Origin of the sequence: Pseudomonas sp. D4002 (assembly GCF_013385665.1) — a bacterium.
GTDB lineage: Bacteria > Pseudomonadota > Gammaproteobacteria > Pseudomonadales > Pseudomonadaceae > Aquipseudomonas.
Genome location: NZ_JACAPN010000001.1, coordinates 114862 through 170319, shown reverse-complemented (window position 1 = coordinate 170319; position 55458 = coordinate 114862). Strand labels below are relative to the sequence as shown.

Sequence of the window (55458 nt, the reverse complement as noted above, 5' to 3'; positions counted from 1 at the left end):
TTGTACATACAAGCATATGCAATCAAGCGGCCAACTTTGCGCGCAAGGTTTGAAGATTTTTCCGGGACGAGGGTGGAAGCCTTGGAAAACAAGGCTTCGCAGCATGATGAATTTTCTTACGGGGGATTTTTACAGTGCGGGAGACTTGTCATCGAGGCAGGGCTTTGCGCCATGCTGGGGCGTTCGGTAACAAGTTGGTGCGGGAAGAGGGAAACAAAATGTGGGGGAAGAAACCCCCACCTGTTCAGGCGGCGGCAGTCAATTCGATAACGCAGCAACGGCCAGTCACGCTGACGTCCAGCAGGCCGGTGTTACCGTCCAGTTGCAGGCAGTCGTGACGGTTCAGCCGCTCACCGAGCACCTTCACTTCATCGGCCACGCTGAACACCAGCACGGTGTGCGCGGCACTGAAGAAACGCTGCGTGCCGTCCATCCATTGCAACCGCGCTTGATAGCGCTGCGGCGAATAGATGAGGTTGAAATCGCGGATCGGCCCGCCGATCAAGCGGCAGGACACCTGGCTGTCGCCCTTGAACGGGAATGGCTGCAGCGGTAACAACCCGAGTTGTTCCTCGCCATCCACCGTCAGCACCATGCCCGAGCCTTGCAGCACGGTGATAATGCGCTGGTACCCGGCAAAGGTGGAGAACCCGCCCGACTCGGCGATATCGGCAATCGACAGGCGCCAGCCGAAACCGTCCAGGCCCTCCCCCGCGTCACGGGTGATTTCTTCAGTGCTGCCGCCGCCGTTTTTCCACGGCATGCGAATGTAATCGGTAGCGCGCCAGACTTTCATCGAACTCATTTACTGAAACGTCCTTCCAGGCTATGACGGGAACCGGGGTGGATCAAACGTGCGGCCGTGACCGGTTGGCGGCCAGACCAGGTGCGGCGGCGAATCAGCAGGCATGGCTCGCTGGTTTCGATTTGCAGCAGCTTGCATTCGTCGGCGTCGGCCAGAATCGCCTCGACCACGTGCTCGCCTTCGGTCAACGGCGCCACCTGGTTGAGGTAGGCATAGGGCGTTTGCTGGGTGAAATCCTGCTGCAGGTATTCCGGTGCTACCAGGGCGTTGACGAAACGGTCTTCGATTTGCACCGGAATGTCGTTTTCGTAGTGCACGATCAACGAGTGGAACACCCGCCCGCCTTCGCGCATTTCCAGCGCGACGGCGCGCTCGGAGCCGGCGGCTTCTTCACCGAGGGTAATGACCTTGCACGTATGGCGATGACCGCGAGAGGCGATCTCATCGGCAATGTTGTGCACTTCAAACAGCGCCGACTGGCTCTTGGGCTCGGCGACAAAGGTGCCCACACCTTGCATGCGTACCAGCAGGCCTTCAGCAGTCAACTCGCGCAGGGCGCGGTTGATGGTCATGCGGCTGAAGCCCAACTGGTTGACCAGTTCGCTCTCCGAAGGCACGCGATAATGCGGCGGCCAGTTGCCGTTGAGAATCTGCTGGCTGATCATCTGTTTGACGCGGGCATACAAGGGCGCCGGACTTTCGTCCATGTGGGCAGCCAGTGGAGACTTGGCGGGCGGAGTCGACACAGGAAATCCTTGTAGGTGAAAAAGAAGCATAGCTTGCCGGAGTTTACCGAGCAGGCAAACGTCTGTATATGTATATACAAATAAACACACGACTGGGGTGCCTGAATCATGTCCGCTTTCTTTGCCGAACGCGCGCTGCTGCCTAATGGATGGGCCAACGATGTACGTCTTGAAGTCAGCGCCGATGGCCTGCTGACCAAGGTTGAGCCCAACGCCAGTGCAGACGGTGCCGAACGGCTCAGGGGCCCCGTGCTGGCGGGCATGCCGAACCTGCATTCCCACGCATTCCAGCGCGCGATGGCCGGGCTGGCGGAAGTGGCCGGCAACCCGAATGACAGTTTCTGGACCTGGCGCGACCTGATGTATCGGATGGTCGGCAAGATCCGCCCCGACCAGTTGCAGGTCATCGCGCGCCAGTTGTATATCGAAATGCTCAAGGCCGGCTACACCTCGGTGGCCGAATTTCACTACGTGCACCACGACGTCAGCGGCCAGCCCTATGCCGACCCTGCGGAGCTGTCGCGGCAAATCAGCCAGGCGGCCGCCAGCAGCGGTATCGGCCTGACGTTGTTGCCGGTGCTCTACAGCCACTCCGGTTTCGGCGGCCAGGCACCCAATGAAGGCCAGCGCCGCTTTATCAACAGCACCGAAAATTACCTGAGCCTGCAATCACGCCTGCAACCGATTCTGGCCGCGCAACCGGCACAACGGCTGGGCCTGTGTTTCCACTCGCTGCGCGCCGTCACACCGCAACAGATCAGCGAAGTGCTGGCCTCCAGCGACAAGGCGTGCCCGGTGCATATCCACATCGCCGAGCAGCAGAAGGAAGTCGACGACTGCCTGGCCTGGAGCGGCCAGCGCCCGCTGCAATGGTTATATGACCATGTTGAAGTGGATCAGCGCTGGTGCCTGGTGCACGCCACCCACGCCAATCCGGAAGAAGTGACGTTGATGGCCAGGAGCCGGGCGATTGCCGGGTTGTGCCTGACCACTGAAGCCAACCTGGGCGACGGGATTTTCCCGGCGGTGGACTTCCTGGCCCAGGGCGGGCGCATGGGGATTGGTTCCGACAGCCATGTGTCACTGAGCGTGGTGGAAGAATTGCGCTGGCTGGAATATGGGCAGCGGCTGCGGGACCAGCGGCGCAACCGGCTGTATCGCAGCGATCAACCGATGGTTGGGCGTACGCTGTTCGATGCCGCGCTGGACGGCGGTGCCGAAGCGTTGGGGCAGCCGATTGGGCGCCTGGAAGTTGGCAAACGTGCGGACTGGCTGGTGCTGGACGGCAACGATCCGTACCTGGCGACAGCGAACGAAGACGGGATCCTCAATCGCTGGTTGTTTGCCGGTGGTGATCGCCAGGTGCGCGACGTGCTGGTCAACGGCCAGTGGGTGATTCGCGACGGGCATCACGCCGCCGAAGAAGACAGCAGCCGGGCGTTTACCCAGGTCTTGCGGGATTTGCTGGGCTGACAGACGACACATAACAAATGTGGGAGCGGGCTTGCTCGCGAAAGCAGTGGATCAGTCAATACATCTGGTGACTGTCACACCGCCTTCGCGAGCAAGCCCGCTCCCACATTGGATTGGCGCTGTTTCGTATTACTGCGAGGTCTTCGCCATCTGCTTGTCCGACGTACGCCAGATCAAACGTGTGGTGTCATACCCCTGCTGCCGCGCCCTGCTCAGCAGGTCTTCGCGGGTGTCGGCGCTGACCGTCGGCGTGCGTGACAGCAACCACATGTAGCGCCGGCTCGGGCTGCCGACAATGGCGGTCTTGTAGTCATCGCTGACGTACAGCACCCAGTAATCGCCCTTGGCCACGCCCGGCAACAGCGAGGTGAACCAGTTGTTGAATTCGACCCACAGTTTGTCGGTCTTGCCGGCGACCTGCGGCGTTGCGGTGCCCTTGGCTTCCTGCCACTTCCACTCAGGGGTCAGGCAGCGGTTGAACACCGACATGTTGCCATCGGGCAACAGCGTGTAGCGGGCTTCGGACTGCGCACAATTGCGCTGGAAGTACATCGGCAAACGGGCCAACTCATACCAGGTGCCCTGGTAACGCTTGAGGTTGACGCTGCCAACAGTCTTGGGTTGCAGATCATCGCCAGAATGGCTGGCGCAGCCCGCCAAAAACAGGCTGGCGCAGAGGTATAGAACGAAACGCATCATGTTGTTTTTCTCCCGCAGGCTTTCGCCCCGGTTTACTTCAGGCCTTGCCCGGAAAAAATCAGTACTTTGTCACCGGCATATTGCACGCTGATAAAGCTGTTTTTATCGCCCCAGGTGCAACTGGACATACCCAGCGCGCCAGAACAATCAGTCGGCTTGCCCAACAACGACTCCACCTCGGCCTTTGGCATGCCGGCCGACAGTTTTGCGTAATTTTCTTGAGTGACCTTGCTGCAAGCGGCCAGAAGCACGCAAAACGACAACAGGGCGAGACGGCGTAACGACATGGAAAAACTCCTGGAGAGACGAAGCAGCTTGGGGGTCTGCCAGAAGCTTAGAAGGGAAAAGAGGTGTCTGGTTCCCGACGAGCGAAAACAAAAAAGCCCCGAAAACGCTGAAACGTTTCGGGGCTTTTGCTTACCGCAAGGACTTACGCCTTGTGGTAGCCGGTCACACGCTCAACTTCTTCCTTCGAACCCAGGAACACCGCTACGCGCTGGTGCAGGCCTTCAGGCTGGATGTCGAGGATGCGCTGGTGGCCGTCGGTGGACGCACCGCCCGCCTGCTCAACCAGGAACGACATCGGGTTGGCTTCGTACATCAGGCGCAGCTTGCCTGGCTTGGACGGCTCGCGGCTGTCGCGTGGGTACATGAACAGGCCACCACGGGTCAGGATGCGGTGCACGTCGGCAACCATCGCAGCCACCCAGCGCATGTTGAAGTTCTTCTTCAGCGGGCCTTCTTCGCCGGCCATCAACTCGCCCACGTAGCGGGTAACCGGCTCTTCCCAGTGACGCTGGTTGGACATGTTGATTGCAAATTCCTGGGTGGACGCAGGAATGGTGATGTCTTCGTGGGTGAGCACGAAGCTGCCCATTTCGCGGTCCAGGGTGAAGCCCTTGACGCCGTCGCCCAGGGTCAGCACCAGCATGGTCTGTGGGCCGTAGATCGCGTAACCGGCAGCTACCTGCTCGGTGCCCGGCTGCAGGAAGGCCTTTTCGTTCAGGGCTTCGTTCTGGCTCAGGTATTCGTTCGGGCAACGCAGTACCGAGAAGATGGTGCCGACTGGCGCGTTGATGTCGATGTTCGACGAACCGTCCAGCGGGTCGAATACCAGCAGGTACGCGCCTTTCGGGTATTTGCCCGGGATCTGGTAGGCATTGTCCATTTCTTCGGACGCCATGCCGGCCAGGTGACCGCCCCACTCGTTGGCTTCGAGCAGGATTTCGTTGGAGATCACGTCAAGCTTCTTCTGCACTTCGCCTTGTACGTTTTCAGTGCCCATGCTGCCCAGGACACCACCCAGCGCGCCTTTGGACACGGCGTGGCTGATTTCCTTGCAAGCACGCGCCACCACTTCGATAAGGAAGCGCAGATCGGCAGGCGTGTTGTTGCTGCGGGTCTGCTCGATCAAATAGCGACTCAGGGTAACGCGGGACATGGAAGGCTCCGGAAATGGGGGGCTAAAAACCCGCGCAGTTTAACGCGAGTCGGGGCGTATTTCCTCCTATCAGAGGATTTAAACCCAATAGAGTTCATGGACTTTATTTAACGTGCCACCGGTGGCTTGCGCAGCAAACTGTAGGCCATGGCGCCCAGGGCCGCCACACCGAGCAGCAGCACGGCCCAAAGACCGAGCTTTTTCCAGTTCGGCCCGGCATCAACCGGGGCCGCGACCGCAGCCGATGTGACCACCGCCTCGCCCGCCACCTTGGCCTGCCCAAGCCCCGCGAGACGTTCGGCGCTGTAGTCCGGAATCAGGGTCGACAGCGGCAAGTTCGCGCCTTTCACCGACGGATTGCCGAGCACAAGGGTGAACGGTGGCTCGCCCCGCGCCAGGAACACCAACTGCGTGGCCCGCACCGCAAAGCTCAAGGTCGGCGCCTCCACGCCCAGGCCACCGCCACGTTCGTCCACGTCGAGCTTGAGCTGCGCAACAGCCTGGCCCGGCAACTGCAGTTCGTTCTGTAAAACGTCCTGGCCATTTTGCGTCAACCGGTAGAGCAAACCGCTGCTCATGGGTTGCCAGGCCTGATTACTTTCCCGGCGGCCCGACAAGGTGACCGGCGCCAGGCTGTTGGGTTGGCTCAAGTCGATTCGCAAGCGTTCGACGTTCAGTGCGTTGGGCAACTGCCAGCTGTATTCCCCGGCCTTGAGCCGGCTGCCTGACAACGGCTGCGACCACACCAGCGGCAACGGCAGGTTGTGGGCGCTGACACTCTCCAACTGCGCCGACGTCAGCGCCGGTGCCGCCTGGCCTTTCCACAGCAGACGCAGATACCGCGCCGACTGCCCCGGCAAACTCACTTCATGCTGCTCGACGCGCTCATCGGCAAACGACAACCGCGCCACCTGCCCTTCGCCCCAGGCGCGCCAGTGCTGCAAGTCGTCGCTGGCTTCGATGCTGAAACGCTGGAAGCCGTCGCGCTCGCTCGTCCAGTCGAGGATCAGTTGCTGCAACGGGGCCTTGATCGCACTCGCGTCGAGCAACCAGCCGCGCAGGACCTCTTCGCCGGCCTCCAGTTGGCTCGGCGGCTGCACTTGCACCAGCGTGCCGGTGGACGTGGATTGCACACGCACGCTGGGCACGGCTTCGGAGGAGTCAGCCGCAGCGTACAACGGGAACCACTTCACGTTGGACAGGCTGCGACTTTCGGTGCTTTGCGCCGACTGCCGCGCCAGTGCGTAAGCCTGGGGCTCGCCAGCGGCGTTGAACACCCGCACATCACCCAGGTCGGCCTGACGGGCGCTCAATTGCACCGCCAGCGGCAGTTCCAGGCGGTACCACGGGCCTTCGCCACTGACCGTCAGCGGCACACGCGTGGTGAAATCGGCTGGCGTCTCCTGGGCCCAGGCCGATAACGTCGTGCACAACCCCAACAGCGCCACACTCAGCTTGCCCATCAAGAGGCCACTCCTTCAGTTTCAACCACCGGCTCGGGGCGCTTGGGGGGCAGCGGGGCGAAATAGCCCACCACCAGCAACAGCCCGCCCACACCGATAAACGATACGATCCGCGCCAGCCCGCCGCGGTTGCTCAATTCGACGAAGAACAATTTGGCCACCACCACGGCAATCAATGCCGCACCGATCAGCCACACCTCACGCCGGTGACGCAGATGGCCGCCGATCATCAGGCTCAGGGCAATCAGGGTCCACACTATCGACAGCCCGGCCTGCACCAGCATCGACTCCAGCAACGCATCCAGATGGAACGGCACGCCACCCCAGTGATGAGCCGTGCGCATCACCAGCGCAGTGAAGAAGGCGAACAACGAGACACCGGAGACCGCCTGGGCGACCAGTTCGGCGCGCGGCCCGCGTTGCGGTGCGGCACTGCGGGACCACAGGTACACACCCAACAGCGCGAATAGCAATCCAATATCCAGCGGGTTAAGCAGCGGCACATACGGCAGCGGCTCGGCGGTGCCGTCGCTGAAGATATTCGCCAGCCAGAACCAGCCGAGCATCAACACCGCCAGCGGCAACGCGGCATACAACCGGTACTCGCGCGGGTACGCCGACACCGGCCACGGCCAACTGCGTGGCGCGGCGGCCAGCACCAGGTATAGGCTCGGCAGGATCGCCCAGCCCAGCCAGCGCCAGGCGTTGTATTCCTCGGACAGCAGCAACAGGCCGTAGCGCAGCTCCAGCGCCAGCACGCCGATCAGCAGCCAGCAGCCGAGCACGTGCGCGGCGCCCAGGGCTTTTTCCGGGATGACCAACGCCAGGCGCCGCAGCGACACGAAATGCACCGCAAATACCGCTGCCCAGGCCAGCCAGGCGAAGTTCGCCGCCGGGTGATAACGCGAGCCCCACGCGCCCAGCAACACCACGCCCACCGCCGGCATCAACAGCGTGCACAGCAAGCCCAGCGACGCCCATTGCAGCCTCAGGGCCAATACCGCCCAGATCGCCACACTCACCGCCGCTACCGCCAACAGCCAGGTGCCTTGCAGCATCGACGGTGCAAAACGCAGCACTTCGCTGACCAACGCCAGCGTCCACCAACCCGCACCCCACACCAGCAGCACGTCGGACAGCCGCTGCAAACTCAACGCCTCGAACACCGGCGCATGAGGCCTGCGCTGCAAGCGCCAGGCACCGACCAGCGCCGCCAGCCCGAGCACCATTGGCGTCCAGAAACCGCTATGGCCCAAAGGACGCAAACCCTCGCTGGTCAGCGGCCCGAGCAGGTCCGGCACCGCGATCAGGAACGAAGCGCCGCCGATCACTTGCAGCAACAACCCGAAGACAAAACTGACGCGCTGTTGCAGGTACAGGCTCAGCCAGATGATCAACAAACCACTGGCCGCCCACACGCCGCTGGCGGTCTCCCACGGCAGCACAAACAGCACCGCCAGGTTGATCAGCACCAACCCGGCGAGCAACACCACCGACAGGCCACGCAACAACCGCACATCGCTGCGCACCATGGTGTCCCGCGCGGCCAGCAGCATGCCGCCGATCAATGCCAGGCCAATCAGCGATGCGGTGAGCAAGCCGCTCCAGCCCGCACTGAACACCGCGCCTGAATCAGCACCCGCTTGCAGGCGCAGCAGGAACAGCGCACCACCCAGCAGTTGCACGGCAAACGCGGTGAAGAGGAACGTGCGCGAGCCGATGCGCAGGCCCACCAACAAGGTCGCAAGACCGGCAAGCGCCCAACTGATGGCCGTGCCCTGGGTCCACAGCAGCAACGGTGCGAGCAGGTACAAGAAGCCCAGGCCCACACTGGCCAATACCGGCAAGCCTCGACGCTCCCATTGCGCCGCGTGCTCCACCGGCGCCTTGCGCAACTGGTCGAAACTGAACAGCAAGGCCGCCCCCAGCAACAACGCACCCAAGGGTGCACCGTCCAGCAGGCTGGTCTCGCCAATCCGCAATTCGCTGAGGAACGCCAGCGCCGAACCGACTTGCAACAGCAAGCCAAACGCCCGTGCCAAAGGCCGCTGCTGACGCAGCCCGAGCCAGAAAATCCCGGCGCCTTCCACGGCCCAGGCCGCCGCGGTCCAGCGTGCGTCGAGGCCCAACGGAATCGCCAGGCTGGCGAAGATCACACCCAGCGCCAAGCAGGTTTCCGCCAGCAGCAAGGCGCGCCCGCCACTCAGCAGACGAGCCAGGCCCATATAGATAATGCCCAGGGCCAGCGCGCTGAACGCAGCGGCAAATTCCAGGTGCTGCACCAGCGCAAACTGCAAACCGAAGCCCACCAACGGCGGACCGAACAGCATGCTGCCGTCGACATAATCGCCCTTGGCCGCCGACCAGCGCAGCAACGCGCCACGGCTGTCATCGTCCGGCGCGTCGCGCATCTCCAGCAACTTGCGCCGGGCGAACAACAGGCCGATGCCCAGGTACATCAGGAAAAATAGAATCAGGAACGGCTCGGTGCTCCACAGCAGCTCCGGTGTATAGGAGCGCATGCCCCAGGCGAAGCCGATGCCGAAGGTGCCGACAAAACCGATCAAATTGAGCAGGCGCCAGGCCTTGAACCAGGCGATGGCGAGAATGCCTGCGTTGAGCAGGGCGAAATAGCTGAACAGCGCCACATGGTTGCCGGCGCCGGTGGACGTGAGGATCGGTGCCGCAAAACCGCCGAGTGCAGCGGCGCAGGCCAGGCCGAGGGCGTCCTGGGTAATCGCCAGGATCGCCGAGAAAACGGTGACCGCCACCAGCAAGCCGAGTGCCGCGCCGGGGTCGAGCAGCGGGTGCAGGCGCATCGCGGCGAACACCGTGAGGTACAACACCGCAATGCCGGTGCCTTGCAGCATCAACCCATAATTACTGTTGCGCAGCCGCAGCCACCAACCCAGACCCAGCAGTGCCAATGCGCAACCGGCGACACCTGCGTAACGCAACTCGATTGGCACCACCATGCCTTCAGTGGCATAGCGCAGCAGGAAGGCCAGGCCGAGGAACAACAACACCACGCCGACCCGCAGCACGGTGTTGCCACCGAACAGCCAGTTGCGGGCACCGCTGATTGCGCGCTCGATAAAGTTGGGGCCGCGAGGCACCGCAGGCGCGGCAGGTTGTTCAGGGATTTTCGCGCTCGGTTCGGCCCGCCACACATCAGCCGGCAATGGCTGGCTGGGTTCGGCCACCACGCTTGCGTAGGCGGGTTCCAGTTCGGCGGGTAATTCCCAGACGAGTTCAGGCGGCGCCGCTACCGGCAGCGGCTCTTCGACAAACACAGGTCCGGCGGTTTCAACGGCGGCAGGGCTTTCCAGCAAGGCCAGGCGTTGCTCGACCACTTTCAGGGCGTTGCGGGCAGACTCCAGCTGACGGCCTTGTTCCTCCGTACGCGAGGCGAGCATCGACAGGCGAATCGCCTGGCCAATGCCCAAACCGAGCAGCGCACCAATACCCGCATCACTGAACGACTCGTCGAGTGTCCAGCCGAGCACCAGGCCAATCAGCATGAAAATCCATTGCATGGTCGATATCCCTAAGCAGCCCGAAGCGGGCAAAGGCGATGCTCAGTATATCGACACGGACCCCATGTGGGAGCGGGCTTGCTCGCGAAGGCGGTGGATCAGTCGAAAAACTTGTGACTGATCCACCGCCTTCGCGAGCAAGTCGAATCGTCGCACCGCCGCTCCCACATTTTGTATTGCGGTGTCTAATCCAACGCTTTCCAGATTTCCGTCGCGTATTCGCGGATGGTCCGGTCCGACGAGAACCAGCCCATGCGCGCGGTATTGAGCACCGCCGAACGCCACCATTCCTTGGAGTCGTGCCAATGGGCCTCGACCCGCGCCTGGGCATCCCAGTAGGAATCGAAGTCGGCACAGACCAGGAAGCGGTCGTAGTCGATCAGCGAATCCACCAACCCGGCATAACGGCCCGGATCATCCGGTGAGAACACCCCGCCACGAATCGCTTGCAGCACATCATTCAAGCGATGGGACGCGGCGATCTCTGGCCCGGCGTTGAACTCGCCCGCGTGTTTGCGCGCTTCCACCTGCTGGGCACTGAGGCCGAAGATGAACATGTGGTCGGCACCCACGCGCTCGTGCATCTCGACGTTGGCGCCGTCCATGGTGCCGATGGTCAGCGCGCCGTTGAGGCCGAATTTCATGTTGCTGGTGCCCGAGGCTTCAAAGCCGGCGGTGGAAATCTGCTCCGACAAATCGGCCGCCGGAATGATGCTTTCCGCCAGGCTGACGTTGTAGTTGGGCAGGAATACCACCTTGAGCAACCCGCGCACGGTAGGGTCGTTGTTGACGGTACGGGCGATGTCGTTAGTCAGCTTGATGATCAGCTTGGCCTGGTGATAGCTGGCCGCGGCCTTGCCGGCGAAGATCTTCACCCGCGGCACCCAGTCGGTGCCCGGCTCGGCCCGGATCGCCTGGTACAGCGCGACGGTGTGCATCAGGTTCAGCAGCTGGCGCTTGTACTCGTGGATCCGCTTGACCTGCACATCGAACATCGCCGCCGGGTTGACCGAAATCCCCAGGCGCTCGTGAATGATGTCGGCCAGTGCCCGCTTACTGTGCAGCCGCTGTTCGGCGAAGGCCTTGCGAAAGGCTTGCTTCTCGGCAAACGGTTCCAGGTCTGCCAGGCGCTGTTCGGGGTTATCCAGCACGTCCGGGCCCAGTGCTTCCACCAGCATCGCCGTGAGCTTGGGGTTGGCCTGGTACAGCCAGCGGCGGAAGGTAATGCCGTTGGTTTTGTTGTTGATGCGGTCCGGGTAGAGCTTGTGCAGTTCGGAGAACACCGTGCTGCGCATCAGTTGCGTGTGCAGGCCGGATACGCCGTTGACACTGTGGGAGCCGAGGAACGCCAGGTTGCCCATGCGTACGCGGCGACCGTTGTCTTCTTCGATCAGCGAGACGGCACGCAGCACGTCGAAGTCATGGATGCCCTTGGCCCGCAGCGAGTCGATATGCTGGGCGTTGATCAGGTAGATGATCTGCATGTGCCGCGGCAGCATGCGCTCCATCAGGCCGACCGGCCAGGTTTCCAACGCCTCGGGGAGCAAGGTGTGGTTGGTGTACGACAGCGTTTCGACGGTGACGTCCCAGGCGGCATCCCAAGGGATGTCGTGCAGGTCCACCAACTGACGCATCAACTCGGCCACCGCGATCGAGGGGTGAGTGTCGTTGAGCTGGATGGCCGCGTGCTCGCCCAGGCTCAATACCGAGCCGTGCATGTTCTTGTGGCGACGCAGCAGATCCTGCAACGAGGCGGAGACGAAGAAGTACTCCTGGCGCAGGCGCAGCTCCTGCCCTGCTTCGGTGCTATCGGCCGGGTAAAGCACTCGGGAGATGCTTTCGGCGCGGGCCACCTCGGCGACGGCGCCCAAGTGGTCACCGGCGTTGAAACGTTCCAGGTGCAGGTCTTCCACCGCACGGGCACGCCACAGGCGCAATGTGTTGACGCTTGCGCCGCGCCAGCCGACGACCGGGGTGTCATACGCCACCGCGCGTACGGTTTCATTCGGCGACCAGACCTGGATCGACTTGCCGGACGCGTCCAGCACGGTTTCCACACCACCGCCAAAGCCGATCGGGTAGATCACTTCGGCGCGCTCGAACTCCCAGGGGTTGCCGAAATCCAGCCAGCGTTCGGTTTGCTCCTGCTGCCAGCCATCGACAATCGCCTGGCGAAACAGCCCGTGCTCATACCGAATGCCATAGCCATGGCCGGCAATACCCAGGGTCGACATGCTTTCCATGAAGCAGGCTGCCAGGCGGCCAAGGCCACCGTTGCCCAGGGCCGCGTCGGGCTCCAGCAGGCGAATGCGCTCCATGTCCACACCCAACTCGCTCATGGCCTCACGGGCCACGTCCAGCAAGCCAAGGTTGCTCAGGCTGTCGTAGAGCAGACGGCCGATCAGGAATTCCAGCGAGAGGTAATAGACCCGCTTCTGTCCCTTGCGGTAGATGTGCCGTGTGTGGTCCATCCAGTGGTCGACCATATGGTCGCGGGCGGCCAGTGCGATGGCTTCAAACCAATCGTGGTCGAAGGCGTGATCGGGGTCCTTGCCCACCGCATAGGTAAGTTTGGTCAAGACGGCATCGCGAAATGCGGCTACCTCTGCTTCTCGTACAAGCGGTTCCTGAGACATCGATGCGACCTCGGGCGAGATAGAAGGAGTTGCTAGAGCCTAGACGGTCTGACAGACGGTAGACGCTCTGGTTCGGCAGTTTTTTAACTCATTCACCTTTGCGGGAATTTGATGCAGGGGCCGTGCCCGTTTGTGGCCCGGCACAGCCTTCGAGCTGAAAGCTGGAAGATATTGTTCAAAAAACCACCAGTTCCGGTATGATCCCGCGCCGGATAACACCCCTCTTGGAAACCTGATGAAGCCTCAACTGATCGCCGCCGCGGAACTCGACCGTCTCGAGACCTGGCAGAAATACTCAAGCCATATGTGTGGCGGCTGTGTGTCGAGCTGCTGCACCCTGCCGGTTGAGGTGAAGATCAAGGACCTGATCCGCATCGGCATCGTCGATGAGTTCGAGCGTGGCGACCCGCCGAAGAACATCGCCAAGCGCTTGCAGAAGGAAGGCATCGTCGAGCGCTTCAACGCCAAATCCGAGATCTTCACCCTGCAGCGCATGAGCAACAACGATTGCCTGTACCTGGATCGTAAGAGCCGCTTCTGCACTATTTATGACAAGCGCCCGGATACTTGCCGCAATCACCCGAAAATCGGGCCGCGCCCGGGGTATTGCGCGTACAAGCCGAAGGAAGTGGTGCGCGAGACCAGGTTCAAGACCCTCGACAAGTTCTGATCCAGATTTTTTATTGCTTGAACTACCGCTTTCGCGAGCAAGCCCGCTCCCCCACTTGACCTCATTCATCCTGAAAAAACGCGGTCGAATGTGGGAGCGGGCTTGCTCGCGAAGGGGCCCGCACAGTCACTACAGATATTGCAGGCATAAAAAAACGCCCCCGGCCTTTCGACCGGGGGCGTTTTTCATTCAGCCTGAGTTAACTCAGTTCTTGGCTTTCTTGGCAGCGCGGGTACGCTCGCCTTCGTCCAGGATCTTCTTACGCAGGCGGATCGACTTAGGCGTGACTTCGCACAGCTCGTCGTCCTGGATGAATTCCAGAGCCTGTTCCAGGGTGAAGCGAACAGGTGGAACCAGAGCGATGGTTTCGTCTTTACCCGAAGCACGCATGTTGTCGAGCTTCTTGCCTTTGGTTGGGTTGACGCCCATGTCGTTGTCACGGCTGTTCAGGCCAACGATCTGACCGTTGTAGATCTCTTGACCGTGTTCAACGAACAGCTTGCCACGCGCCTGGAGGGTTTCCAGGGAGTAGGTCAGCGCCTTGCCGGTTTCTACCGATACCAGAACACCGTTCTGACGACCGGACATGTCGCCGGACTTCATGGTGTCGTAGCGATCGAAGATCGAGGTCAGGATGCCAGCACCGTTGGTCAGGGTCAGGAACTGGTTACGGAAACCAATCAGACCACGAGCAGGGATGTTGTATTCCAGACGCACACGGCCTTTGCCATCCGGCACCATGTTGGTCAGGTCGCCCTTACGCAGGCCCATCTCTTCCATGACCTTGCCCTGGGATTCTTCAGGGGTGTCGATGGTGACGTTTTCAAACGGTTCCTGCTTCACGCCGTCAACCTGACGGATGATCACTTCAGGACGACCAACGCCCATTTCGAAGCCTTCGCGACGCATGGTTTCGATCAGTACCGAGAGGTGCAGCTCACCACGGCCGGAAACCTTGAACTTGTCAGCCGAGTCGCCTTCTTCAACGCGCAGAGCAACGTTGTACAGCAGCTCTTTGTCCAGACGTTCCTTGATGTTACGGGAAGTCACGAACTTGCCTTCTTTACCGCAGAAAGGCGAGTCGTTTACCTGGAAGGTCATGGAAACGGTTGGCTCGTCAACGGTCAGAGGCTTCATCGCCTCGACGTTGTCCGGCTGGCACAGGGTGTCGGAGATGAACAGCGAGTCCATACCGCTCACACACACGATGTCACCGGCAAACGCTTCTTCAACGTCGATGCGGTGCAGGCCGTGGTGACCCATCAGCTTCAGGATACGACCGTTGCGCTTCTTGCCGTCGGCGCCGATGGCGACCACCGGAGTGTTCGGCTTGACGCTACCACGAGCGATACGGCCAACACCGATAACACCCAGGAAGCTGTTGTAGTCCAGTGCCGAGATTTGCATCTGGAACGGGCCTTCACGGTCAACTTTCGGAGCCGGTACGTTGTCGACGATCGACTGGTACAGCGGGGTCATGTCTTCAGCCATGTCGGTGTGTTCCAGACCGGCAATGCCGTTCAGGGCCGAGGCGTAGACGACTTTGAAGTCCAGCTGTTCTTCGGTGGCACCCAGGTTGTCGAACAGGTCGAAGATCTGGTCCAGAACCCAGTCCGGACGCGCGCCTGGACGGTCAACCTTGTTGATGCACACGATCGGACGCAGGCCGGCTTCGAAAGCCTTCTTGGTCACGAAACGGGTTTGCGGCATAGGGCCGTCTTGAGCGTCAACCAGCAGCAGAACGGAGTCAACCATCGACATTACGCGTTCAACTTCGCCGCCGAAGTCGGCGTGGCCCGGGGTATCCACGATGTTGATGTGGTAGCCGTTCCAGTTGATGGCGGTGTTTTTCGCCAGAATGGTAATACCGCGCTCTTTCTCCTGGTCGTTGGAGTCCATCACGCGCTCGTCGTTGAGCTCGTTGCGCTCCAGGGTGCCGGATTGACGCAAGAGTTTGTCTACCAGGGTGGTCTTACCATGGTCAACGTGAGCAATGATGGCGATGTTGCGTAGATTTTCGATCACTTGTGTATCTCGATCAGAGGATTCGGTGTGCTGACAGGTCGTGGCAGCGATTAACAGTAGAGTCAGGCCTTGCCGTTACAGCTTGACGGCAGAGTCGGGGGGCCGGTGACGCAGGCCACAGGCAAACAGCCCCGGGCTCTTAGCTCGGTCGATAAACGCGCACATTGGCATGCCCCTCACTGAGCAAATGGTGGGCATGCAGGCGACTCATCACGCCTTTGTCGCAATACAACAGGTACTGACGGCTGTCATCCAGTTCCTTGAAACGCGCATTCAATGCATAGAACGGCAGCGTTTGTACGTCGATGCCAGCAATTTCCAGCGGCTCGTCTTCAGCGGCATCCGGGTGACGGATGTCGATGATGATCTGACCGGCCAGAGCCTCGCTGACTTCTTCGATCTGCAAATCCTGGCCCAATTCGTCGATAACCCGATCGATCGGCACCAGCTTGGCGTTCTCAAGCGCACGCTCGAGCACCGCCATATCGAACTGTTGTTCTTCGTACTCCACGCGGTTGCGCTTGGCGTGGGTCTTGGGGTTCACCGAGATGACCCCGCAATATTCCGGCATGTGCTTGGCGAAATCCGCCGTGCCGATCTGGGTCGCCAGGTCGATGATGTCTTGCTTGTGACTGGCGATCAGCGGGCGCAGTACCAGCTTCTCGGTCACAGAGTCGATCAACGACAGGTTCGGCAGGGTCTGGCTGGACACCTGGGAAATCGCTTCACCGGTGACCAGTGCGTCGATTTCCAGCCGATCCGCGATTCGGGACGCAGCGCGTAACATCATACGCTTCAATACTACGCCCATATGACTGTTATCGACTTTCCCGAGAATTTCTCCCAGGACTTCCTCGAACGGTACGCTGACAAACAGCACCCGTTGCGAGCTGCCGTACTTCTTCCAGATGTAATGCGCGACTTCCATCACGCCCAATTCGTGTGCACGCCCGCCCAGGTTGAAAAAGCAGAAGTGGCTCATCAGCCCGCGGCGCATGATCTGGTAGGCCGCGACAGTGGAATCGAAACCGCCGGACATCAATACCAGGGTCTGTTCCAGGGCACCCAGCGGGTAGCCGCCGATGCTGTCGTGCTGGCTGTGGATCACAAACAACCGTTGGTCGCGAATTTCCATCCGCACTTCAATTTGCGGCTCTTTCAGGGAAATTCCGGCAGCGCCGCACTCGCGACGCAGCTTGCTGCCCACATATTTCTCGACATCCATGGAGCTGAACGGGTGCTTGCCGGCGCGTTTGCAACGCACTGAAAACACCTTGCCTGCCAGCACATCGCCGTAGTGCTGCTTGCACTTTTCGGTGATGTCGTCGAAGTCGCCCAGCGGGTACTCGTCGACCTGCAGGAAATGCGCGATGCCCGGCACGCAGCTCAGGCGCTCGGTCATGTCCTTCAGGGCCTTGGGGTCTGTGAGGCGGGTTTCCAGCTCGAGATTGTCCCACACACCATTCACCACCACAGCCGGGTCCAGATCGCGGAGCACGGCACGGATGTTCTTGGCCAATTGACGGATGAAACGCATCCGTACCGGTCGGCTCTTGATGGTGATCTCGGGGAAGACTTTAACGATTAATTTCATGAAAACAGCGCGCGCAGGCCCAGCCGAAAAAGGGGGGCGCGGATTATAGCGGAAATCGCTCAAGGTTTAACCAGTTAATATGCAACTGACCTTTCGCGCACCAAAACGGGTCATAAACCAAAATAAACGCTACATTGCGGTGCGCAATTTCTTCCGTTTCAGCGGATTGCACCTTTATAGGGGCGTTTTTGTGGCAAAAAACCCATGTCGGGGCACTGGCATGCAATTTGCTCTCTTGTGAGGCAGGTTGCCTTGGTCGAGTATTCGCGCCGGCATCACCCACATTCTAAGGGCTACTCCACTACCCCAGCCCGAAGCCACCCGGAGGACACTATGTCGAAGTCGGTTCAACTCATCAAAGATCATGACGTCAAATGGATTGATCTGCGCTTCACGGACACCAAAGGCACTCAGCACCACGTGACCATGCCGGCTCGCGACGCGCTGGATGACGCCTTCTTCGAAGAAGGCAAAATGTTCGACGGCTCCTCCATTGCCGGCTGGAAAGGCATCGAAGCTTCCGACATGATCCTGATGCCGGACGACAGCACTGCCGTACTCGACCCGTTCACCGAAGACCCAACCTTGATCATCGTCTGCGACGTGATCGAGCCTTCGACCATGCAGGGCTACGACCGTGACCCACGTGCGATCGCCAAGCGTGCCGAGGAATACCTGAAGTCGACCGGTATCGGCGACACCGTATTCGTAGGCCCGGAACCAGAATTCTTCATCTTTGATTCGGTCAAGTTCAAGTCCGACATCTCTGGCTCCATGTTCAAGATCTTCTCCGAACAAGGTTCGTGGATGTCCGACCAGGACGTGGAAGGCGGCAACAAAGGCCACCGTCCAGGTATCAAAGGCGGCTACTTCCCGGTTCCTCCGTTCGACCACGACCACGAAATCCGTACCTCCATGTGCAACGCCATGGAAGAGATGGGCCTGGTCATCGAAGTTCACCACCACGAAGTGGCGACTGCCGGCCAGAACGAAATCGGCGTGAAGTTCAACACCCTGGTTGCCAAGGCTGACGAAGTTCAGACCCTGAAGTACTGCGTACACAACGTGGCTGATGCCTACGGCCGTACCGCTACCTTCATGCCTAAGCCTCTGTACGGCGATAACGGTTCGGGTATGCACGTTCACCTGTCCATCGCCAAAGAAGGCAAGAACACCTTCGCTGGCGAAGGTTATGCCGGCCTGTCCGACACTGCCCTGTACTTCATCGGCGGTATCATCAAGCACGGTAAGGCCCTGAACGGCTTCACCAACCCATCGACCAACTCCTACAAGCGTCTGGTCCCAGGTTTCGAAGCTCCGGTAATGCTCGCCTACTCGGCTCGCAACCGTTCCGCTTCGATCCGTATTCCTTACGTGTCCAGCCCTCGCGCTCGCCGTATCGAAGCCCGTTTCCCGGATCCGGCAGCCAACCCGTACCTGGCCTTCGCTGCTCTGGTCATGGCCGGCCTGGACGGTATCCAGAACAAGATCCACCCTGGCGACGCCGCCGACAAAAACTTGTACGACCTGCCGCCTGAAGAGGCCAAAGAGATCCCACAAGTATGCGGCAGCCTGAAAGAAGCCCTGGAAGAGCTGGACAAGGGCCGTGCGTTCCTGACCAAAGGCGGCGTGTTCAGCGACGACTTTATCGATGCCTACATCGCCCTGAAAAGCGAAGAAGAAATCAAGGTCCGCACCTTCGTACACCCACTGGAATACGAGCTGTACTACAGCTGCTGATCCGGTAGCGCTGCGTAACGCGGCGTGATGAAAAAGGCCTCCTTCGGGAGGTCTTTTTTTTGCCCGCAAAACCCTGTGGGAGCGGGCTTACCCGCGAAAAATTCAAAGGCGCCGCATTTCTTCAATATTTACGCGTTATCGTTAACGACCTTCGCGAGCAAGCTCGCCCCTACAGAAGAGGGATCTGCCTTGAAACTAAAAATTGGGTTCATCTTGCTGGCCATCAGCGCCAATGTATTCGCAGCACCACCCACCCTCGCCCCGCTGCTCGACAGCATTGCCGAACGCCTGGCGATTGCCGACCAGGTGGCCCTGAGCAAATGGGACAGCCACAAGCCCGTCGAGGACCGCCCACGGGAGCAGGACGTGATCGCCAGCGTCGTCGCCCAGGCGCCGAGCTACAAACTGGCACCGGCTCAGGCCGAGCAGTTTTTCTCGGCCCAGATCGAGGCGAACAAACTGGTGCAGTACGCCCACCTTTCCGACTGGCAGCTGCAAGGCAAGGCGCCGAATGACCCACGCCCGGATCTGGTCGGCCAGATCCGCCCTAAACTGGACCTGCTGCAAAAACGCCTGCTGCAACAGCTGGCGGACTTCACCCCGGAGCGCACCAACCCGCAATGCCCGCAATGGCTGGCCCAGGCCAATCACGCACCGGCCAAAGACCCGCTGCACCAACTGGCAATGATCCGCGCCACTGCCGAGCTGTGTATCTATAAAATCTAAAATTGCGAACCCCATCAAAATGTGGGAGCGGGCTTGCTCGCGATGGCGGTGTGTCAGTTGATATATGCATGACTGACACGCCGCCTTCGCGAGCAAGCCCGCTCCCACAATTTAGATCCGACCCATTCAGCCAATCAGTCGCTGCCACCAGCTTCCTGAACAGACTTTTCAAAACCGCACTATATTGGTGCGATACGCTGCACCCTTCCCACTTACGCAACCCATTTTGGTTCGAAACTTCCCGTCCAAGCTGGCAGAACGCCACAGTTTCGCGCCTTAAGCCCCCATTTCAGGGCTTTAACGCTTCTTTTCGGAGCTTTGGTTTGGTTTTTGCATTTTCCTTGTATCAGCGTGTGCCTCAAGCCCGCGCCTTGCTCCAAAAGAGGTCCTAATGACCATCAGCGACGCACTGCACCGCCTGTTACTCGACAACCTGACCACCGCGACCATTCTGCTCAATGACGAACTGCGCCTTGAGTACATGAACCCGGCGGCGGAGATGCTGCTGGCCATCAGCGGGCAGCGCAGCCATGGGCAATTCATCAGTGAGCTGTTCACTGAGTCGGCCGAGGCCTTGAGCTCGTTGCGCCAGGCCGTGGAGCAGGCGCACCCGTTCACCAAGCGCGAAGCGATGCTCACCGCCCTCACCGGCCAGACCCTCACCGTCGACTACGCGGTAACACCGATCCTCAGCCACGGCGCCACCTTGTTGCTGCTGGAGGTGCATCCCCGGGATCGCCTGCTGCGCATCACCAAGGAAGAGGCGCAACTGTCCAAGCAGGAAACCAGCAAGATGCTGGTACGCGGCCTGGCCCATGAGATCAAGAACCCCCTGGGCGGGATTCGCGGTGCCGCACAGCTGCTGGCCCGCGAGCTGCCGGACGAAAACCTCAAGGACTACACCAACGTCATCATCGAGGAAGCCGACCGCCTGCGTAACCTGGTAGACCGCATGCTCGGCTCCAACAAGCTGCCGTCACTGGCAATGACCAACGTGCACGAAGTGCTGGAGCGGGTTTGCCAGTTGGTGGAAGCCGAAAGCCAGGGCTGCATCACCTTGGTGCGCGACTACGACCCGAGCATTCCCGACGTATTGATCGACCGCGAGCAGATGATCCAGGCGGTGCTCAATATCGTGCGCAACGCCATGCAGGCCATCAGCAGCCAGAACGAGCTGCGCCTGGGCCGCATCAGCCTGCGCACCCGTGCCCTGCGCCAGTTCACCATCGGCCACGTGCGCCATCGCCTGGTGACCAAGGTCGAGATCATCGACAACGGCCCCGGCATCCCTGCAGAACTGCAGGAAACCATCTTTTTTCCAATGGTCAGCGGCCGCCCGGACGGTACCGGGCTCGGCCTGGCCATTACCCAGAACATCATCAGCCAGCACCAGGGTTTGATCGAATGTGAGAGCCATCCCGGTCACACCACCTTCTCGATCTTTCTGCCACTGGAACAAGGAGCCCCATCGACATGAGCCGTAGTGAAACTGTCTGGATCGTCGATGACGACCGTTCTATCCGCTGGGTCCTGGAGAAAGCCTTGCAACAGGAAGGCATGACCACCCAGAGCTTCGACAGCGCCGACGGGGTGATGAGCCGCCTGGCTCGCCAGCAGCCCGATGTGATCATCTCCGACATCCGCATGCCCGGCGCCAGCGGCCTGGACTTGCTGGCGCGGATTCGCGAGCAGCACCCGCGCCTGCCGGTGATCATCATGACCGCGCACTCGGACCTGGACAGCGCTGTCGCGTCCTATCAGGGCGGCGCCTTTGAATACCTGCCAAAACCGTTCGACGTGGACGAAGCGGTGGCGCTGGTAAAACGCGCCAACCAGCACGCCCAGGAACAGCAGAACCAGGAAGCCCCGCCGGCCCTGACCCGTACCCCGGAAATCATCGGCGAAGCGCCGGCGATGCAGGAAGTGTTTCGCGCCATCGGGCGCTTGAGCCACTCCAACATCACCGTGCTGATCAATGGCGAGTCGGGTACCGGTAAAGAGCTGGTGGCCCACGCCCTGCACCGTCACAGCCCACGGGCGGCGTCGCCGTTCATTGCGCTGAACATGGCGGCGATCCCGAAAGACTTGATGGAGTCGGAACTGTTCGGCCATGAAAAAGGCGCGTTCACCGGTGCGGCCAACCTGCGCCGTGGCCGTTTTGAACAGGCCGACGGCGGCACGCTGTTCCTCGATGAAATCGGCGACATGCCGGCCGACACCCAGACGCGCTTGCTGCGGGTCCTGGCCGACGGCGAGTTTTATCGGGTAGGCGGGCACACCCCGGTCAAGGTCGACGTACGTATCATCGCGGCGACGCACCAGAACCTGGAAACCCTGGTGCACGCCGGGAAATTCCGTGAAGACTTGTTCCACCGCCTGAACGTGATCCGCATCCACATCCCACGGATGTCGGACCGTCGCGAGGACATCCCGACCCTGGCCCGTCACTTCCTCAGCCGCGCCGCCCAGGAGCTGGCCGTCGAGCCGAAGCTGCTGAAAAGCGAGACCGAGGAATACCTGAAGAACCTGCCATGGCCGGGCAACGTGCGTCAGCTGGAGAACACCTGCCGCTGGATCACGGTGATGGCTTCGGGGCGCGAAGTGCATATCAGCGACCTGCCGCCTGAGCTGCTGAGCCTGCCGCAGGATTCGGCACCGGTGACCAACTGGGAGCAGGCGCTGCGCCAGTGGGCCGACCAGGCCCTGGCACGTGGCCAGTCGAACCTGCTGGACAGCGCTGTGCCGGCTTTCGAGCGGATCATGATCGAAACCGCCCTCAAGCATACTGCTGGACGTCGTCGCGACGCCGCCGTGCTGCTGGGCTGGGGCCGCAATACGCTGACACGCAAGATCAAGGAGCTGGGGATGAAGGTTGACGGTGGGGATGATGATGAGGGCGATGAAGGCTGATTGATCCCTCAAGTACACCGAAGATCCAGTGTGGGAGCGGGCTCGCTCGCGAAGGCGATGGTTCAGTCAACATAAGTATCGACTGACGCGCCGCCTTCGCGAGCAAGCCCGCTCCCACATTTGGATCTCCACAAGGTTTCAGCACTGTGCACCGCTTCAATGCACCACGAACCGGCATCGCGCACTTATCCAACGCCTGCAACCCATGCCTTGTTAAGAAAATATTAAAACCAAAAAAAGCCAAAGCCCCGTATTCCGGGGCTTTGCGCTTTCTGAAGAAATTTTTTGGCGCCACTTCGCAATTCTGGCACGCGCCCTGCAATAACCCTGTTACTACCCAGTTTCGGGGACCTTGGTACAGGCAGGCCGAGAATCCCCTCTTTAACACCCGGGGTGCTTGATGCGGATCGCGTCGCGCCCCACACCCGTTTCGGGAACCTCGGTACAGGCAGGCCGGGGATTCCCTCTTTAACACCGAAGCCTTTGGCTTCACCCCGTTTTGGGAGCCCTGGTACAGGCAGGCCGGGAACTCCCTTCTTTACACCCGGGGCTTATGAGGCAACGCGCCCATAGCCCCAGCCCGTTTTGGGAACCTTGGTACAGGCAGGCCGGGGATTCCCTCTTTTATTGCTCCTGGAGATGGATCTCCACCCGCCAGCGTCCATCGGCCTTCTCTCCCGACCACTCCCCGCGCAACGGCCGAGCCGCCACCAGGTTCAGCAGCAAGCCGCCATCGGTCTTGCGTACGCGCCAGTTCACATCCTTGTCATTGACCTTCAATTGGCCGCCCTGGGCCTTGCCAAGCGCATCGAACAGCAGCGCCACGGTGCCGTCGATATGCTCGCCGTGCAGCTTGGGTTCGCTGTTGAACCACACCACCAGGCCATCGGCGGCGGGCTCTACCTGCTGCAGCTCAACCGGGTCTGGCGTGGTCAGCCGGCCGATCATCAGGCCCACCATCAAGCCGACAATCGCCAACGAGCCTAAAACCCGTGGCAATAGCTTCGGCCTGGGGTCTTCTTCAGGGGTAGAATGCAGCGCATCTTTGCCTTCGGAGCCGTGCATGTTTCACGTCATCCTTTTTCAACCAGAAATTCCGCCGAATACCGGCAACGTTATCAGGCTGTGCGCCAACAGTGGCTGCCACCTGCATTTGATCGAGCCCTTGGGTTTCGACATGGACGACAAGCGCCTGCGCCGCGCCGGGCTGGACTACCACGAGTACGCCACCCTGCAACGCCACGCCGACCTTGCCAGCTGCCTGGAAAGCCTGAACCACCCACGGTTGTTCGCGTTTACCACCAAGGGTTCGCGGCCGTTCCATGATGCCAGCTTTGCCGAAGGCGACGCCTTCCTGTTCGGTCCGGAAAGCCGCGGCCTGCCGGCAGACGTGCTGGACGCCCTGCCCGACGGCCACCGCCTGCGCCTGCCGATGCGCGAAGGCTGCCGCAGCCTGAACCTGTCCAATACCGTGGCCGTCGCGGTTTACGAAGGTTGGCGGCAACTGGGGTTCAAGTAACACTGCATAACGAATGTGGGAGCGGGCTTGCTCGCGAAAGCGGAGTGCCAGTCAACGAAGATATCGACTGAAGTACCGCATTCGCGAGCAAGCCCGCTCCCACATTGGATCGGCGTCGTTGCTCAGAACAGCTTACTGAACCGTTGGCGAGCCTTCCTGTTGCATGCGCTGCAGCTCTTGCGCATACAGGGCATCGAAGTTCACTGGAGCCAGCATCAGCGCCGGGAACGAGCCACGGGTGACCAGGCTGTCCAGGGTCTCACGGGCATACGGGAACAGGATGTTCGGGCAGAACGCGCCCAGGGTGTGGCTCATGGACGCTTCGTCCAGGCCCTGGATCAGGAAGATACCGGCCTGTTGCACTTCAGCAATGAAGGCCACTTCTTCGCCGTTCTTGACGGTGACCGACAGGGTCAGCACGACCTCGTGGAAGTCACCTTCCAGTGCCTTCTGACGGGTGTTCAGGTCCAGCGCAACGCTCGGGGTCCATTCCTGACGGAAGATGGCCGGGCTTTTCGGCGCTTCGAACGACAAATCACGCACGTAAATACGCTGCAGGGAAAATTGTGGGCCTTGAGCTTCTTCTGCTGCCGCTTCGGTGTTCTGTTGGTCAGTCATCGCAGATCCTTCGTGATCTTGGGGTCTTTTAGGGGTTAGGAGTCAGACGTGAAGCAGCGCATCCAGTTTACCGGCGCTGTCCAGGGCGACCAGGTCATCGCATCCACCGATATGCTCATCACCAATCCAGATCTGTGGCACGGATGAACGCCCTGCCTTCCTGGTCATCTCGGCGCGCAACTGGGGCTTGCCATCAACCTTGATCTCTTCGAAGGCGACGCCCTTCTTCCTGAGCAGGGCCTTGGCATGCGAGCAATAAGGGCAATAATCGCTGGAATAAACGACAACCTGGCTCATATCACTTCACCAGCGGCAGGTTATCGCCACGCCAGCTGGAAATACCACCCGACAGTTTGGCGGCGTTGAAGCCGGTTTTCAGCATCTCGCGGGCGTGGGTGCCGGAGTGCTGGCCCTGGGCGTCGACCAGGATAATGGTCTTGGCCTTGTGCTTTTCCAGCTCGGCCAGGCGCGAAATCAGTTTGTCCTGGGGAATGTTCAGCGCGCCGACAATGTGACCGGCGGCGAAATCCTTGGCGGGACGAATGTCCACCACTACGGCCTCATCCTTGTTGACCAGGGCGGTCAGCTCGGACGTGCTGAGGCTGCGGCCACCGCGGCTCAATTCGTGAGCGATCAGCAGCGCCAGCAGTACGACGAACGCACCAGCGAGCAAATAGTGGGTAGTGGCAAATGCAATCAGGTGATCAACCATCAAGGAGGTTCCAGGGCGTTAAAATGGCGGTAAGTATACACAGCCGTCATGGTCGGCCAACCCCCGTAAAGCGGTGACGTGGTCGGAACTTCGCTTTAAACTGCCACTCCCTTTTCTATTCCCTTCATTCATTACCGCCGCGAGAGGATCTATGACTACTACGCCTAAACCTTTGGTCCTGATAATTCTCGATGGCTTCGGACACAGTGAAAGCCACCACGACAACGCCGTGTACTCGGCCAGCAAGCCAGTACTGGACCGTCTGAGCGCTACCGTTCCGAACGGCCTGATCTCGGGCTCGGGCATGGATGTTGGCCTGCCGGACGGCCAAATGGGCAACTCGGAAGTCGGCCATATGAATCTCGGTGCCGGACGAGTGGTCTATCAAGACTTCACCCGCGTGACCAAAGCGATCCGCGACGGTGAGTTTTTCGAGAACCCAAACATCTGCGCGGCAGTGGATAAAGCGGTCAAGGCCGGCAAGGCCGTGCACTTCATGGGCCTGCTGTCGGACGGCGGCGTCCACAGCCACCAGGACCACCTGATCGCCATGGCCGAACTGGCCTTCAAGCGCGGCGCCGAGAAGATCTACCTGCACGCGTTCCTCGACGGCCGCGACACCCCGCCGAAAAGTGCCCAGTCCTCCATCGAACTGCTGGATGAAACCTTCAAGACCCTCGGCAAAGGCCGCATCGCCAGCCTGGTTGGCCGCTACTTCGCCATGGACCGCGACAACCGCTGGGACCGCGTGGCACAGGCCTACAACCTGATCGTCGACGGCCAGGCCGAATTCAACGCCGCCACCGCCCAGGAAGGCCTGGAAGCCGCCTACGCCCGTGGCGAGAGTGACGAATTCGTCAAGGCCACCACCATCGGCGAACCGGTCAAGGTCGAAGATGGCGACGCCGTGGTGTTCATGAACTTCCGCGCCGACCGTGCCCGCGAGCTGAGCCACGTATTCGTCGATGCCGGCTTCAAGGACTTCGAGCGCGCCCGCCAGCCGAAAGTCGAATTCGTGATGCTGACCCAATACGCCGCCAACATCCCGGCCCCGTCGGCATTCGCCCCGGGCAGCCTGGAAAACGTGCTGGGGGATTACCTGGCGAAGAACGGCAAGACCCAACTGCGCATTGCCGAAACCGAGAAATACGCCCACGTCACCTTCTTCTTCTCCGGCGGTCGTGAAGAACCGTTCCCGGGTGAAGAACGCATCCTGATCCCGTCGCCGAAAGTCGCCACCTACGACCTGCAGCCGGAGATGAGTGCCCCGGAAGTCACGGACAAGATCGTCGACGCCATCGAACACCAGCGCTACGACGTGATCGTGGTCAACTACGCCAACGGTGACATGGTGGGCCACAGCGGCAACCTGGAAGCGGCGGTAAAAGCCGTGGAATGCCTGGACCTGTGCGTCGGCCGCATCGTCGACGCCCTGGACAAGGTGGGCGGCGAAGCGCTGATCACCGCCGACCACGGCAACTGCGAGCAAATGTCCGACGAATCCACCGGCCAGGCCCACACCGCCCACACCACCGAGCCGGTGCCATTCATCTACGTCGGCAAACGTGACTTTAAAGTACGTGATGGCGGCGTGCTGGCCGACGTGGCACCGACCATGTTGATGCTGATGGGGCTGGAGAAGCCGAAAGAGATGACTGGCACTTCGATTCTGGTCTGACACAGTTCAGGGGTTGCTCAAAACAGGCAGCCCGTCAATAATGGACTTGAGCGCGAAACCAGTTGCCTCCAGCGGCGATAACTGGCGTAGGAACCCCGCAGATGGCTGGATATCCGCGTAGGGTGAGACCTCCACACCCCTGCTTGAGGGTGTGTATATGAATATCAAGCAAGCACTACTTAGGGCAGTTCGAAAGAGCTGCCCTTTTCTTTGGGCGTCACAAAAGCTCGTAACGCTTGTAGAGCAACTCACCATGACGATGCTTGTTCAAGGCCTTGGCGTCTGCCTGCATGAAGTTCCACAGCACATTGCCAGCCTGAATATTGACCACCACCAGTATCTGCCTCCTGGATTCATAAGCCCCAATGAATGCTAAACGGGCGGAGCAATCGCTATAAGCAACACGCCATATTTCCAGAGGCCCCGTCAATGTGTCCAAGGCGAACCTGACATAACGCTCTCTGGCGTCCTGCCGCTTTTCAACAATGTGCTGCAGACAGCTACGCCTGATCGCTATTTGCCCCAAAGGCGAGGCAACTTCCACTTCCGAACAGCTCGAATGGGCAATGCCAAAATGCATTGCGACTATATCGATGGCCGCTTCGACGTCATTGCCGGCGGCCACTTCCTCAAGTGGACGCGCTCGCAAGGCCCGATCCAGACTACGAAGATCGGGAAGCCCATAATCAAGCCACGTATGCTGGCCTTTTGACTCGTGAATACAAGGCATTACTGACTATGCCGACCGTCGGATTAACAGGGCCGAAGAGTCTATTCCGAGCGCAAATGCACCGTCAGGGTGGAGCATTTCAAGGCATTTCGCGAAGCACACAAAACAACTGCAGAAGCACGACACGACGCTCTCAACCGCTCGTCGCCTTCAAAGGGCTATGGGACTTGCCCACAATTGCTTGCAGAATGCGGCCACTGGGCACCTAACTTGCCTGCCAAGCCGAATTGGGCGTTTTTTTTGCAGCGCTTGGCGGGCATACTAGGCCGTCCCTTTCCCTGGTGTCGCCCGCCTCTATGCTTCGCGCCTTGATTACCCTTGCTCTTGTCTGCCTGCTCCAACCGGCGTTTGCCGATGAGCGCGCACAAACCCAACAACAGTTGGACGCTACGCGTCAGGACATTACCGAGCTGAAGAAGCTGCTCGGCAAGCTCCAGGAAGAGAAGTCCGGCGTGCAGAAAGACCTGCGCGGCACGGAAACCGAGATGGGCAAGCTGGAGAAGCAGGTCCAGGAGCTGCAAAAAGAACTAAAGAAGAGCGAGTCGGAACTGGAGCGACTCGACGCTGAGAAAAAAAAACTCCAGAGCGCCCGCGTTGAACAGCAACGCCTGATCGCGATCCAGGCCCGCGCCGCTTACCAGAACGGCCGCCAGGAATACCTCAAGCTGCTGCTCAACCAGCAGAACCCGGAAAAGTTCGCCCGCACCCTTACCTATTACGACTACCTGAGCAAGGCCCGCCTGGAGCAACTGAAAAGCTTCAACGAGACCCTGCGCCAGTTGGCCAACGTCGAGCAGGAAATCGCCAACCAGCAGTCGCAGCTGCTCGACCAGAAAACCGCCCTCGACAGCCAGCGCGACGAACTGGACAAGGTCCGCAAGGAGCGCCAGCAGGCGCTGGCCAAGCTGAATGACGACGTGAAGGCCCGTGACGCCAAGCTCCAGGCCCGCGAGCAAGACCAGGCCGACCTCGGTAAAGTCCTGAAAACCATCGAGGAAACCCTGGCGCGCCAGGCCCGTGAGGCAGAGCAGGCGCGACAAAAAGCGCTGCTTGCCCAGCAGGAAGCCGAAAAAAAGCGCGAGCGTGAAGCCGCCGAGGCAGTCGCCAGCGCCACTACCGACGCCCCGGCCCCGCGTAAACCGGCGCGTGCAGCGCCTGGCCCGCTGGTTTCCAGCGCCGGCGAATCCTTCGGCGGACCTTTTGCTTCAGCTCGGGGCAAACTTCCATGGCCAGTTGATGGTCGATTACTGGCACGCTTTGGTGAAACCCGTGGCGATGACACCCGCGCCAAGTGGGACGGTGTGATGATCAGTGCCGGTGCCGGCACCCAGGTCCACGCTATCCACGGCGGCCGCGTGGTATTCGCCGATTGGCTGCGTGGTGCAGGTTTGCTGGTGATTCTTGACCACGGTAATGGCTATTTGAGCCTTTACGGCCACAATCAAACTTTGCTTAAAGCGGCAGGTGATGTTGTAAAAGCCGGTGAATCCATCTCCACTGTCGGTAACAGTGGTGGCCAGGACACCCCGGCGCTGTACTTCGCTATTCGTCAGCAGGGCCGCCCGAGCGACCCGGCACAATGGTGCCGTACCCAAGGATAAGGGTCGCATCTACATTAGGAGTTCGTTCGACATGCTGCATTTGTCCCGCCTCACATCGCTGGCCTTGACGATCGCTCTGGTGATCGGCGCGCCTTTGGCATTCGCCGACCAGACCGCCCAGTCGGCCACGGCCGCGACCACCAAGGCCCCGCTGCCGCTGGACGAGTTGCGCACCTTTGCCGAGGTCATGGACCGGATCAAGGCCGCTTATGTCGAACCTGTGGACGACAAGACCCTGCTGGAAAATGCCATCAAGGGCATGCTCAGCAACCTTGACCCGCACTCCGCCTACCTGGGCCCGGAAGATTTCGCCGAGCTGCAGGAGAGCACCAGCGGTGAATTCGGTGGCCTGGGCATTGAAGTCGGCGCCGACGACGGCAACATCAAGGTCGTTTCGCCGATCGATGACACCCCTGCGTCCAAGGCCGGCATCCAGGCCGGTGACTTTATCGTCAAGATCAACGGCCAGCCGACCCGCGGCCAGACCATGACCGAAGCCGTCGACAAGATGCGCGGCAAGATCGGCCAGAAAATCACCCTGACCCTGGTGCGCGACGGCGGCACGCCGTTCGACGTGACCCTGACCCGCGCCACCATCACGGTCAAGAGCGTGAAGAGCCAGCTGCTGGAGTCGGGCTACGGCTACATCCGTATCACCCAGTTCCAGGTCAAGACCGGCGACGAAGTGGCCAAGGCCCTCGCCAAGCTGCGCAAAGACAACGGCAAGAAACTCAGCGGCATCGTGCTCGACCTGCGCAACAACCCGGGCGGCGTGTTGCAGGCCGCGGTGGAAGTGGTCGACCACTTCATCACCAAGGGCCTGATCGTCTACACCAAGGGCCGTATCGCCAACTCCGAGCTGCGCTTCTCGGCCACCGGCAACGACCTCAGCGAAGGCGTGCCGATGGTTGTGCTGATCAACGGCGGCAGCGCCTCGGCTTCGGAAATCGTCGCCGGCGCCCTGCAAGACCAGAAACGCGGCGTGCTGATGGGCACCACCAGCTTCGGCAAAGGCTCGGTGCAAACCGTGCTGCCGCTGAACAACGAGCGTGCCTTGAAGATCACCACGGCGCTGTACTACACGCCGAACGGTCGCTCGATCCAGGCCCAGGGCATCGTGCCGGACATCGAAGTGCGCAAGGCCAAGATCACCAACGAAGCCGACAGCGAGTTCTACAAGGAAGCGGACCTGCAAGGCCACCTGGGCAATGGCAACGGCGGCGCCGACCAGCCGACCGGCAGCGGCTCGAAAGCCAAACCGATGCCGCAGGACGACGATTATCAGTTGGCCCAGGCGCTGAGCCTGCTCAAGGGCCTGAGCATTACGCGCAGCCGTTGATATGCGCCGTGGACTGATCATCGCTTTGCTGTGCTGTCTGGCGGGTGTCGCCCAAGGCAACCCCGCCAGTGCAGCCCCCGCTGAACACAAAGCCTACCTGACCCTGATCATCGACGACCTTGGGCAAAACCTGCCCCGGGATCGTCGCGTGCTCGCCCTGCCCGGCCCGGTGACCACGGCGATCATGCCCGACACACCCCACGCCGCCGAATTCGCCCGCGAAGCCCACAAGGCCGGCAAGATCGTCATCCTGCACATGCCCATGGACCCGGCCACCGGCCCGTTCGCCTGGCACCCCGACCTGCCCATCGAAGAGCTGGGCAAACGCCTGGACGCAGCCTTCAAGGCCGTGCCCTACACCGCCGGCATCAACAACCACATGGGCAGCCGCATGACCGCCCAGCCGGAGGCCATGGCCTGGTTGATGGGTGAGCTGCAACGACGCCACAAGTTCTTCGTCGACAGCCGCACCAGCGCTAAAACCGTCGCCGCCTCCGAGGCGCAAAAGATTGGCCTGGCCAGCGTCTCGCGGGATGTGTTCCTCGACGACGAACGCACCGAAGCGGCCATCACCACCCAGCTGCAGACCGCGATCAAGCTGGCCCACAAACAGGGGTCGGCGGTGATGATCGGCCACCCTTATCCACAGACACTGGCGGTACTCGAACGTGAGCTGCCCAAGCTCAAGGCCCAGGGCGTCGAGTGGATCGACATCAAGTTGATGATCAGCCTGCGCAGCAACCAGGCCATGGCCGGCCACGGAAAAAACGGCACTTACCGCTAGTGCTATATAGCTACCGCGCCTGACCGAGCGGACTCTTCGATAGTGGATCTTCGTATCCACTGGAGAGTCTGTAGATGAACTCACTGCAATACAAAGACCTGCTGATCAACTTCACCACCGAGTTCGTTCCTGTATGGAACGACAAAGGCACTCGCGCCGAAAAACCCGTGACCTTCTGGCGCCCGAGCACATCCTCCGACGCGCTGGGCAACTTCGTCCCGCTGGGTGATGTGGCGGTGGCGGGTTACCACAACATCAATCAACTGAACATCGTCGCGGTTGTCAGCGAAGTTGACCGGGAGAATGGCACCGCCTTGCGGCCCCCCGTCGACTTCGAGAGAGTCTGGGAACACTCGGGACCAAGGGCACGCGCCAATTTCTCAATCTGGCGGCCCACCGCTCCAGAAGGTTATGTGGCGATGGGGCTGGTCTGTGGCCTCGGTAACGACAAACCACCACGCAATACCATCCGCTGTGTCAGAGAAGACCTGGTGACTCAGGCCTATGTCGACCAATTGATCTGGAGCGACCAAGGCAGCGGCGCCCACCGGGACTTCAGCGCCTGGGGTGTCTCCCCGTCGCAAGCAGCTCCTGGCCAAGCCTACCTGGCACCGGGCACCTTTACCGGCGCCGAGGGCTATGCCAAGCCAACCAGGCAAAGCCCGGTGCACGCCCTGCGGCTGGACCTTGCGCTTCATTCCGAAGATTTGCCGCCACTTTCACCCGAAATGGCACCAGGACGCACGATGCCGGAGCAGGTAACAGAGGGCATTCATGTGTGCGAACTGCCCTGGTTTACCGTGAACGACCCGACCCTGACGCCCCTGGAAAAACTGCAAACGTGCCCGGTATATCGGTTGAAAAGAATCGACCAGTACAGCTTGGTAGCCAGCGGTCAAAACACCACGCCAGCAAGCCAAACCTTCAGTTGGGTATTCGCAAAAGGAGAGATCAGTGATTTCTCCTTGGGCCTGCGCTCCTTGACCGGCGTCGATATAAAGGCTGCCTGGGCACCCCGCCATCCGTTGAGCATCAGTGCCAACCTCAATCGCGACTTCACGCATACGGGCTTGACCGCACAAGGCTGGGAACGGGAGGGCGTGGCGGATGTGATGGCTTACATCCCGGCGAATAAATCCATCGCTGCCTACCTGGTCAAAAGCCGATACGAGCTATTGCGGGCTGACGACAGCCAGCTCGGGCCAACCCTGACCTATGCCAGCGGAGATAACGTCTACTTCAGCGAGCTGCTGCAACCTGAAGCGGCGGTTACTGCTGTTGAGGAGCCAGAGGAAGTACCAGCAGCGGTGCCCGAGCCCACAGAAAACGACCTAGAGATAACGCCCCATGATTTCATCGACGACACCCTCCTGCCGTAACTGATCGAGGGCCGCCTGGAGTTTCGCCACTACGTCATCCGGCACGTTTTTGTTCAGCGCCAGGTACAGCTCCGCGCTGTTGAAACGCAACACAGTCTTGAGCCCGGTCACCCCGACCTGGCGTGCCAGATAACGGCCCGCCGGGTCCCCGGTGGCCCACAGGTCGATCTGGCCATCCACCAGCTTTTGCGCGTTGTCCTGATCCCGCAACACGATCACCGGCTTGAGCCCCTGCTTCTCCAGGCTCTCGGCGATGGCGTCGCCCTTGTAGGCGCCGATCTTGTAGCGCCGCGCCTGCTCAAGGTCGCTCAGCTGGATCTTGCTGTCAGCCTTGGCCAGCAGCACCCAATCGTCCGGGCCGATGGGGCCGACCCATTTGAACAGCGCCTCACGGTCCGGCAAGCGCGCCATCACGAACACGCCGTAACCGGGTTTTTCCAGGGCGAGTTTGTAGATCCGGTCCCAAGGGAACCGCAGGGTCAGGTTGTAGGAAATACCGGCACGCTGGAACGTCTCGCGGACGATGTCCACGGCAATGCCTTCGATGTTCTCTTCCTTGGCGAAGTTCTTGCCGTTTTTCGCCATGTTGTACGGCGGGAAGTTTTCCGTCAGCAACACCAGGGAAGCGCCGTCGGACGGTTCATCAGCATAAGCCGAACCCGTCAGCAGAACGGTGGCACTGGCGAGGGCGAGCAGCAGGTCTTTGAACATGAAAGTTACCGGAATCCATGGCAAGCCCAGAGAGTGCCGCGAGCCTGCCATGGTGTCCAGTGACGTTTAGCGTACGACGATACCGCGCGCCGCCATGTAGGCCTTGGCCTCAGGCACGGTGTATTCGCCAAAGTGGAAAATACTCGCCGCCAGCACTGCGCTGGCGTGGCCTTCGATCACGCCGTCGGCCAGGTGCTGCAGGTTGCCGACGCCGCCGGAAGCAATCACCGGGATGCCCAGTGCGTCGCTGATGGCGCGGGTCACGCCCAGGTCGAAGCCGTTTTTCATGCCGTCCTGGTCCATGCTGGTCAGCAGGATTTCACCGGCACCCAGGGCTTCCATCTTCATCGCCCACTGCACGGCATCCAGCCCGGTCGGCTTGCGCCCGCCGTGGGTGAAGATCTCCCAGCGCGGGGTTTCGCCCGGGCCGGAGACTTTCTTGGCGTCGATGGCAACCACGATGCATTGCGAACCGAAGTGCTGTGCGGCTTCGCCGACAAATTCCGGGTTGAACACCGCCGCGGTGTTGATCGAAACCTTGTCCGCGCCGGCATTCAGCAAGTTGCGAATGTCCTGCACGGTACGCACGCCACCGCCCACGGTCAGCGGGATAAACACCTGGCTGGCCATGCGCTCCACGGTATGCAGCGTGGTGTCGCGACCATCGACGCTGGCGGTGATGTCGAGAAAGGTAATCTCGTCAGCACCCTGTTCGTCGTAGCGACGGGCGATCTCCACCGGGTCGCCGGCGTCACGGATGTTCTCGAACTTGACGCCCTTGACCACGCGACCGTTGTCGACGTCCAGGCAAGGGATGATGCGTTTGGCCAGCGCCATGGTCAGTCCTCAGCCGTTGTAGGCGTCGCAGTAAGCCTGGGCTTCAGCGACGTCCAGGGTGCCTTCATAGATCGCCCGGCCGGTGATCGCGCCGATGATCCCCGGCGCCTTCGCGTCCAGCAGCGACTTGATGTCGCCCAGGTTGTGGATACCGCCGGAAGCGATCACCGGGATCTTGGTGGCGGCGGCCAGCGCAGCGGTGAACGGTACGTTGCAGCCCTGCATCATGCCGTCTTTGGCGATGTCGGTATAAACGATGGCGGAGACGCCGTCGGCTTCAAACTGCTTGGCGAGGTCGATCACCTGGACGGTGCTGATCTCGGCCCAGCCGTCGGTGGCGACGAAACCGTCCTTGGCGTCCAGGCCCACGATCACTTTGCCGGGGAACGCACGGCAGGCTTCGGCGACGAAGGCCGGGTCTTTCACGGCCTTGGTGCCGATGATCACGTAGCTCACGCCCGCTTTCACGTAGTGCTCGATGGTTTCCAGGGAGCGGATACCGCCGCCGATCTGGATCGGCAGGTTCGGATAGCGCTTGGCGATCGCCGTGACGACTTCACCGTTGACCGGCTGGCCTTCGAACGCACCGTTCAAGTCCACCAGATGCAGACGACGGCAACCGCCTTCCACCCACTTGGCAGCCATGCTCACCGGGTCATCGGAGAACACCGTGGAATCTTCCATGCGGCCCTGGCGCAGACGTACGCAGGCGCCGTCCTTGAGATCGATTGCGGGAATAATCAGCATCTGGCAAACCTTATTCGATATTCAGCGTTGCTCGGGAAATCAGGGTTTCTCGAGCGCCCACAAGTCGCTTTCGATGCTTTCGAACCTTTCTTTAAGGTGCGTCTGCACATCGAAAATCGCCCTGTTGTAATAGTGCGGAGCAATTTCAGTGGTGAACAGTTCGAGGATTTCTGCAACCTCGAACGAGCCGAGCTTGAGCTCGAAGCGGTCTTCCATGAAACGCTTGATCTTGTCGGTGGCCTCACTCTCCTGCTGGGGAGTGAGGTTCAAGATCGGCGGCTTGACCTTCTTGGCCATTACCAGCGCCCGTCCCACGCGGCGAAGTTCTGCAGCAATTGCAGGCCATGGGTATGGCTCTTCTCCGGGTGGAATTGCACGGCAAAGCGCGAACCGTCGGCCAGGGCCGCGGCGAAGTCGACGCCATAGTGCCCGCCACCCACCACCTGGCGCGGGTTACCGGCGGCGATGTAATAGCTGTGTACGAAATAGAAACGCGCCAGGTCCGGCACTTCGTGCCACAGCGGGTGATCCACGGTCTGGCGCACTTCGTTCCAGCCCATGTGTGGCACCTTCAGGTGCTCGCCGTCTTCGTGCAGGTCCTTGCCGAAAAACTTCACCTGGCCCGGAAACAGACCGATGCAGTCGACGCCGTCGTTCTCTTCACTGCTGTCGAGCAAGGCTTGCATGCCCACGCAGATGCCGAGGAACGGCCGGTCCTGGCTGACTTCACGCACCAGGCTGTCGAAGCCCAGGCGACGAATCTCGGCCATGCAGTCGCGAATCGCGCCAACCCCCGGGAACACTACCCGGTCGGCTTCGCGAATCACGTCGGCATCGCTGGTGATCAGCACCTTGCCGGCACCTACGTGCTCGAGGGCCTTGGCCACCGAGTGCAGGTTACCCATGCCGTAGTCGATAACCGCGACCGTCTGCATTACAGGACGCCCTTGGTCGACGGCATTTGCCCGGCCATGCGGTCATCCAGCTCCACGGCCATGCGCAGGGCACGGCCGAAAGCCTTGAACACGGTCTCGATCTGGTGGTGGGTGTTGGTGCCACGCAGGTTGTCGATGTGCAGGCTGACCAGGGCGTGGTTGACGAAACCCTGGAAGAATTCCTGGAACAGGTCGACGTCGAAGCCGCCCACGGTGGCGCGGGTGTACGGCACGTGCATCTGCAGGCCCGGGCGGCCGGAGAAGTCGATGACCACACGCGACAGCGCTTCGTCCAGCGGGACATAGGCGTGACCGTAGCGACGGATGCCTTTCTTGTCGCCGATGGCTTTGGCAAATGCCTGGCCCAACGTGATACCGACGTCTTCCACCGTGTGGTGGTCGTCGATATGCAGGTCGCCCTTGCTGACGATATCCAGGTCGATCAGCCCGTGACGGGCGATCTGGTCCAGCATGTGCTCAAGAAAAGGTACACCGATATCAAATCGGGCCTTTCCGGTGCCATCCAGGTTGATCGAGGCTTTGATCTGGGTTTCCAGAGTGTCGCGCTCGACGGACGCCTTACGTTCGGCCATCACCAGCTCCGCAAAATCATTGGGCGAAAAAGGCAGCCATTATAGGGGCGCGGGCGCTAAACAGAAACATCGGAGGGGATAAGACTGATGGAGTGTCGGGGATAGACATGTCAGTACAAGTGTGGGAGCAGCTTTGTGTGTGAGCGGGCTTGCTCGCGAAGGCGGTGGGTCAGCCAATACATGTGCTGACTGATCCATCGCATTCGCGAGCAAGCCCGCTCACACAAGGGTTACGCGGTGTTAGTGGAACAGTACCGCAGTTTTCTGCAGGGTGACCCACACGCCCCACGCCAACGGAATGCCCACCGCCAGCCAGGCGGCAACCGCCAATGGCACGCTGCCGGAGGAGGCTTTCCACTCCAGCACGGTGCTGGAATCGGCGCCCTTGTCATGGCCCAGCGCCTGCTCGGCAGCCAGTTCGGCGTCGGTCATGAAGTACTTGTCTGCCACCGGCCGTACCAGCAGGTTGCAGATAAAGCCCAGCACCAGCAGGCCGGCGAGGATGTACAAGGTGATGTCGTAAGCGGCAGCGCGTTCAACGCCGATGCTCAACTGATACTCACGCAGGTAGTTCACCAGCACCGGGCCCAACACGCCCGCCGCTGCCCATGCGGTCAGCAGACGACCGTGGATCGCGCCCACCATTTGCGTACCGAACAGGTCCGCCAGGTAAGCCGGGACGGTCGCAAAGCCACCGCCGTACATCGACAGGATGATGCAGAACGCCGCCACGAACAGCGCGACGTTGCCCAGGTGACCCAGGTTCGGGATCAACGCGTACAGGGCAAAGCCCAGGGCGAAGAACACGAAGTAGGTGTTTTTACGGCCCAGGTAGTCGGAGAACGATGCCCAGAAGAACCGGCCACCGATGTTGAACAGGCTCAACAGACCGGTAAAGCCGGCTGCGATGGCCGCGATGGAAGCCAGTTGGCCGGCATCCAGTTGGCCAAATGCCAGGCCGTTACCCAGCAACTTGCCGCCGAACACTTCCTGCAGCAGCGGCGAAGCCATGCCGAGGATGCCGATGCCGGCAGACACGTTCAGGCACAGCACCAGCCACACCAGGCGGAATTGCGGGGTTTTCCAGGCCACGTTCACGTGCACGTGACGATGGGTGATCATCGCGTTGCTGGCTTTTTTCGCCGGGGCAGTCCAGCCCTCAGGCTTCCAGCCGGTAGGCGGAACACGGTAGGACAAGGCGCCGCCGATCATGAACACGAAGTAGATCACGGCCATGACCACGAAGCTCTGCCACACGCCAACGCTGGTCGGCGAGGCAAAGTGGCCCATCAAGGCGGCTGCCAGCGGGGCACCCACCATCGCGCCGCCGCCGAAGCCCATGATCGCCATGCCGGTGGCCATGCCGCGCTTGTCCGGGAACCATTTGATCAGGGTCGAGACCGGCGAGATGTAACCCAGGCCCAGGCCGATACCGCCAATGACCCCGGAGCCGATCCACATCAGCCAGATCTGGTGGGTATAGATCCCCAGCGCGGAGATCAGCAGGCCGCCACACCAGCACAAGGCCGAAACGACACCAGCCTTGCGTGGCCCGGCGTGTTCCAGCCAGCCGCCCCAGATCGCTGCGGAGCAGCCGAGGAAGATGAAGAACAGGGTGTAGATCCAGCCCAGCATGGAGATGGGCCAGTCGCATTGCGACGAGAAGACCTGGCTGATGAAGCTCATGTCCGGCGCGCAGGCGACCGGTGCGGTGATCCCCAGCGCCTTGGACAACGGCAGCCAGAACACCGAAAAACCGTAGGCCATGCCGATACACAGGTGGATCGCCAGGGCGGCCGGTGGTACCAGCCAACGGTTGAACCCGGGCTTGGCGATAATGCGTTCCTTGGACAGGAACGCAGGCTGTGCAGCAGTATTACCCGCCGCAGTGCTAGTGCTCATTGGTGTTTCCCCCAGTTATTAGTATGTGTCCGTCGGGCGCTCTCTCCCTCGGCCTTACACGCAAGGCGTGGCCGTTTTGTTGAGTAAAGCTCCTTTTAAACGCGACGTTTAGTCGCAGACGGCAGACGAACATGCGCAGATTAGCATCTGTGGATGACAGAAAAACCAAACTGATATCACCTTTCTGGAGTTATCTGATTTGTTTGACGCCATGTAACGATCCCTAAACAGCCATAGGGCTACGAGCGTTATACTCTTCGGCTAAATTTTAAAATCGACATACAAGGACTCGCCCATGAAAGCGTTCGGCAAAATCCTGGGTCTGGTACTTCTCGGGCTGTTGCTGATCATTGTGGCTCTAGGCTTTGCCCTGACCCATCTCTTCGATCCCAACGACTACAAAGACGAGATTCGCCAGATTGCCCGCGACAAGGCCCACATCGAGCTGACGCTCAATGGCGACATCGGCTGGAGCCTGTTCCCCTGGCTCGGTCTTGAATTGCACGAGGCCAGCGTTGCGACCCTGACCAATCCGAGCCAACCGTTTGCCGACCTGCAGATGCTCGGCCTGTCGGTGCGCGTACTGCCGCTGCTGCGCCGTGAAGTGCAGATGAGCGATGTACGTGTCGAAGGCCTGAACCTGCGCCTGAACAAAGACGTGCATGGCCACGGCAACTGGGAAGACATCGGCAAGAATGTGCCGGACCCGGCTACCGCCGCCGCCACGCCTGCCGTGGCTGAAGCGGCCACACCGCCCAAGCCTGAAAAGCCGCCGCAGCCGATCCGCTTGGACATCGACAGCCTGACCATCAACAACGCCCGCGTCGAATACAACGACGAGCAGACCGGCAAGCAGTTCAGCGCCGAAAGCATCCAGCTGAGTGCCGGCGCCGTGCACGAAGGTGCAAGCATCCCGGTCAAACTCACCGCGTTCTTCGGCACCAACCAGCCGCTGATGCGCGTCAAGACCGAGGTCAATGGCAACCTGCGCATTCAGCGCGCCCTCAAGCGCTACCAGTTCGAAGACATGAAGGTCACTGGTGAAGCCACCGGCGAGCCGCTGCAAGGCAAGACTGTGACCTTTTCGACCCAGGGCCAATTGCTGGTGGACCAGTCTGCGAATATCGCCGAATGGACCGGCATGAAGCTGTCGCTGAACCAACTGCGCGCCCTGGGCGAGCTGAAGGTCAACGACCTGGACAAGACTCCACAGCTCAGCGGCGCCCTGTCGATTGCCCAGTTTGACCTGGCCAAGTTCCTCGACAGCGTCGGCAACCCGCTGCCACCGATGGCCGCCGGCAGCCTGAGCAAGGTCGAGCTGGTCAGCCGCCTCAAGGGCACGCCGACCAGCCTGGCGCTTGAAGACCTCAACCTGAAACTCGACGACAGCACCTTCACCGGTCGCGTGGCCGTGGATGATTTCGCCAGGCAATCCCTGCGGGTGCAGCTCAAGGCCGATACGTTCAACGCCGACAACTACCTGCCGGCCAAGTCCGAAGCCGCCAAGGGCGCCGCGGCCGCGCGCCAGGCTGAAGTGCAGAACAGCGAAGCCGGCGCCATGGCGGCCGGTGGCACCACACCGTTGCCGGACGCCCCGACCAAAGCCGCGTGGAGTACCGACAAGCTGCTGCCGCTGACCCGCCTGCGCACCCTGGACGTAAACGCCGACCTGTCCTTTGGCCAACTGACCCTGAGCAAGCTGCCGATCCAGAATGCCGCCCTGAAAGCCTCCGGCCTCGATGGCCAGCTCAAGCTCGATACCTTGAGCGGCGGCCTCTACAACGGCACCTTCCAGGCCAACGGCAACCTTGACGTGCGCCAGGACATCCCGCTGCTGGCGCTGCAAACCCGCATCAAGCAGGTACCGGTCGAACGCATCCTGCAAGCCCAGGGGCAGAACCCGCCGGTGAAGGGCCAGCTCACCCTCGACAGCAACCTCAACGGCCGCGGCAATAGCCAGAAAGCCCTGATCGACAGCCTCAACGGTACCGCCAGCTTCGCGATCAACAACGGCGTGCTGCTCAACGCCAACATCGAGCAACAGCTGTGCACCGGCATCGCCCTGCTCAACCGCAAGACCCTCAGCGGCGACCAGCGCGGCAAGGACACCCCGTTCCAGGAACTCAAGGGCAACCTGACCTTCCGCAATGGCGTGGCCAGCAACCCCGACCTGAAAGTGCGCATCCCGGGCCTGACCGTCAACGGCGACGGTGACGTCGACCTGCGCGTGCTGGGCATGGACTACCGCGTCGGCATCATCGTCGAAGGCGACCAGCGCGACGTGCCGGACCCGGCTTGCCAGGTGGGCTCCAACTTCCAGAACATCGAAGTCCCGCTGCGCTGCCGTGGCCCACTGGAACTGGGCGCCAAGGCCTGCCGCCTGGACAAGGACGGCTTGAGCCAGGTCGCCATCAAGGCGGCAGGCAACAAGCTCGGCGAGAAGCTTGAACAGAAGCTCGACAAGGTCAATCCACAGCTGAAAGACGCGCTTAAAGGCCTGTTCAAACGATGAGAAACGAGCAGTTTTCAACGGCGGTGCTCGACTGGTACGACCGCCACGGTCGCCATGACCTGCCCTGGCAACAGGGCATCACGCCTTACCGGGTGTGGGTCTCGGAGATCATGTTGCAGCAGACCCAGGTCAGCACCGTGCTGAACTACTTCGACCGGTTCATGGCGTCCTTGCCAACGGTCGAAGCCCTGGCTGCCGCGCCGGAAGACGAAGTGCTGCACCTGTGGACCGGGCTGGGTTACTACACCCGGGCGCGCAACCTGCAAAAGACCGCGAAGATCGTCGTTGCCGAATATGGCGGCGAGTTTCCCCGTGACGTCGAAAAACTCACCGAACTGCCCGGCATTGGCCTGTCCACCGCGGGTGCGATTGCCAGCCTGAGCATGGGCCTGCGAGCGCCGATCCTCGATGGCAACGTCAAGCGCGTGCTGGCGCGCTTTACCGCGCAAGAGGGTTACCCGGGCGAGCCGAAGGTCGCCAAACAGCTGTGGGCCACCGCAGAGCGCTTTACGCCCCATGACCGCGTCAACGCCTACACCCAGGCCATGATGGACATGGGCGCCACCCTCTGCACCCGCAGCAAGCCCAGCTGTCTGCTGTGCCCGCTGGAAAAGGGCTGCGAAGCGCACCTGCTCGGCCTGGAAACCCGCTACCCGATCCCCAAGCCACGCAAGACCGTGCCCCAGAAGCGCACTCTGATGCCGATGCTGGCCAATGGCGAGGGCGCGATCCTGCTTTACCGTCGCCCCTCCACGGGCCTGTGGGGCGGTTTGTGGAGCCTGCCGGAGCTGGATGACCTGGCAGACCTGGAACACCTGGCCAACCAGCACTCGCTGGCGCTGGGCAAACACCAGGAGCTGCCGAGCCTGATCCACACCTTCAGCCACTTCCAACTGGCTATCGAACCCTGGCTGGTCCAGGTCCAGGAGTCTGCCCATCACGTGGCCGAGGCTGACTGGCTCTGGTATAACCTCGCCACCCCGCCGCGCCTGGGCCTTGCCGCCCCGGTGAAAAAACTGCTGAAGCGCGCGGCTGAAGTATTGAACGCAGGAGTTCCGTCATGACCCGCACCATCATCTGCCGCAAGTACCACGAAGAACTGCCCGCCCTGGAGCGCGCCCCGTTCCCTGGCACCAAGGGCCAGGACATTTTCGACAACGTTTCCGCCAAGGCCTGGGCTGACTGGCAAAAGCACCAGACCCTGTTGATCAACGAAAAGCGCCTGAACATGATGAACGCCGAAGACCGCAAATACCTGCAGGGCGAGATGGACAAGTACTTTTCCGGCGAGGATTACGCCAAGGCCGACGGCTACGTGCCACCTGCTGAATAATTGATCAAATTTGGGGGTTGGCCCGTAAGCGACGGTAATAATTAAATATTTTTTGAAAACTTGCTTGACGACCCCCTGAAAAACCCGTTTAATGCGCCCCGTTGCCCAGATAGCTCAGTCGGTAGAGCAGGGGATTGAAAATCCCCGTGTCGGCGGTTCGATTCCGTCTCTGGGCACCACTAATTAGTTTCAGGTGGTGCAAACGTCATCTGAAACACACAAAAAACCCGCCTGGTGCGGGTTTTTTGTTGCCTGCCGTTTTTGACTCCTTCAGCCCCCGCCCCGCATCAACGTCAACACCGCAACCCGCTCCTGCTCGGAGATGTGAAAACCACTCTCCTCCACGCGCGCAATCCAATCCTGCGCCGAGAGCGACTCGCCAAAACGCACCAGGCGTCCGTAGCGCCTGAATACAGCCTCCAGCACGCTGATCATCGAGGGGTAGCTGCAGCCTCCGTCAAAACAGATGCTGAGGCCGCCAAGCCAGGAACGGCCGATCACGTGGGCACTACCGACGCTCTCGGCACCGGCATACTCAAAATCCATTTTTACTGCTTCCATGTTGCACCCAAACTCATCACCACGAAAGTACCCAAGCCTAGCAGGCGCCTGTTTTGCGGCAGGCTGCAAAGCGCTCCAATCAGACCAACCGGTCATCCAGGCGGCGACCATACAGTAAGACGATCCAAAGTGCCGGTTATCAACACCTCATTCCGACCCCATTGATCCATCCTTAATTCCCCAGTGATCGCCACTCTCGTCGGCGTCACCACCGACAAGGATGTCAAGGCGACTGAGTCACTTCATCAGGAACACCAGCAGCGGGTTGTCATTCAACCGCCCATTGAACACCGGCGCCATGTGTTCCAGCGGCGTGCCGCTGAGCAATGCGGTTTGCTTGCGCTCCACAATCACCCAGGCGGGGCGCGGTAGCGTATCCACCAGCAAGGGTTGGTTGCGCCCGATGAACAGCGGCTGCTCGTCGTGATCCAGGTTCATGATGTAGCGAATCGCCCAGGTGTCCTTGGCCAGATCGACGAACACCAGGGTCCCGGGATTATCGGCACGCAGCTTTTCCACCGCGCTTACGAAGTTCCTGGTGTCGAATTGCAGGTCCTTGGCCGGCTCCACAACCTTCACCAGCACCAGCCATTGGGTGGCCAGCGCAATCAGGCTGAGCACCACCAGGCGCTGGCCGAGATTGCCCTGCAAACGGCGCCAGGCAATCACGGCTGCGAGTTGCAGCACGATCAGCACACCCACCAGCGCCGGCACTGAAACGTCCGGCCAGTAGCCGTGCTTGTGCCACAGATGCCGACAGACAAACACCACGACAATGCCCAGCACCGGCAGGACCGCCACCAGGCACTCATAGCCACGCCGCACGCCGAGCAACCAGCCCTGGGCCTGGAGCAAGCCATAGGCGGCCACCGCGGCAAACATCGGGACCATGGGCACGATGTAGTAGGCGCGCTTGAAGTGCGGCACCGACAAGCCCAGCAAAATCATCAGGCCGCAGGCGGCCAAGCGCAGCATCAACTGCACATCGGCATCGTCGTGGCGGGCCGACCATTTGTGGCGCAGGGCAATCATCGTCGCCAGGGCCAGCGGCACCACCGGGAAATAGCGGTACAGGCTCAGCTTGAAGTAGAAGTAGAACGCCTCACCGGTTTCATCAAGGCGCCCGGTGAATTGCATCCGCAGCACATCATCGACGAAAGCATCGCCCCCGCTGATCCGCGCCAGTTTCAACAGCGCCCACCAGCAGCCGGCCAGCAGGATCAAACCGACCACGCCGTGGGCAATCACCTTTTTCAGCAGTGCAATCCGCTCTTGCCGCGTACGAGCGGTGCCCAGCGCCCAGTAGACACAGGCCACCCCGCACACCTCGATCAACCCCAGCGGCCCGCGAATGGCAAACGCCACCACGAACAACGGAAAGATCGCATATTGGCGCAGCCGCGAGCCCAGGCGCTCACCGGTATGCAGCAGGTAGAAACACCCCAGGCACAACAACGAGATCATCTGGTCCAGGCACACCGAGCGCGACTTCTCCAGCAACTGGGCAGTCAATGCGGTGAGCAGCACCGTCAGCAGCGCCCACGCCCGGCCCGACGGCACCAGCAAGCGGTAGATCAGCGCCATGACCCCGGCAGACGCCAGGGCGGTGGGCATCACGTTAGCCAGGTCGTTGGGCGCGCCGAATAAACGGGCAAAGAGGTAGCTGAGGTAGGTCGCGGTGCCCGGATAGTCCGGGTAAGGCTCACCGTAGGTGGTAGGAAACAGGCTCGCGCCGTGGCGAAACATCTCTTGCATGAACACGGCCCAGCGGCCGTCGAAGCCCTGTGGCTGCTGGTCCCAGATGCCCAGGGTGAACAGCAGCAGGGCGATGAGGAAAATACCCAGCGATTCCATTCGAAAGCGATTGTGTTGATCCATTATTCAGCCTGTCAGGTGGGGTAAACCGGCTCATGTTGCCGAACGCCACCCTGAATAAGCCCTGAACGGAATCAAACATTCATCCGCCTAACGACGAGCGGGCCAGACCAGCAGCGGCAGCAGGCGGATATAGAGTAGCTCCCCTACCAATTCCACCAGGGTTTGCGTGATCACCGCTGCAGCAGCGAGCCCGCGGATCTCTTCGGGCAACGCCAGCGCCAGCGGCAGCACCACCAGGGAATTACGCGTGGAGGCGCTGAAGGTGACCGCCCGCGCCGTGGGCGCCGATAGCTTGAACAGGCGCGAAGCCAGCGCCCCCATCAGCGGGGCCAGCAACAGGAAGCCGATATACACCGGGATCACCGGCGCCAGCAGGCCGATATCGCGGACCACGGCGGTGATCTGCGAACCGATCACCACCATCAGCACCAGCGCCATGGCCGGCACGGGCAGCCAGGCCCAAGCATCGTTCCAGGCACTGACGACCGGTGAGCGCCGGGACTGGGAAGTGGTCAGCACCGCCAGAATCATGGGGGCAACGATCAGCAGCAGGAAGGCCTCGACAAACGGCCCCACTGCAACCACCACCTGCGACTGCGCCCCCAGCATCAACCCCAGGTAGACCGGCAACAGCAGCAGTTGCAGCAACAACAGAATCGGGGTCGCCGCCAGCATCAACCGCGAGTCACCCTTGCCGATATGGGTAAACACCACCACGTAGTCGATGCACGGCGTCAACAGCACCAGCAACGCACCCACCAGGATCGCCGGGTGTTCCACCAGGCCCCGAGTCAGCGCCCACACCAGCAGCGGAATCAGGATGAAGTTGGCCAGCAGCAACGCGGCCATGAAGTGTTTGTTGCCCAGCCCCTGGCGCAGGTCCAGAAACGGGATTTGCAGGAACATCGCGTACATCAGGACGGCGATGGCGGGCGTAACCAGGGCGGCCACACCTTGAGCCATGGAGGGCGCCAGCAGGCCGACAACGGCAGCCAGCACCACGCTGGCGAAGTAGATCGGGATCTGGTTTTGTTCGAGGGTGTCGCGGGTCATGGGCCGGCTCTGGTGGGCGAAAGGGTCTAAGCCTAGGCATCTGTGCCGCTCAGGTCGAGCCTCAGAAAAATCCCCGGGGTCTTCATAGCAGAAATTTGTTAGTTTCGACTTCTCATAAAACTGCGCACGGGCCTTTGACCCCCCATCGAAAGCGCAATGATCGAGCCTGTTCATGAACCTGCCAGTCCGACCTCAAGCCGAAGCATTCCGCGAGCCCACAGCCGATGGGCATTCCATCGGAGGCTTCACGTGGCGCCATCCGCGCACAGACGTTGAACGCCCGGTCGTCATCATCAACGCCGCCACCTCCGTACGCTGCCGTCACTACTCACGGTTTGCCGATTACCTGTTTGCCAATGGCTTCGACGTCATCACCTACGACTACCGCGGCATCGGCGAATCCCGCAGCGGCTCGCTGAAAGGGTTCAAGGCCTCATGGTCCGATTGGGGCGTGCTGGACTTCGAAGCGATCCTGCAGCGGGCCCAGCGGGAGTTTGCCGGCCAACCGATTGATGTGGTCGGGCACAGTTTTGGCGGATGTGCGGCGGGGCTCGGGGCTTCCGGCGCGGTGATTCGACGCCTGGTGACGGTAGGCGCGCAGTTTGCCTACTGGCGCGACTACGAGGCGAGCGGGCGCTGGCGGATGCTTGCCAAATGGCATGTGGTGATGCCGCTGGTGACAGCGGTTTTTGGCTACTTCCCGGGCAAACGCATAGGCTGGCTGGAGGATACCCCGGCGGGCGTGGTACGCGACTGGAGTACGCCGACGCCGAGTTATGAAAAACGTCCGAGTGGGCGAGCCTTGCCCGAGTTGCCGTTTTCACGGGTGAAGGCACAGATACTGGCCATCAGCATTACCGACGATCCGTTTGGTACCGTCGCAGCAATCGAGCGCCTGCTGGGTTACTTCGACGGCAGCGAGCGCACGCATCTGCGAATCGCGCCTGAAGATATCGGCGAAAAAGAGGTCGGACACTTCGCATTCTTTCGCAGCCAGTATCAAGATCGGTTGTGGCCGATTGCATTGGCTTGGCTGCAAAGGGGAGAGTTGGCCAACGGCACGCCGGGGCGCCAAGTGACGGATCGCACCTAGAAAGCCTTGGGATTTCTCCAGACCTGCGCTTCAATACCCCATCCCCAGATCCTGACACCAAGGACGTGAGCCCATGGCTTCGCCGAACAAGCAGCAAAAACGCGCCCACCGGGCAAAAGCCAAGGCCAAGCAGAATCGCACCCAACGCGCCGTCGCCACCAAGCCGGATGCCTTTGCCGGCGATGACAGCCGCATTGATCTTGAATCGGTGGATTTGACCGAGCTGTTCCTGGAGATGCGCACCGCTGGCGAAACCAGTCAGCAGGCGCTGTGTGCCGTGTTCCTGGCGCACCCGCTGCTGGCAGTGGTACTGGAGCAGGAAGGTGAAGAAGAAGCGACGGACTTTATCCTCGCGGCGCTGATCGAGTATCGCCAGTGGGCCACGGATACCGAGGATGAAGCGGCAGCGCTGGCGTGGATTGAATCGCCGGAGTTTCAGGCCGATTACGTCGCGGCGTCACAGGCGCTTGTTAGCTCCGAAGACTGATACAAAACGAAATGTGGGAGCGGGCTTGCTCGCGAAGGCAGTGTGTCAGTCAGCTCAAATGTCGACTGATCCACCGCATTCGCGAGCAAGCCCGCTCCCACATTTGATCAACGGTATTGCGACGAAAGCACTCCGTCAGTTAAGCACCGCAGCCCCAACCTTCCGGCCCTTGCGCCGACGCGACACCATCAGCCCCGCCGCAACGACCAGCAAGCTCAGGATCCCGGTGGCAATGATCTCCACCTGATGCGCTTCCTGGAACAACATGATCGTCAGCACGCCCACGATGAACACGATCACCGCATACGTCAGGCCCGGGAACAGCCACATCTTGAAGGCAATCTTCTCGCCCGCTTCCGTGCGTTTCTGGCGCATGCGCAGTTGCGACACGGCGATCACCAGGTACACCAGCAGCGCGATGGCGCCGGAGCTGGCCAGCAGGAATTCAAACACCGCCGCCGGTGCCACGTAGTTGGCGAATACCGCCAGGAACGCCGCGCCGGTAGACAGCAACACCGCCCAGTAAGGCGTGCCGCTCTTGTTGGTGATCTTGGACACCGCCGGTGCATCACCGCGACGGCCCAGGGAGAACATCATGCGCGAAGCGGTGTACAGCGCCGAGTTCAGGCAACTGGTCACGGCCACCAGCACCACCAGGTCAACGATCAGCTTGGCATTCGGGATGCCCATGCGTTCCAGCACGGTCTGGTAGGAACCGACCGCTGCCAGCGCAGGATCATTCCACGGCACCAGGGCCACGACGATGAAGATCGACACCAGGTAGAACAAGCCGATCCGCCAGATCACCGAGTTGGTGGCCTTGGAAATCTGCTGGCCCGGGTTCTTCGATTCAGCGGCCGCGATGGTCACGATCTCGGTGCCCATGAACGAGAACATGGTGGTCAGGATCGCCGCCAATACCGCGCCCATGCCGTTGGGCAGGAAGCCCTGGGTGTCGAACAGGTGCGAAACGCCGCTGACCTGACTGCCCGGCAGGAAGCCGAAGATCGCCAGGATGCCGAGGATCACAAACCCGATGATCGCCACCACTTTGATCAGCGCAAACCAGAACTCGAACTCGCCGTAGTTCTTCACACTGAACAGGTTGGTCGCGGTCAGCAGCAAGGTAATGATCAGGGTGAAGGCCCAGATCGCCACGCCGGGGAACCAGGCGTGCAGGATGGTCGCGGCAGCGTTGGCTTCCAGCGGAATCACCAGCACCCAGAACCACCAGTACAACCAGCCGATGGTGAAACCGGCCCAGTGCCCGATCGCACGGTCGGCATAAGTAGAGAACGAACCCGTGTCCGGCGATGCCACGGCCATCTCGGCCAGCATGCGCATCACCAACACCACCAGCGTACCGGCGGCGGCATAAGCCAGCAGCACGGCCGGGCCCGCCGCAGCAATCGCGTGGCCGGAGCCCACAAACAACCCGGCACCGATAACGCCGGCAATCGACAGCATGGTGACGTGACGCGGTTTGAGCCCCTGTTCGAGGTCATTGGAGCTTTGCGTACTACTCATTGACACACCTTTGCGAGGAATTGCGAATACGGTCCACCCGGTCTGGCGTCTTTCTCGTGAAAAGAAACCAACGGGGCGTTCTTTATTTTTTACGCAAGATTTGCGCCAAAATGTTACAGAGCCACGATTGACGCGGGCTGTAGGGAAACTCAATAGCTCTCGTAAGTCACTGACACTAATGGCATTCCGCTATAGCGTTACTGTGCGACTCACTTGAAAGACGAATCAGTGCACCAAAAACACACACAATTTGTGCGTGACGCCCCATAAAAGGGCTGATAAGGACCGTTCGCCGGTTTAACCCTTCCAACACCCGGCCAAAGCTGGCACCATCGCGCCCTTTTTTACGCGAAACCTGTAGGAATACTGGTTCAAACGGCTGTTCGGTTGTTGATGGCGCGACACACTGCTGTGCCGATGCGACACCCTGCCGCAGACCGTCTGTTTACCGCCTGCAGGGCTGTTGGCTGTCATCCGGACGCTATGCTAGCTTGGCGCCTCGCCAGGAAGGCGGGCCAACAGCAGGAGCGCAATGAACACAATGAGGACCGCACATGGCTGAGGCCACGCCCGCGCTTGAAATCCGCAACTTGCATAAACGCTATGGTGAGCTGGAGGTGCTTAAAGGTATCTCGCTGACCGCCCGCGACGGCGATGTGATCTCGATCCTGGGTTCCTCCGGTTCCGGCAAGTCCACGTTCCTGCGCTGCATCAACCTGCTGGAAAACCCGCACCAGGGGCAAATCCTGGTGGCCGGTGAAGAACTCAAGCTCAAGGCTGCGAAAAACGGCGAACTGGTGGCCGCCGACGGCAAACAGATCAACCGCCTGCGCAGCGAAATCGGTTTTGTGTTTCAAAACTTTAACCTGTGGCCGCACATGAGCGTCCTCGACAACATCATCGAGGCCCCGCGCCGCGTGCTTGGCCAGAGCAAGGCCGAAGCCACTGAAATCGCCGAAGCCTTGCTGGCCAAGGTCGGCATCAGTGACAAGCGTCATGCCTACCCCGCGCAACTGTCCGGCGGCCAGCAACAACGCGCCGCGATCGCACGCACCCTGGCCATGCAGCCCAAAGTCATCCTGTTCGACGAGCCCACATCGGCCCTTGACCCGGAAATGGTTCAGGAAGTACTTAATGTGATCCGCGCCCTGGCCGAAGAAGGCCGCACCATGCTGCTGGTCACCCATGAAATGGGCTTTGCCCGCCAGGTGTCCAGTGAAGTGGTGTTCCTGCACCAGGGCCTGGTCGAAGAGCAAGGATCGCCACAGCAGGTATTTGAAAACCCGCTTTCGGCGCGCTGCAAACAATTCATGTCCAGCAACCGCTAACGGAGCAACATGCATGCAGAACTATAAAAAATTCCTCTTGGCCGCCGCTGTTTCGATGGCGTTCAGCGCCACGGCGATGGCTGAAACCTTGAAAATGGGGATCGAAGCGGCCTACCCGCCGTTCAACAATAAAGATGCCAGCGGCAACGTCGTCGGCTTCGACAAGGACATCGGCGACGCCCTGTGCGCCAAGATGAAAGTCGAGAAGTGCGAAGTGTATGTCTCCGACTGGGACGGCATCATCCCGGCCCTGAATGCCAAGAAGTTCGACTTCCTGGTCTCCTCGCTGTCCATCACCGATGAACGCAAGCAGGCCGTCGACTTCACCGACCCGTACTACTCCAACAAGCTGCAGTTCATCGCGCCCAAAGCCAACAAAGACTTCAAGACCGACGCGGACTACCTGAAGGGCAAGATCATCGGTGCACAGCGCGCAACGCTGGCCGGTACCTACCTGGAAGACAAGCTGCCGGACACCACCGCCAAGCTCTACGACACCCAGGAAAACGCCTACCTCGACCTGACTTCCGGCCGCCTGGACGGGATGCTCGCCGACAAGTACGTGCAGTACGAGTGGCTGAAAAGCAAAGACGGCTCCGCCTACGAATTCAAGGGCGACCCGGTGGTCGAGAGCGACAAGATCGGTATCGCCGTACGCAAAGGCGACCCGCTGCGCGAGCGCTTGAACAAAGCCCTGGCTGAAATCAAGGCCGACGGCACCTACAAGAAGATCAACGACAAGTACTTCCCTTTCAGTATCGAGTGATCCTGAATGGCCTGCCCGGCGTGCTCGCTTGAGTGCGCCGGTCCTGAGCTTTGCCTTGCGAAACGACTAAACCATGAATTTCGACCTCTACGGATTCGGCCCGGCGCTCGCCGCCGGCGCGCTGATGACCGTCAAGCTGGCGCTCACCGCCCTGTGCCTCGGGCTGGTGCTCGGGCTGGCCGGCGCCCTGGCCAAGACTTCCCCGTACAAGCCGCTGCAATGGCTTGGCGGCAGCTACTCCACCCTGGTTCGCGGCATCCCGGAACTGCTGTGGGTCCTGCTGATCTACTTCGGTACGGTCAACCTGATGCGCTCCCTCGGGGAGTTTTTCGGCAACCCCGACCTTTCCCTCAGCGCTTTCGCCGCCGGGGTGATCGCCCTGGGCCTGTGCTTTGGCGCCTACGCCACGGAAGTCTTCCGCGGCGCGATCCTGGCCATTCCCAAGGGCCACCGTGAAGCCGGTGTCGCACTGGGCTTGTCGAAGGTCCGGATCTTCACCCGCTTGATCATGCCGCAGATGTGGCGCATCGCGCTGCCGGGCCTGGGCAACCTGTTCATGATTCTGATGAAGGACACCGCGCTGGTCTCGGTGATCGGCCTGGAAGAAATCATGCGCCACGCGCAGATCGGCGTGACCGTCACCAAGCAGCCCTTCACCTTCTTTATGGTCGCGGCCTTCATGTACCTGGGCCTCACTGTCCTGGCGATGACCGGCATGCACTTCCTGGAAAAACGTGCCGCGCGCGGCTTTGCGAGGAGCACGCAATGAGTGGCGACTACAGCTGGCTGTCGCATTTCGACCTGGGCCTGAACTGGGCCGTGATCATTAAATGGCTGCCGAAACTGGCCCAGGGCGCAACCCTGACCCTGGAGCTGGTGGCCATCGCCGTGATCGCCGGCCTGCTGCTGGCAATCCCGCTGGGCATCGCCCGCTCGTCACGCCTGTGGTACGTGCGCACCCTGCCCTACTGCTACATTTTCTTCTTCCGCGGCACGCCGCTGCTGGTGCAGTTGTTCCTGGTGTACTACGGCCTGGCACAGTTCGACGCCGTGCGTGAAAGCTTCATGTGGCCGTACCTGCGGGACCCGTTCTGGTGCGCCACCGCCACCATGACGCTGCACACCGCCGCCTATATCGCCGAGATCCTGCGTGGCGCGATCCAGGCCATCCCGCCGGGTGAAATCGAAGCCGCGCGGGCGCTGGGCATGTCCAGGCCCAAGGCGCTGTTCTACATCATCCTGCCGCGTGCCGCGCGCATCGGCCTGCCGGCCTACAGCAACGAAGTGATCCTGATGCTCAAGGCCAGCGCCCTGGCCAGTACCGTGACCCTGCTGGAACTGACCGGCATGGCCCGCACGATCATTGCCCGCACCTACCTGCCGGTAGAGATCTTCTTCGCTGCCGGGTTGTTCTACCTGCTGATGTCCTACGTCCTGGTGCGCTTCTTCAAGCTGCTGGAGCGCTGGTTGCGGGTCGATGCCTGCCAGGGCCGCTGACGCCTTGTTGACGGGTGAGCAACTGCTCGCCCGCTTCCAGGCGCTGGATGCGTTCCTCACCGAACATCAAGGGCTGTGGCGACCACGGCCCTTTACTCACCTGCAATTGCCGTGGGAAACCCAGCATCCCGAACTGGCCCATTGGCTGCGCCAGCGCTCGCTGGCCGAAGCGGAAAGCAGCCATAACCAGCCTCACCACCTGCCGGCGCCTGCGCCTTTCCCTGAGCTGGCCATGCAGTCGCTGAATCTCAGTGCTGTGGATAACTTACCGTCCCGCCCGCTACCGGCCGCCCGTCATCGCCTGAACGTCGATGTACCCGGCCGCAAATGGCAGCAGATCGAAGCCTTCGGCGCCGCGCTGCAATTTCGCCAAACCCCCGAACACTGGCTCGACTGGTGTGCCGGCAAGGGCCACCTCGGCCGCCGCCTGTTGCAACCCGAGCAGCAACTGACCTGCCTGGAATACGACCCGGCCCTCATCGCCTCAGGGCAAGCCCTCAGCGAACACCATCAATTGCCCGTCACCCATCGCCTGCAAGACGTGATGGCCGACGTACAGATCAGCCGCGACCAAACCCCGGTGGCACTGCACGCCTGCGGCGACCTGCATGTGCGCCTGCTCCGACTGGCCAGCGCCGCCGGCTGCCAGAAGTTGGCCGTGGCGCCCTGCTGCTACAACCGCATCCGCGCCGAGCAGTACCAGCCGCTGTCGATTGCCGCCCAGGCGTCGTCACTGCATTTATCGGTGGAAGACCTCGGCCTGCCGCTGAGCGAAACCGTTACCGCCGGCGCTCGGGTGCGCCAGCAGCGCGATACGTCGATGGCCAGGCGCCTGGGCTTTGATGTTCTGCAGCGGCAACTGCGCGGGAGCGATGCTTACCTGCCCACTCCGTCCCTGCCCGCGAGTTGGCTGGCCAAGCCGTTCGCCGACTACTGCCGCGAATTGGCGGCCCTCAAGGGATTATCCACAGGGGAACAGCATTGGTCGGCACTGGAGGCCCAAGGCTGGCAGCGCTTGGCACAGGTGCGAAACCTGGAATTAGTGCGTGGTCTGTTTCGGCGCCCGCTGGAAATGTGGCTGGTACTGGACCGGGCATTGTTTCTCGAAGAAAACGGTTACAGGGTTCAAGTCGGCAGCTTCTGCGAAACACCGCTCACCCCGCGCAACCTGATGCTGCTCGCCGAGCGCAATTAAAGGGCATTTTGTCGCAGCGTGCCCTGTGGATAACTCTGTTGATGGAATTCTGGCAGAGGCCCTGCCGGCAAGCTTCGCGGCGCAAAATGCTGACTGGTCATTTTTTGTTCACAAAATAAAACGCACGCAAAACAGGCAGTTGCAGCGTGATGAGAACCGCTCCGCAGAATTGCGGTTTGATGACAGGTCGAACCAACCGATTGTGCATAAGCATCTGAGGTTAGCGGCATAACCCGGGTTTTTCAGCGGGCAACCAGCAGGCGACAAAGCGCATTGATATCGTCACAGGCCATGCTTGCGGCTTGGTTATCCAGCGGATCGCTGCCAAAAGCCAGGGCCTCGCTGATCGCCGGATCCCGATGCACCACCTCCAACAGGCTGTCACCCAGGCGCTTCCTGAACACCTCGACCATGTCCAGGCTAAAGCCCGAGGTCTCGTCGAGTTGGTTGATCACGAAGTGGCAACGCAGCGCCGGCCGATCATCAAGGTGTGGCGCCAGCAACTGCTCCATCTGCTCCAGGGTGCCAAGGGAAGCCGCATCCGCCTGGGCGATGACCAGCACCACATCGGCCACGTTCAGTGCCTGATGCAGGTAGACGTTATTGCCCGCCGGGGTGTCGATGATCACCGTGTCCTGCTCACCCAAGCCCAGGGCCGACAAATGTTGCGCCAGCCAATGCGGCTCCTGTTTCAGCCAGCGCTGGAGGTCTTCCTGCTGACGGATATCGGTTTCGCCAAACGTGATCACCTGGCAACCGGCAAAGCCTGAATGAAGGATCTGGCTCCAGCGCTCGTTATGCAGGCTGGTGCGCCCAATGCCGGGCAAGGTGTGGCCCAGGCCGAAGTGGTGATAGAGCGCGTTTTGCGGGTCCAGGTCCAGCGCCACCACTGGCTGCCCCAGGCGCTGCAAACCGCTGCTCAGCGCGGTGGCCAGGGTGCTGCGGCCGACGCCGCCATTGACCGAAACCAGCGCTACCACCTTCGCCCGGATGTTCGCGGCTTCGCGGGACTGCTCGTTGGCACAAGGGGAATGTCGGGAGAACGACGCGCCACTGCCCATATTGAGGCTGGCACTGTCGTCGACCGGCATGTCTTCGAAGAACTGCAGCATCGAATCCATCCCTTGAACATCACTGGCAGTCGTCTTATCGAACAATACAAAAAGATCATCGGTACGGCTCATCGCCAACACTCCCTCACGACGCATCTTAAAGACGTGAAAGGTCAGCTGTACTGATGCTTACCGCAGGTCTTTTTGTGGGCGCCTTTGTGTACGCATTCTGTGACAAAGGAATGAAGGTGTCATTATTTTGCTGTTTCTGAAGAAATCTTTAAGACGAGCGGTAAATGGTCAATTTACTGACTAATCTTTATCGGGTCGTAAGGTGTTTGCAAATCCCGCTCCGGGATCTCCCAGATCAGCAGCTTGGGCGGCGTCTGCTTGAACGCCGGGCTGTCGAAATAAGCCTTGGCGGCGCCTGAAAATTCGCCGCCGTCCTTGCTGAAGTTACCCACCGGAGCGTTCAGGGCTTTTTGCAGGAAACCCACGAAATTCGAATTTCGCGAAAACGAGGTACCGATCAGTGCCACGTTCGGCAGGCCGGCGTCACCAAACAAATCGTCAGGGTTACTCGACGCCGCCGGGCCGTTCTCATGCGCGGTGCTGGCCGCAACCTGC

The 55458-nt window shown here is 60.9% G+C and carries 50 protein-coding genes and 1 tRNA gene (1 of these 51 only partly in view); 23 read left to right on the top strand and 28 right to left on the bottom strand.

Annotation, left to right across the window (positions count from 1 at the left end; genetic code table 11):
- Window positions 1-244: 244 nt before the first annotated feature.
- Both HX824_RS00760 and hutC read right to left on the bottom strand, forming a co-directional pair.
- Window positions 245-805 (bottom strand): HutD family protein, encoded by a 561-nt coding sequence (locus HX824_RS00760; protein ID WP_003217978.1) that lies wholly within the window; start codon window positions 803-805, stop codon window positions 245-247.
- Window positions 802-1581 (bottom strand): histidine utilization repressor, encoded by a 780-nt coding sequence (hutC, locus tag HX824_RS00755; protein ID WP_173406113.1) that lies wholly within the window; start codon window positions 1579-1581, stop codon window positions 802-804. Before hutC ends, HX824_RS00760 begins: the two co-directional genes overlap by 4 nt.
- Before the next feature lie 78 nt (window positions 1582-1659).
- On the opposite strand from hutC, the gene HX824_RS00750 reads away from it, so the two are divergent.
- Window positions 1660-3024 (top strand): formimidoylglutamate deiminase, encoded by a 1365-nt coding sequence (locus tag HX824_RS00750; RefSeq protein ID WP_177054019.1) that lies wholly within the window; start codon window positions 1660-1662, stop codon window positions 3022-3024.
- A gap of 129 nt (window positions 3025-3153) precedes the next feature.
- Here HX824_RS00750 and HX824_RS00745 read toward each other — a convergent pair whose 3' ends face one another.
- The 6 genes from HX824_RS00745 to HX824_RS00720 all read right to left on the bottom strand — a co-directional run bounded on the left by HX824_RS00745 (window position 3154) and on the right by HX824_RS00720 (window position 12799).
- Entirely contained in the window at window positions 3154-3723 is a 570-nt protein-coding gene (locus HX824_RS00745) for a lipocalin family protein (RefSeq protein ID WP_003217984.1), read from the bottom strand.
- Window positions 3724-3755: 32 nt separating this feature from the next.
- The gene (locus HX824_RS00740; protein WP_003217986.1) at window positions 3756-4010 is read right to left on the bottom strand and encodes a hypothetical protein; all 255 of its coding nucleotides are present in this window, start codon (window positions 4008-4010) and stop codon (window positions 3756-3758) included.
- 143 nt (window positions 4011-4153) lie between these two features.
- Entirely contained in the window at window positions 4154-5164 is a 1011-nt protein-coding gene (locus HX824_RS00735) for a class 1 fructose-bisphosphatase (protein ID WP_003217989.1), read from the bottom strand.
- Window positions 5165-5271: 107 nt separating this feature from the next.
- Window positions 5272-6627: a DUF3999 domain-containing protein gene (locus tag HX824_RS00730; RefSeq protein ID WP_177054018.1), complete on the bottom strand. Its 1356-nt coding sequence runs from the start codon at window positions 6625-6627 to the stop codon at window positions 5272-5274.
- Window positions 6627-10163 carry a DUF2339 domain-containing protein gene (locus tag HX824_RS00725; RefSeq protein WP_177054017.1) on the bottom strand — a complete coding sequence of 1179 codons (3537 nt, stop codon included), beginning with the start codon at window positions 10161-10163 and terminating at the stop codon, window positions 6627-6629. Before HX824_RS00725 ends, HX824_RS00730 begins: the two co-directional genes overlap by 1 nt.
- Before the next feature lie 185 nt (window positions 10164-10348).
- Window positions 10349-12799, bottom strand: coding sequence for a glycogen/starch/alpha-glucan phosphorylase (locus tag HX824_RS00720; protein WP_003217995.1), 2451 nt, complete (start codon window positions 12797-12799; stop codon window positions 10349-10351).
- Between the two features lie 235 nt (window positions 12800-13034).
- On the opposite strand from HX824_RS00720, the gene HX824_RS00715 reads away from it, so the two are divergent.
- Complete coding sequence (locus HX824_RS00715) at window positions 13035-13469, top strand: YkgJ family cysteine cluster protein (RefSeq protein ID WP_003217996.1); 435 nt, start codon at window positions 13035-13037, stop codon at window positions 13467-13469.
- 204 nt (window positions 13470-13673) lie between these two features.
- Here HX824_RS00715 and typA read toward each other — a convergent pair whose 3' ends face one another.
- A complete protein-coding gene (typA, locus tag HX824_RS00710) occupies window positions 13674-15494 on the bottom strand; it encodes a translational GTPase TypA (protein WP_003217997.1) in 1821 nt (606 codons plus the stop codon).
- 139 nt (window positions 15495-15633) lie between these two features.
- A complete protein-coding gene (gene thiI / locus HX824_RS00705) occupies window positions 15634-17088 on the bottom strand; it encodes a tRNA uracil 4-sulfurtransferase ThiI (protein ID WP_023659343.1) in 1455 nt (484 codons plus the stop codon).
- A gap of 333 nt (window positions 17089-17421) precedes the next feature.
- Between thiI and glnA the strand changes: the two genes are divergently transcribed.
- The 4 genes from glnA (at window position 17422) to ntrC (ending at window position 22464) form a co-directional block, all read left to right on the top strand.
- Entirely contained in the window at window positions 17422-18828 is a 1407-nt protein-coding gene (glnA, locus tag HX824_RS00700; RefSeq protein ID WP_003217999.1) for a glutamate--ammonia ligase, read from the top strand.
- A 189-nt stretch (window positions 18829-19017) separates the two neighbouring features.
- A complete protein-coding gene (locus tag HX824_RS00695; RefSeq protein WP_177054016.1) occupies window positions 19018-19554 on the top strand; it encodes a chorismate mutase in 537 nt (178 codons plus the stop codon).
- Window positions 19555-19945: 391 nt separating this feature from the next.
- Window positions 19946-21031, top strand: a complete 1086-nt coding sequence (gene glnL / locus HX824_RS00690) for a nitrogen regulation protein NR(II) (RefSeq protein ID WP_003218001.1) — start codon at window positions 19946-19948, stop codon at window positions 21029-21031.
- A complete protein-coding gene (ntrC, locus tag HX824_RS00685; protein WP_003218003.1) occupies window positions 21028-22464 on the top strand; it encodes a nitrogen regulation protein NR(I) in 1437 nt (478 codons plus the stop codon). The genes glnL and ntrC overlap by 4 nt, the downstream gene beginning before the upstream one ends.
- 624 nt (window positions 22465-23088) lie before the next feature.
- Here the strand turns inward: ntrC and HX824_RS00680 are convergent.
- A complete protein-coding gene (locus HX824_RS00680; protein ID WP_003218005.1) occupies window positions 23089-23529 on the bottom strand; it encodes a hypothetical protein in 441 nt (146 codons plus the stop codon).
- Here HX824_RS00680 and HX824_RS00675 point away from each other — a divergent pair.
- Window positions 23528-23983: a tRNA (cytidine(34)-2'-O)-methyltransferase gene (locus HX824_RS00675; RefSeq protein WP_003218007.1), complete on the top strand. Its 456-nt coding sequence runs from the start codon at window positions 23528-23530 to the stop codon at window positions 23981-23983. The genes HX824_RS00680 and HX824_RS00675 overlap by 2 nt on opposite strands.
- A 132-nt stretch (window positions 23984-24115) precedes the next feature.
- Here the strand turns inward: HX824_RS00675 and secB are convergent, their stop codons facing one another.
- From secB to HX824_RS00660, 3 genes are read right to left on the bottom strand one after another with little or no spacing between them, the layout of a single operon-like run.
- On the bottom strand, window positions 24116-24601 hold the full coding sequence (secB, locus tag HX824_RS00670) for a protein-export chaperone SecB (protein ID WP_003218009.1): 486 nt from the start codon (window positions 24599-24601) through the stop codon (window positions 24116-24118).
- Window positions 24602-24643: 42 nt separating this feature from the next.
- A complete protein-coding gene (gene grxC / locus HX824_RS00665) occupies window positions 24644-24898 on the bottom strand; it encodes a glutaredoxin 3 (RefSeq protein WP_177036574.1) in 255 nt (84 codons plus the stop codon).
- A 1-nt stretch (window position 24899) separates the two neighbouring features.
- Window positions 24900-25313, bottom strand: a complete 414-nt coding sequence (locus HX824_RS00660; RefSeq protein WP_003218014.1) for a rhodanese-like domain-containing protein — start codon at window positions 25311-25313, stop codon at window positions 24900-24902.
- 151 nt (window positions 25314-25464) lie between these two features.
- Here HX824_RS00660 and gpmI point away from each other — a divergent pair, with 151 nt between their 5' ends.
- Window positions 25465-26991 (top strand): 2,3-bisphosphoglycerate-independent phosphoglycerate mutase, encoded by a 1527-nt coding sequence (gene gpmI, locus HX824_RS00655; RefSeq protein ID WP_087693337.1) that lies wholly within the window; start codon window positions 25465-25467, stop codon window positions 26989-26991.
- Window positions 26992-27208: 217 nt separating this feature from the next.
- Here the strand turns inward: gpmI and HX824_RS00650 are convergent, their stop codons facing one another.
- A complete protein-coding gene (locus tag HX824_RS00650; protein WP_256346889.1) occupies window positions 27209-27640 on the bottom strand; it encodes a PBECR2 nuclease fold domain-containing protein in 432 nt (143 codons plus the stop codon).
- 377 nt (window positions 27641-28017) lie between these two features.
- Here HX824_RS00650 and HX824_RS00645 point away from each other — a divergent pair, with 377 nt between their 5' ends.
- From HX824_RS00645 to HX824_RS00630, 4 genes are all read left to right on the top strand, one after another.
- On the top strand, window positions 28018-29322 hold the full coding sequence (locus HX824_RS00645; protein WP_003218021.1) for a murein hydrolase activator EnvC: 1305 nt from the start codon (window positions 28018-28020) through the stop codon (window positions 29320-29322).
- A 31-nt stretch (window positions 29323-29353) separates the two neighbouring features.
- Window positions 29354-30661: a S41 family peptidase gene (locus tag HX824_RS00640; RefSeq protein ID WP_003218023.1), complete on the top strand. Its 1308-nt coding sequence runs from the start codon at window positions 29354-29356 to the stop codon at window positions 30659-30661.
- Between the two features lies 1 nt (window position 30662).
- Window positions 30663-31445 (top strand): divergent polysaccharide deacetylase family protein, encoded by a 783-nt coding sequence (locus HX824_RS00635; RefSeq protein ID WP_177054015.1) that lies wholly within the window; start codon window positions 30663-30665, stop codon window positions 31443-31445.
- A gap of 74 nt (window positions 31446-31519) precedes the next feature.
- Window positions 31520-32824, top strand: coding sequence for a Vps62-related protein (locus HX824_RS00630; RefSeq protein ID WP_177054014.1), 1305 nt, complete (start codon window positions 31520-31522; stop codon window positions 32822-32824).
- On the opposite strand, the gene HX824_RS00625 is transcribed toward HX824_RS00630, so the two are convergent.
- The 7 genes from HX824_RS00625 to HX824_RS00595 all read right to left on the bottom strand — a co-directional run bounded on the left by HX824_RS00625 (window position 32777) and on the right by HX824_RS00595 (window position 38549).
- Window positions 32777-33535: an ABC transporter substrate-binding protein gene (locus HX824_RS00625; protein WP_177054013.1), complete on the bottom strand. Its 759-nt coding sequence runs from the start codon at window positions 33533-33535 to the stop codon at window positions 32777-32779. The two genes, HX824_RS00630 and HX824_RS00625, sit on opposite strands and share 48 nt — an antisense overlap.
- 66 nt (window positions 33536-33601) lie before the next feature.
- Window positions 33602-34372, bottom strand: a complete 771-nt coding sequence (gene hisF, locus HX824_RS00620; protein ID WP_003218030.1) for an imidazole glycerol phosphate synthase subunit HisF — start codon at window positions 34370-34372, stop codon at window positions 33602-33604.
- A 9-nt stretch (window positions 34373-34381) separates the two neighbouring features.
- The gene (gene hisA, locus HX824_RS00615) at window positions 34382-35119 is read right to left on the bottom strand and encodes a 1-(5-phosphoribosyl)-5-[(5-phosphoribosylamino)methylideneamino]imidazole-4-carboxamide isomerase (RefSeq protein ID WP_003187784.1); all 738 of its coding nucleotides are present in this window, start codon (window positions 35117-35119) and stop codon (window positions 34382-34384) included.
- Between the two features lie 39 nt (window positions 35120-35158).
- Window positions 35159-35416, bottom strand: a complete 258-nt coding sequence (locus HX824_RS00610) for a DUF2164 domain-containing protein (RefSeq protein ID WP_003218033.1) — start codon at window positions 35414-35416, stop codon at window positions 35159-35161.
- Window positions 35416-36054 (bottom strand): imidazole glycerol phosphate synthase subunit HisH, encoded by a 639-nt coding sequence (gene hisH / locus HX824_RS00605; protein WP_003218034.1) that lies wholly within the window; start codon window positions 36052-36054, stop codon window positions 35416-35418. Before hisH ends, HX824_RS00610 begins: the two co-directional genes overlap by 1 nt.
- Window positions 36054-36647, bottom strand: coding sequence for an imidazoleglycerol-phosphate dehydratase HisB (gene hisB / locus HX824_RS00600; protein WP_003218037.1), 594 nt, complete (start codon window positions 36645-36647; stop codon window positions 36054-36056). Before hisB ends, hisH begins: the two co-directional genes overlap by 1 nt.
- Window positions 36648-36887: 240 nt before the next feature.
- Window positions 36888-38549: an OFA family MFS transporter gene (locus tag HX824_RS00595; RefSeq protein ID WP_003218039.1), complete on the bottom strand. Its 1662-nt coding sequence runs from the start codon at window positions 38547-38549 to the stop codon at window positions 36888-36890.
- A gap of 295 nt (window positions 38550-38844) precedes the next feature.
- Here HX824_RS00595 and HX824_RS00590 point away from each other — a divergent pair, with 295 nt between their 5' ends.
- The 4 genes from HX824_RS00590 to HX824_RS00575 all read left to right on the top strand — a co-directional run bounded on the left by HX824_RS00590 (window position 38845) and on the right by HX824_RS00575 (window position 42573).
- Window positions 38845-41061 (top strand): AsmA family protein, encoded by a 2217-nt coding sequence (locus tag HX824_RS00590; RefSeq protein WP_177049446.1) that lies wholly within the window; start codon window positions 38845-38847, stop codon window positions 41059-41061.
- Window positions 41058-42125 carry an A/G-specific adenine glycosylase gene (gene mutY, locus HX824_RS00585; RefSeq protein ID WP_008435691.1) on the top strand — a complete coding sequence of 356 codons (1068 nt, stop codon included), beginning with the start codon at window positions 41058-41060 and terminating at the stop codon, window positions 42123-42125. Before HX824_RS00590 ends, mutY begins: the two co-directional genes overlap by 4 nt.
- Window positions 42122-42394 (top strand): oxidative damage protection protein, encoded by a 273-nt coding sequence (locus HX824_RS00580; RefSeq protein WP_177021041.1) that lies wholly within the window; start codon window positions 42122-42124, stop codon window positions 42392-42394. Before mutY ends, HX824_RS00580 begins: the two co-directional genes overlap by 4 nt.
- Before the next feature lie 103 nt (window positions 42395-42497).
- Window positions 42498-42573, top strand: a tRNA-Phe gene (locus HX824_RS00575).
- Window positions 42574-42664: 91 nt separating this feature from the next.
- Here HX824_RS00575 and HX824_RS00570 read toward each other — a convergent pair.
- The 3 genes from HX824_RS00570 to HX824_RS00560 form a co-directional block, all read right to left on the bottom strand.
- On the bottom strand, window positions 42665-42955 hold the full coding sequence (locus tag HX824_RS00570) for a hypothetical protein (protein WP_256346888.1): 291 nt from the start codon (window positions 42953-42955) through the stop codon (window positions 42665-42667).
- A gap of 237 nt (window positions 42956-43192) precedes the next feature.
- Entirely contained in the window at window positions 43193-44833 is a 1641-nt protein-coding gene (locus HX824_RS00565) for a glycosyltransferase family 39 protein (RefSeq protein WP_177049447.1), read from the bottom strand.
- 87 nt (window positions 44834-44920) lie between these two features.
- Entirely contained in the window at window positions 44921-45886 is a 966-nt protein-coding gene (locus HX824_RS00560) for an arsenic resistance protein (protein ID WP_177049448.1), read from the bottom strand.
- Between the two features lie 172 nt (window positions 45887-46058).
- Here HX824_RS00560 and HX824_RS00555 point away from each other — a divergent pair, with 172 nt between their 5' ends.
- Window positions 46059-46979: an alpha/beta fold hydrolase gene (locus HX824_RS00555; RefSeq protein ID WP_102604466.1), complete on the top strand. Its 921-nt coding sequence runs from the start codon at window positions 46059-46061 to the stop codon at window positions 46977-46979.
- 73 nt (window positions 46980-47052) lie between these two features.
- Window positions 47053-47466, top strand: coding sequence for a hypothetical protein (locus tag HX824_RS00550; RefSeq protein WP_063033519.1), 414 nt, complete (start codon window positions 47053-47055; stop codon window positions 47464-47466).
- Window positions 47467-47601: 135 nt separating this feature from the next.
- Here the strand turns inward: HX824_RS00550 and gabP are convergent, their stop codons facing one another.
- On the bottom strand, window positions 47602-48993 hold the full coding sequence (gene gabP, locus HX824_RS00545; protein WP_003218057.1) for a GABA permease: 1392 nt from the start codon (window positions 48991-48993) through the stop codon (window positions 47602-47604).
- Between the two features lie 554 nt (window positions 48994-49547).
- Between gabP and HX824_RS00540 the strand changes: the two genes are divergently transcribed.
- From HX824_RS00540 to HX824_RS00520, 5 genes are all read left to right on the top strand, one after another.
- On the top strand, window positions 49548-50321 hold the full coding sequence (locus tag HX824_RS00540) for an ABC transporter ATP-binding protein (protein ID WP_003218059.1): 774 nt from the start codon (window positions 49548-49550) through the stop codon (window positions 50319-50321).
- Window positions 50322-50334: 13 nt separating this feature from the next.
- Window positions 50335-51087 carry an ABC transporter substrate-binding protein gene (locus HX824_RS00535; RefSeq protein ID WP_003218061.1) on the top strand — a complete coding sequence of 251 codons (753 nt, stop codon included), beginning with the start codon at window positions 50335-50337 and terminating at the stop codon, window positions 51085-51087.
- A gap of 73 nt (window positions 51088-51160) precedes the next feature.
- On the top strand, window positions 51161-51856 hold the full coding sequence (locus HX824_RS00530) for an ABC transporter permease (RefSeq protein WP_003218063.1): 696 nt from the start codon (window positions 51161-51163) through the stop codon (window positions 51854-51856).
- A 38-nt stretch (window positions 51857-51894) separates the two neighbouring features.
- Window positions 51895-52584 carry an ABC transporter permease gene (locus HX824_RS00525; protein WP_032899447.1) on the top strand — a complete coding sequence of 230 codons (690 nt, stop codon included), beginning with the start codon at window positions 51895-51897 and terminating at the stop codon, window positions 52582-52584.
- Window positions 52565-53779: a methyltransferase gene (locus HX824_RS00520; RefSeq protein ID WP_177054012.1), complete on the top strand. Its 1215-nt coding sequence runs from the start codon at window positions 52565-52567 to the stop codon at window positions 53777-53779. Before HX824_RS00525 ends, HX824_RS00520 begins: the two co-directional genes overlap by 20 nt.
- A 242-nt stretch (window positions 53780-54021) precedes the next feature.
- Here the strand turns inward: HX824_RS00520 and bcsQ are convergent, their stop codons facing one another.
- Window positions 54022-54963, bottom strand: coding sequence for a cellulose biosynthesis protein BcsQ (gene bcsQ / locus HX824_RS00515; protein ID WP_177054011.1), 942 nt, complete (start codon window positions 54961-54963; stop codon window positions 54022-54024).
- A gap of 173 nt (window positions 54964-55136) precedes the next feature.
- Window positions 55137-55458: the 3' end of a cell division protein FtsQ gene (locus HX824_RS00510; protein WP_008435708.1), read on the bottom strand. It continues 806 nt past the right edge of the window; the window shows 322 of its 1128 coding nt (coding positions 807-1128); the start codon falls outside the window, past its right edge — the gene reads right to left on this strand; it ends in the stop codon at window positions 55137-55139.

Coding starts and splice junctions, on each gene's coding strand:
- HX824_RS00630 (WP_177054014.1), top strand. CDS start 31,520: ATGAACTCACTGCAATACAAAGACCTGCTGATCAACTTCACCACCGAG.
- HX824_RS00730 (WP_177054018.1), bottom strand. CDS start 6,627: ATGGGCAAGCTGAGTGTGGCGCTGTTGGGGTTGTGCACGACGTTATCG.
- HX824_RS00570 (WP_256346888.1), bottom strand. CDS start 42,955: ATGGAAGCAGTAAAAATGGATTTTGAGTATGCCGGTGCCGAGAGCGTC.
- HX824_RS00635 (WP_177054015.1), top strand. CDS start 30,663: ATGCGCCGTGGACTGATCATCGCTTTGCTGTGCTGTCTGGCGGGTGTC.
- HX824_RS00625 (WP_177054013.1), bottom strand. CDS start 33,535: ATGTTCAAAGACCTGCTGCTCGCCCTCGCCAGTGCCACCGTTCTGCTG.
- mutY (WP_008435691.1), top strand. CDS start 41,058: ATGAGAAACGAGCAGTTTTCAACGGCGGTGCTCGACTGGTACGACCGC.
- gabP (WP_003218057.1), bottom strand. CDS start 48,993: ATGAGTAGTACGCAAAGCTCCAATGACCTCGAACAGGGGCTCAAACCG.
- HX824_RS00745 (WP_003217984.1), bottom strand. CDS start 3,723: ATGATGCGTTTCGTTCTATACCTCTGCGCCAGCCTGTTTTTGGCGGGC.
- HX824_RS00720 (WP_003217995.1), bottom strand. CDS start 12,799: ATGTCTCAGGAACCGCTTGTACGAGAAGCAGAGGTAGCCGCATTTCGC.
- HX824_RS00565 (WP_177049447.1), bottom strand. CDS start 44,833: ATGGATCAACACAATCGCTTTCGAATGGAATCGCTGGGTATTTTCCTC.
- glnA (WP_003217999.1), top strand. CDS start 17,422: ATGTCGAAGTCGGTTCAACTCATCAAAGATCATGACGTCAAATGGATT.
- HX824_RS00640 (WP_003218023.1), top strand. CDS start 29,354: ATGCTGCATTTGTCCCGCCTCACATCGCTGGCCTTGACGATCGCTCTG.
- hutC (WP_173406113.1), bottom strand. CDS start 1,581: ATGCTTCTTTTTCACCTACAAGGATTTCCTGTGTCGACTCCGCCCGCC.
- ntrC (WP_003218003.1), top strand. CDS start 21,028: ATGAGCCGTAGTGAAACTGTCTGGATCGTCGATGACGACCGTTCTATC.
- HX824_RS00715 (WP_003217996.1), top strand. CDS start 13,035: ATGAAGCCTCAACTGATCGCCGCCGCGGAACTCGACCGTCTCGAGACC.
- HX824_RS00760 (WP_003217978.1), bottom strand. CDS start 805: ATGAGTTCGATGAAAGTCTGGCGCGCTACCGATTACATTCGCATGCCG.
- hisA (WP_003187784.1), bottom strand. CDS start 35,119: ATGCTGATTATTCCCGCAATCGATCTCAAGGACGGCGCCTGCGTACGT.
- hisH (WP_003218034.1), bottom strand. CDS start 36,054: ATGCAGACGGTCGCGGTTATCGACTACGGCATGGGTAACCTGCACTCG.
- bcsQ (WP_177054011.1), bottom strand. CDS start 54,963: ATGAGCCGTACCGATGATCTTTTTGTATTGTTCGATAAGACGACTGCC.
- HX824_RS00530 (WP_003218063.1), top strand. CDS start 51,161: ATGAATTTCGACCTCTACGGATTCGGCCCGGCGCTCGCCGCCGGCGCG.
- HX824_RS00610 (WP_003218033.1), bottom strand. CDS start 35,416: ATGGCCAAGAAGGTCAAGCCGCCGATCTTGAACCTCACTCCCCAGCAG.
- thiI (WP_023659343.1), bottom strand. CDS start 17,088: ATGAAATTAATCGTTAAAGTCTTCCCCGAGATCACCATCAAGAGCCGA.
- HX824_RS00550 (WP_063033519.1), top strand. CDS start 47,053: ATGGCTTCGCCGAACAAGCAGCAAAAACGCGCCCACCGGGCAAAAGCC.
- HX824_RS00660 (WP_003218014.1), bottom strand. CDS start 25,313: ATGGTTGATCACCTGATTGCATTTGCCACTACCCACTATTTGCTCGCT.
- grxC (WP_177036574.1), bottom strand. CDS start 24,898: ATGAGCCAGGTTGTCGTTTATTCCAGCGATTATTGCCCTTATTGCTCG.
- HX824_RS00580 (WP_177021041.1), top strand. CDS start 42,122: ATGACCCGCACCATCATCTGCCGCAAGTACCACGAAGAACTGCCCGCC.
- HX824_RS00750 (WP_177054019.1), top strand. CDS start 1,660: ATGTCCGCTTTCTTTGCCGAACGCGCGCTGCTGCCTAATGGATGGGCC.
- hisB (WP_003218037.1), bottom strand. CDS start 36,647: ATGGCCGAACGTAAGGCGTCCGTCGAGCGCGACACTCTGGAAACCCAG.
- HX824_RS00735 (WP_003217989.1), bottom strand. CDS start 5,164: ATGTCCCGCGTTACCCTGAGTCGCTATTTGATCGAGCAGACCCGCAGC.
- glnL (WP_003218001.1), top strand. CDS start 19,946: ATGACCATCAGCGACGCACTGCACCGCCTGTTACTCGACAACCTGACC.
- hisF (WP_003218030.1), bottom strand. CDS start 34,372: ATGGCGCTGGCCAAACGCATCATCCCTTGCCTGGACGTCGACAACGGT.
- HX824_RS00520 (WP_177054012.1), top strand. CDS start 52,565: ATGCCTGCCAGGGCCGCTGACGCCTTGTTGACGGGTGAGCAACTGCTC.
- HX824_RS00675 (WP_003218007.1), top strand. CDS start 23,528: ATGTTTCACGTCATCCTTTTTCAACCAGAAATTCCGCCGAATACCGGC.
- HX824_RS00540 (WP_003218059.1), top strand. CDS start 49,548: ATGGCTGAGGCCACGCCCGCGCTTGAAATCCGCAACTTGCATAAACGC.
- HX824_RS00535 (WP_003218061.1), top strand. CDS start 50,335: ATGCAGAACTATAAAAAATTCCTCTTGGCCGCCGCTGTTTCGATGGCG.
- HX824_RS00725 (WP_177054017.1), bottom strand. CDS start 10,163: ATGCAATGGATTTTCATGCTGATTGGCCTGGTGCTCGGCTGGACACTC.
- HX824_RS00590 (WP_177049446.1), top strand. CDS start 38,845: ATGAAAGCGTTCGGCAAAATCCTGGGTCTGGTACTTCTCGGGCTGTTG.
- HX824_RS00595 (WP_003218039.1), bottom strand. CDS start 38,549: ATGAGCACTAGCACTGCGGCGGGTAATACTGCTGCACAGCCTGCGTTC.
- secB (WP_003218009.1), bottom strand. CDS start 24,601: ATGACTGACCAACAGAACACCGAAGCGGCAGCAGAAGAAGCTCAAGGC.
- HX824_RS00680 (WP_003218005.1), bottom strand. CDS start 23,529: ATGCACGGCTCCGAAGGCAAAGATGCGCTGCATTCTACCCCTGAAGAA.
- HX824_RS00645 (WP_003218021.1), top strand. CDS start 28,018: ATGCTTCGCGCCTTGATTACCCTTGCTCTTGTCTGCCTGCTCCAACCG.
- gpmI (WP_087693337.1), top strand. CDS start 25,465: ATGACTACTACGCCTAAACCTTTGGTCCTGATAATTCTCGATGGCTTC.
- HX824_RS00740 (WP_003217986.1), bottom strand. CDS start 4,010: ATGTCGTTACGCCGTCTCGCCCTGTTGTCGTTTTGCGTGCTTCTGGCC.
- HX824_RS00555 (WP_102604466.1), top strand. CDS start 46,059: ATGAACCTGCCAGTCCGACCTCAAGCCGAAGCATTCCGCGAGCCCACA.
- HX824_RS00560 (WP_177049448.1), bottom strand. CDS start 45,886: ATGACCCGCGACACCCTCGAACAAAACCAGATCCCGATCTACTTCGCC.